The following is a 55191-nucleotide window of genomic DNA, read 5'->3' on the forward strand; positions in this document are numbered from 1 at the left end:
CCCATGGACGAGGGTGACATGGCCGAGGGACTGCCCCCCGAGATGCTGGACGAGCCCTTCGGCGAGGACGTGCCCCTGACGCCCGAGGAGCAGGCGGAACTGGACGACGCCCTGGGCGACCTGGTCATCCAGCAGGTTCCCGATGACAGCGCGGGCGGCCTGTCGCTCCAGCCGCTGCCGGACAGCGGAGGCATGGACGACGCGCCCCTGCCGTCCGAGCTTGCACCGCCGGACGCCATCCTGCCCGAGGGGGCCGAGGGAAGTCCGCTGGACGAGGCCGGCCAGGACGAGGCCGCCATAGCGGACGGGGGCGAGATGGCACTGCCGGCGGCTCCGGACATCCTGATGCAGGACCCCGTCCACCGCGACATCGTCTGGCTGTGCGAGAACTATGCCCTGCCCCGTCTGGCCGGGCAGTCGCCGCGCCCGACCCAGGTAGTGATCTCGATGGCCTCGGCGCCCGGCCCCTTCGGCAGCTTCGATCCCGAGATCGTGCAGCTTTTCGAGGGGTTCTCGATCCCCGCCAACCGTGACGCCTGTGTGTGGGAGCCGATGTGATGATCTGCAATGACTGGGGCGGCAGCCGCCCTGATGCAACCCTGCCACATGGCGCGCGCGGCGCTTCGGCCGCGCCCTGTCGCCTGTCGGGCGCCCCGGCTAACATGGGCCGGCGGCCGCGCGGTGCGGTCCGCTCATCGAGCAGCCGGGGCACTCAGACCCCGCCTAACAGGAGCCATTCATGTCCAAAAAGCTCGCCCTCGCGCTGGTTCTCGCCGGCCTCGTCTCGGCCTGCCAGCAGCAGCAGCCCCAGCCGACCCCGGCGCCCGTCGTCGTGGCGCCCGAGCCTGTGTTCCAGGGCAAGTACGGCGCCAACTGACGCCTTGCGGCGCGGGCCCTCGGGTCCGCGCATCGCCGCCGCGCCGCTTTGCGTCCTTTCGAAAGGAGGCGAGGCATCATGCTGAAGCATCGCGGTTTCCCCGGACGGCTTCCGTCCACCGACCACCAGTTCGTCATCCGCCGCGCCAGCCCCAAGGGGGCGACCAAGCTGGTCGCGCGCGAACGCTATCGCGACCGCTCGCCGGGCGACCGGCGCGCCGATGCGGGCTTTCTGGCAGCGCTGATCGAACATTTCGGCGACGAGCCCTTCGAGCGCGGCAACCTCGACGCGGGCCGCCTGTCCTGGCTGCTGGGGCGCGAGGTCGTGCCCGTCGGCAAGCTGGACCCGACCAGCTACGAGCAGCTTCTTCGCGTCGATCTCAAGCGTGCCGAGGCCAGCTTCCCTGAACTCTTCGCACCGGACGCCAGCGAGACTTTTCGCTGGGATGACGAGGACTTCGACGAGGAAGATGAGTGATGCGCGGGATGATGCCTGTGCGTGCGCCATCACCCGCTTGTCAGTTTGACGTCCCGTTCGGGGATGTCATAGTGATCGCGCACGCTAAACCACTCGCCCGCTCGCGGGCCACGAATACAGGCAGAATACCATGCAGAAATCCTTCCTCCTCCGCGTTTGCGGCGCAGCCCTGCTCGTCGGCACCGTTGCGGCTTGCCAGCCGGGCTACGGTACCGGCCTGTCGCCCGACGCGCAGCGTGCCGCGGGTGGCGCAGTCGCGGGTGCCGTCGTCGCCAAGGCGCTGGACGAGCGCGTTTCGACCGGCGCCCTTATCGGCGGTGCGGCGGGCGCCCTGTGCGACGACGTGGGCGTCTGCGCGCCCTGAGCGGAACCCTGACCCCCGGCTGGCGTTGATCGCCAGCCAAAACGGTTCGAATTCCAAATGGCCGGGAGTCACTGCGCAGGGGCACGCTGCCCGGGTGCAAGGTCCCGGCCTCTCGTTGAAGGATATCTCATGTCCCGGAAGCTCCTCATCGTGGGCGGCATCAGCGCGGCGCTGCTGGCCGGCTGCACGCAGAACATCACCCCCACCGACGCCGACCGCGCCATCATCGGCGCCGGCACCGGCTATGTCGTCCAGCAGGTCCGCGGCAAGGGCGGCAGCGACCGCCTCAAGGGCGCGGCGATCGGCGCCGTGGGCGGCGCGCTTTGCGACGACGTCCGTCTCTGCCAGTAAGCTGACCCGCGCGCGTCTCGCGCGCCTGCCGTCCTTTTCCGCCGTCCCGGTCTGACCGACCGGGGCGGCTTTCTCATATCCAGCGCCACCAAGGGACACGCATGTTCAAGAAGATCCTGATCGCCAATCGCGGAGAGATCGCCTGCCGCGTCATCAAGACCGCACGGAAGATGGGGATCGCCACCGTCGCCGTCTATTCGGACGCCGACCGGAACGCGCTGCATGTCCGCATGGCCGACGAGGCGGTCCATATCGGCCCGCCGCCCGCGAACCAGTCCTATATCGTGATCGACAGGATCATGGAGGCGATCCGCCAGACCGGCGCCGAGGCGGTCCATCCCGGCTATGGCTTCCTCAGCGAGAACATGAACTTCGCTGCCGCCCTTGAGAAAGAGGGTGTGGTCTTCGTCGGCCCGCCCTCGCCCGCGATCGAGGCGATGGGCGACAAGATCACGTCGAAGAAGATCGCGCAGGAAGCGGGGGTCTCGACCGTCCCCGGCTACATGGGCCTGATCGCGGATGCCGAAGAGGCGGTGCGGATTTCCTCGCAGATCGGCTATCCGGTGATGATCAAGGCCAGCGCCGGCGGCGGCGGCAAGGGAATGCGGATCGCCTGGAACGACGGGGAGGCCCGCGAAGGCTTCGAGTCCTCGAAGAACGAGGCCGCCAGCAGCTTCGGCGACGACCGCATCTTCATCGAGAAGTTTGTCACCCAGCCGCGCCATATCGAGATCCAGGTGCTGGCCGACAAGCACGGCAACTGCGTCTACCTGCACGAGCGCGAATGCTCCATCCAGCGCCGCAACCAGAAGGTCATCGAGGAGGCGCCCTCGCCCTTCCTCGACCCCGAGACGCGCCGCGCGATGGGCGAGCAGGCGGTCGCGCTGGCCAAGGCCGTGGGCTACACCTCGGCAGGCACGGTCGAGTTCATCGTCGACGCGAACAAGAACTTCTACTTCCTTGAAATGAACACCCGCCTTCAGGTCGAGCACCCGGTGACGGAACTCATCACCGGCGTCGATCTGGTCGAGCAGATGATCCGCGTGGCAGCAGGCGAGCCGCTGCCTTTCACGCAGGACGACCTGAAGATCAACGGCTGGTCCATCGAAAGCCGCCTTTACGCGGAAGACCCCTATCGCAACTTCCTGCCCTCGATCGGGCGGCTGACCCGCTATCGGCCGCCGGTCGAGACTGCCGCAGGTCCGCTGGTGGACGAGGGCAAGTGGGTGCCCGCCCATCCGGGCGACGAGCCCCCCGTGGCCGAGACGGGCGTCCGCAATGACACGGGCGTCTACGAGGGCGGCGAGATCTCGATGTATTACGACCCGATGATCGCCAAGCTCTGCACTTGGGCGCCTGACCGCGCGCAGGCCATCGAGGCGATGCGCCGGGCGCTGGACGGCTTCGAGGTGGAAGGCATCGGCCACAACCTGCCTTTCCTGTCGGCGGTGATGGACCATCCGCGCTTCGTGTCCGGCAACATCTCGACCGCCTTCATAGCAGAGGAATACCCCGAGGGCTTCCAGGGCGCGACCCTGCCGACCGAGCAGCTGGAACGTGTCGCGGCCGCCGCCGCCGCCATGCACCGCGTGGCCGAAATCCGCCGCACCCAGATCACCGGCCGCCTGGACAACCACGAGCGCCGCGTGGGCGAGAACTGGGTCGTGGTCCTGAACGGGCAGGAGTTCCCGGTCCGCGTCCGTGCCGACAAGACCGGCTCGACCGTCGAGGTGGGCGGCCGCAGCCTGCGCGTCGAATCCGACTGGAAGCCCGGCATGTCGCTGGCGCGCCTGACGGTGGGCGGCGAGCCCCTGGCGCTGAAGGTGGAGAAGATCGCCGCCGGGATGCGGCTGCGGGCGCGCGGCGCCGACCTCAAGGCCCATGTCCGCCGCCCCCGCACGGCGGAACTCGCGCGGCTGATGCCGGAAAAGCTGCCGCCCGACACCTCGAAGTTCCTGCTCTGCCCGATGCCCGGCCTTGTCGTCCGCATCAACGTGCAGGCGGGCGATGAGGTGCAGGAGGGCCAGGCGCTGGCCACCGTCGAGGCCATGAAGATGGAGAACATCCTGCGCGCCGAGCGCCTCGGCACCGTCAAGTCGGTCAACGCCGAGGCTGGGCAAAGCCTCAAGGTCGATGACGTCATCATGGAGTTCGAGTGATCCTTGGACCTGCGCGCGCTGTTCCTGAACGACCGCGTCGCCGCGGCCCTCGTCACCGCCCTGGTTGGCGGCGGCGTGGTCGCGGCCGGGTGGTTCTGGACGCACGCGCTGTCGCGCCGCCGCGACCGCCAGTTGCGCGAGGAGCGGGTGGGCGACATCCAGCGCGCGCTGCTGGCCGAGATCCGCGCCCATGTGGCCGCGCTGGAAGGCCAGACGCTGGACGACCCGGACGCGCGCGAAGCGATGGTGGCGCGCCTCGCGCAGGGGCGGCATGTTCCAATCCTGCCGCATGACGCCAACGACCGCATCTTCCGCGCAATCGTCGAGGAGGTGCATATCCTGCCCGAATGGGCCATCGACCCGGTGGTGCGCTATTACCGCCTGCTGGCTGTCCGTTCGGCACTGGCGCAGGACATTCGCGCCAATGCCAAGGACCAGCCCGAACGCGCGACCGAGATGTTCCGCGACTACCTGACGCTGAACGACGAAACCCTGCTGACCGGGCGCCGTGCGATGATCATCCTGACGGCAAGCCTGGAAGGTGGGCGCGAGGCGGTCGAGGCCCTTGCAGCCGCCGCCCGTCAGAGAGAGGCCGCACGCATTGCCGCGACCCTGCCCGGTGAACTGGCGCGGTTGCGCGCCGGCCTCAATACGCGATCTTCGGACCCGAGAGGCCGGTAATGGGAGGCAATCCGATCACCGCCGCGATCTCGTTCGAGTTGCGCGCGTTCAGCAGACGCTCGACCAGTTCGTCGGTCGTGGCGGGCCGCTTGACCTGCCGCAGCGGCGGCGAGATTTCGATCTTGCGCGGTGAAGTTTCCTTGGCCATGGCTTTGTCCCTTCATGCGCGGTGCAGCAAGGCGCATCCTTCACGGATCAAGATAGTTGCGCCGCGCCGGTTCCGCAACGAAATCGCGCGCAACGCCTATCGCCCGCCGCTGGCCCGCGTTTCCTCGCGCCGGACGGGGGTCTTGTCGATCGCCCGGCCGATTTCGCGCGTGTCCCAGGGGAAGGGCTTGCGGTCGATCACCGTGCCGTCGGTATCGAGGATGATCAGCGCGAACCCCCGTGGCCTCAGCTTCTGCCGCCAGGCCGAATTGGCCGCAGGGTCGGTATCGGTGATGACGATCACGTCTCGCCGCGCCATCGCGGCCGGATCGCGGGCCAGAAGCTCCATCTGCGTGATGAAGGCGGGCTCCTGCTCGGTATCGGCAAAGACGAGGACGGGGCGGCTCTCGAACAGAAGCGACTCGGGGGACACCTCGGCAGCCGGGCGGATGTCCAGTTCGGCCGGGCCGGGCGCAGGGACGCCGGCGTCCGGTGCCCGCGCCGCAGCGGGGCGCGCAGGGGCTGCGCGTTCGACACGGACCGGCTCGGGCGGGGGCGTGGGCGCGCCCATGGCAAGGGCCTGCGTTCCCAGCCCCGCCACCAGCGCCAGGCCCGACAATTTCCAAATCCAGATCGTCATGTTTCAGAATATAGCGACTGCGGTCGCATCGGAAAGGACCAAGCCATGACCCGGACCCCCGACCTTGATCTCTGGCGCAGCCTCGCCTCGAAGGAACTGAAGGGCGCCGATCCCGACACGCTGAACTGGGACACGCTGGAAGGCATCACCGTCAAGCCGCTGTATACCGAGGCGGACACGGCGGGGCTGGACCACATGGGGTCGCTGCCCGGCATCGCGCCCTTCACGCGGGGTCCGCGCGCGACAATGTATGCTGGCCGTCCCTGGACGATCCGGCAATACGCGGGCTTCTCGACCGCCGAGGAATCGAATGCCTTCTACCGCCGCAACCTTGCTGCGGGGCAGCAGGGCGTTTCGGTGGCCTTCGACCTTGCCACCCACCGCGGCTATGACAGCGACCATCCGCGTGTCGAAGGCGACGTCGGCAAGGCGGGTGTGGCCATCGACAGCGTTGAGGACATGAAGGTCCTGTTCGACGGCATCCCGCTGGACAAGGTCTCGGTCTCGATGACCATGAACGGCGCGGTGATCCCGATCCTCGCCAATTTCATCGTCGCGGGCGAGGAACAGGGGCACGACCGCTCGGTGCTGTCGGGGACCATCCAGAACGACATCCTCAAGGAGTTCATGGTCCGCAACACCTATATCTATCCGCCCGAACCCTCGATGCGGATCATCGCGGACATCATCGGCTACACCTCGCGCGAGATGCCCAAGTTCAACTCGATCTCGATTTCCGGCTACCATATGCAGGAAGCGGGCGCGAACCTCGTGCAGGAACTGGCCTACACGCTGGCCGACGGGCGGGAATATGTCCGCGCGGCCATCGCCGCCGGCATGGACGTGGACGCCTTCGCCGGGCGGCTGTCCTTTTTCTTCGCCATCGGCATGAACTTCTTCATGGAGATCGCCAAGCTGCGCGCCGCGCGCCTGCTGTGGCACCGGATCATGACCGAGTTCGGGGCAAAGAAGCCGTCCAGCCTGATGCTGCGGACGCATTGCCAGACCTCGGGCGTGTCGCTGCAGGAGCAGGACCCCTACAACAACGTGATCCGCACCGCCTATGAGGCGATGAGCGCGGCGCTGGGCGGGACGCAATCCCTGCACACCAACGCGCTGGACGAGGCGATCGCGCTGCCCACGGACTTCTCGGCCCGGATTGCGCGGAACACCCAGCTGATCCTGCAGGAGGAAACCGGCATCACCCATGTAGTCGATCCGCTGGCCGGGTCCTACTACATCGAGAGCCTGACCGCCGAACTGGCCGAAAAGGCCTGGGCCATCATCGAGGAAGTCGAGGCGATGGGCGGCATGACCAAGGCGGTCGCCTCGGGCCAGCCCAAGCTGCGGATCGAGGAAACGGCGGCCCGCCGCCAAGCCATGATCGACCGGGGCGAGGAGGTCATTGTCGGCGTCAACAAGTACCGCAAGGACAAGGAAGACCCGATCGACATCCTCGACATCGACAACATGGCCGTGCGCGCCAGCCAGATCGCCCGGCTCGAGAAGATCCGCGCCAGCCGCGACCACTCGGCCTGCGACCATGCGCTGGCCGAGGTCGAGCGCCGCGCCCGGGAAGGCGGCAACCTGCTGGAAGCGGCGGTCGAGGCCGCCCGCGCGCGTGCAACCGTGGGAGAGATCAGCATGGCGATGGAAAAGGTCTTCGGCCGCCACCGGGCCGAGGTGAAGACGCTCGCCGGCGTCTATGGCGCCGCCTACGAGGGCGACGAGGGCTTCGCCCGGATCCAGAAAGACGTCGAGACCTTTGCCGAGGAAGAGGGCCGCCGCCCCCGGATGCTGGTCGTCAAGATGGGCCAGGACGGCCACGACCGGGGCGCCAAGGTGATCGCCACGGCCTTTGCCGACATCGGCTTCGACGTGGACGTGGGCCCGCTGTTCCAGACCCCCGAGGAAGCCGCGCAGGACGCCATCGACAACGACGTCCATATCGTCGGCATTTCCTCGCAGGCCGCCGGCCACAAGACGCTGGCGCCGAAGCTGATCGAGGCGCTGAAGGCGCAGGGCGCGGATGACATCATCGTCATCTGCGGCGGCGTGATCCCGCAGCAGGACTATGCCTTTCTGCGGGATGCGGGCGTGGCCGCGATCTTCGGCCCCGGCACGAACATCCCGGCCGCCGCGCGCGAGATCATGGGGATCGTCCGCGAACGGCGGGGCTGAGGCCCTTGCATCGCCACCGGACCGGGGGACTGTCTGCCCCTCCGAACTTTCCGAGGCGATATAGGCGAAGAGGAAGCCCGCCAGCAGTTTCTTCTTCGCCCAGATATCCTGGGGTGAGGTCCCGCAAGGGACCGAGGGGCGAAGCCCCTGCTTCGGGCGCTTGCCGCAGCCGGGCCTCCGTGCGACCACTGGGGCCATGACCGGCACGATCAAGCAGATCATCTGCATCAAGTGGGGCACAAAGTTCGGCCCCGAGTACGTCAACCGCCTGCGCGGGATGATCGCGCGCAACATCACGCCACCCTTCCGGCTGGTCTGCTTCACCGACGACGGCACCGGCCTGCACCCCGAGATCGCCGTTCGCCCCCTGCCCCGCTTCGACTACGAGCCGCCGAAGAACACGCTGGGGAAATGGCCCAAGTCGCGGCTCTGGGGGGACCTCGGCGACATCACGGGAACGGTGCTGTTTCTGGACCTCGACGTGGTGATCGTCGGCAACCTCGACGATTTCTTCTCCTTCGGCGATCCCGAGGACACGGTGCTGGCCACCAACCCCCAGAAGGTGAAGCCCTTCGAGAAGCTGGGCCAGACCTCGGTCTACCGGATGCGGGTGGGCAAGCTCGCTCCCCTGCAGCAGATCTTCCGCGCCGACCCGCAGGCGGTCGCCGACGAATACCGCTTCGAGCAGCGCTTCGTCACCCGTCGCGCGCCGGGCGGCGTCAGGTTCTGGCCCAAGGGCTGGGTTGTCCACTTCCGCGCCGACTGCGTGCCCGCCTTCCCGGCCCGCTACTGGCGCGCGCCACGCATTCCGAATGGCGCCAAGATCGTCATCTTCGCAGGCAGCCTGAACCCGCCCGACGCCATCCTCGGCCGGTGGAGCGAGAAGGACACCCCACGCGATCCGGCGGACCACCTGCGCGCCGGCTTCGATGGACGGCGGCGCGAAAGCCTGTCCCGGCACCTGCGCCATTATCTCCGCCCCGCCGAATGGGTGGGCAGGCTGTGGCGCGAATAGACGGAGCCCCCGCCGTCTGGCACGAGCTGCCCGCGCCGCTGGCAGCCGAGCTGGGCCAGACCATCGCCAGCTTCGGCCATGTCGAGGACATGCTGAAGCGCGCCATCTTCGCACTCGACCGCCATCGCCTGCCCGGCGGCATCGCCGAGGCCGACTTCCGCGCCTGGCTGCGACGGATGGACCACGTCGCGGCGGATTCGCTGGGCACGCTGATCGAACGGCTGGAACGCACACTCACCCGCGAGAACGTGGCTGACCCCGAACTGCTGGGGCAACTGGACGAGATCAAGAACTGGCGCAACCTGCTGTGCCACGCGGCCTGGACGCCCGCAGCAGGCGGCTGGCAGCCGCGCTTTGCCAACACCCAAGGCGAGATCTTCGAGGATACCCTGGACGCCAGCGACCTTGCGGCGATCCGCGCGATGACGTTGGATGCCGCGCGCCGGGTCGCCCGCTTCATCCACGCGCTGGACGACGGCAACGGAGTGTCGGAATGATCCGGAAGCTGTTTGCCTATCCGCAGGTCTGGCTGGTGATCTTCGCCGGGCTGGCGTTCCTTGCCGGGCGCCTTGCGCCGATGCCGACCGCCCCTCTGCCGGGGTGGGCGCTGGTTGCGGCTGGACTTGCGCTGATGGCAGTCGCGGCTGTGACGATGCTGCGCGCAGGCGCGACGGTCGATCCGACGCGACAGCCCACGGCACTGGTCACGCATGGCATCTTCCGGTTGACGCGGAACCCCATCTACCTGGGCGACCTGCTGATCATGGCGGGGCTCTGCCTTGTCTGGCAGCCCCTGGCCGCGCTGGTGCTGGTCCCAAGCTTCCTTCTGGTGATCGACCGCATGTTCATCCGGCAGGAAGAAGCCTGGCTGCGTGCCCGCGACGCCGCCGGTTTCGAGGCCTGGGCCGCGCGCACCCGGCGCTGGCTGTAAGCGCCCGCGTTGCCAACCCACCGGCCCCGCGCTAACACCCCGGCGACCCCTGCACCCCATTCCTGACACGAGGCTTTCCATGTCCCTCACCCCCTCGCCCGCGCCGCTGCGCCTTGGCATCGCCGGTCTGGGGACCGTCGGGATCGGCGTGGTCAAGATCCTCCAGAACCACCCCGACCTGATCGCGCTGCGCTCGGGCCGCCGGGTCCAGATCACCGCCATCTGCGCCCGCGACCGGACGCGCAACCGCGACGCCGACCTGTCGCGCTATGCCTGGGTTGACCAGGCGCGCGACCTTGCCCTGCGCGACGACGTGGACGTGGTGGTGGAACTGATCGGCGGCGACGAAGGCCCCGCGCGCGAGCTGATCGAACTGGCGCTGGACCAAGGCAAGGACGTCGTCACGGCCAACAAGGCCCTGCTGGCCGTCCACGGGCAGGCGCTGGCCACGCGGGCCGAGGCGCAGGGCCGCACCATCCGCTTCGAGGCGGCGGTCGCGGGCGGCATCCCCGTGATCAAGACCATGACCGAAAGCCTGGCCGGCAACCGCATCAAGCGCGTCATGGGCGTCATGAACGGCACCTGCAACTATATCCTGACCCGGATGCAGTCGGCGGGCCTGCCCTATGAGACCGTATTCGAGGAAGCTCGCCGCCTCGGCTATCTTGAGGCCGACCCGACGCTGGACGTGGGCGGCATCGACGCCAGCCACAAGCTCGCGATCCTCGCCTCGATCGCCTTCGGCACCCAGGTCGCCTTCGAGGGGGTCGAGATTGAGGGGATCGAGCGCGTGTCCATCGACGACATCAGCCGCGCCGCCGACATGGGCTATCGCATCAAGCTGCTGGGCGTGGCGCAGATGACGGGCCGCGGGCTGGAGCAGCGGATGTCGCCCTGCCTTGTGCCCTGCGACAGCCCGCTGGGCCAGCTGGAAGGCGGCACCAACATGGTGGTGATCGAGGGCGATGCGGTCGGCCAGATCGTCCTGCGGGGCGCGGGCGCAGGCGAAGGACCCACGGCCAGCGCCGTCCTGTCCGACATCGTGGAACTGGCGCGCGGCGTGCGGATGCCGGTCTTCGGCCAGCCCGCCACGACCCTGGGCACGCCCCAGCCCGCGCGGACGGCGGTGCCGGCGGCCTATTACCTGCGGCTGACGCTCGCCGACAAGCCGGGGGCGCTGGCCAAGGTGGCGACGGTGCTGGGCGACGCGGGGATCTCGATCGACCGGATGCGGCAGTATGGTCATGCCTCGGGCGCGGCACCGGTGCTGATCGTCACCCACAAGACCACGCCCGAGGCCATCGACCACGCCATGCAGGCCCTGCCCCGCACCGGCGTCGTCGAGGGCGAGCCGGTCGAGCTGCGTATCGAGGAAGTCTGATCAGCGCCCGGCTTCGGCCAGGGCGGGCAGCAGGTGGCGCAAGCCCTGCGTGACGTCGGTCCGCACGGCCAGCCGCAGCGCGGGCTCGTCGCCCGCCCGCAGCGCGGCCAGGATCATGCGGTGGTGGCGCGGCGCCTCGTTCCGGCGCATCCGCTGATAGACCGCGCGCATGGTCGGACCCAGCTGCAGCCAGATCGTTTCCAGCATCGCCAGCATCGCGGGCGCCTGCGCGCGCAGGTAGAGCGTGCGGTGGAACTCCAGGTTCGTGCGGATGTAGCCGACCGCGTCGTGGTTCTGCGCGGCCTCTCCGATGGCGGTGTTGATCGCGGCCAGCCGGTCGATCAGGGCGAAATGGGCGCGTGGCAGGGCGCGGCTGGCAAGCTCCGGCTCGATCAGCGCGCGCAGGGCGGCCAGTTCCTCAATCCGCTCGACCGACAGCGCGGGCGTGGAGACGCGCCCCGAGGCCGACAGCGTCAGCGCACCCTCGGCCACCAGCCGCCGCACGGCCTCACGCGCAGGCGTCATGCTGACGCGCTCCTCGGCAGCAATGCCCCGCAAGGTCAGGGCCCGGCCCGGGGGCAGTTCCCCCAGCATGATCCGTGTCCTCAGAGCCCGATACAGCCGCTCATGCGCGGCGGGAGGAGACGGGGCGAGGGCGCGAGCGGGGGGAGCCATGGGGGCGTTGTGATCACATCCGGCGCGCCTGTCAATTTTCCTGATGCCGCATGGCGGAGATCCACACTCTCATCGCGTCATCTTCTGTTCGGAAAATGTTCGGCCTATGAGGCAGCGCCCCCGGTGCCTCGATCCTCGCGGAAGCACCAGGCATGCAGGCTGCCGCCATGCTGGCGCAGCCATTGCCGTTGCCTCTCGTAACCGGGAAAGAGCCGCTCCACCGCCGCCCAGAAGGCGGGCGAATGGTCCATGTGCGCCAGATGCGCGACCTCATGGGCGGCGACATAGTCCAGCACTTGGGGCGGTGCCATCGCAAGCCGCCAAGAATACATCAGCCGCCCCTCGTGGGTGCAGCTGCCCCAGCGCGAGCGCGTGTCACGCAGCGCCAGCGCCGTGAATCGGCGGCCCAGCGCGCGCGCATGACGGTCGCTGGACTCGGCCAGCCGGGCCTGCGCCAGCGTCCGCAGGAAGGCCGCCGCCGTCACCGCCGCAGGTCGTCCCCGAGGCAGCAGCAGCGCCTCGCCCTCGACCCGTGGCGCACGCACCGGTGCCGGTGTCAGCAACAAGGGCCGCCCCTCGACCGGCAGCGCCGCGCCGAAGGCCACAGGGCGGGGCGGCTCGATCCCGTCCAAGGCGCGGGCCAGCCAGTCGCGGCGGTCATCCAGGAAGGCCAGCGCCTCGGCTTCGGGCAGGCGCGGCGGCAGGGTCAGGGTGACGGTGCCGTCCCGGCGCGACACCCGCAGCGTCATCCGCCGTGCCCGTGCGGTCCGTCGCAGGGTGACGGGCGTGCCGTCCCGAAGTATGACCGTGCCCATCCTTGCCTCCCTGCCCCCGAGGCAAAAGCCTTTGACACCCCTCATGCCCTGTGGCAGGGGAGGCCGGATTTACCTGACCTTTGGCGAAAAGAGAACACCATGCCCAAAGAGGAATGGGGCACCAAGCGCCTTTGCCCCACTTGCGGAAGCCGCTTCTACGACCTGCGCCACGACCCGATGACCTGCCCGGCCTGCGGGTCCGAGTTCTCGGCGGAAAGCCTGACCAGCGCCCGCACGCGCTCGATGATCGCCGAAAAGACGGCGGCGCGCGACACCGAGACGGATGACGTGATCGAGGACGATCTGGACGATGCCGCCGACACCGGCGAGATCGACGACGATCTGCTGGACGAGGACGATGACGCCGACGTCTCGCTGGACGAGATCGCCGACGTGGCCGAGCCGGACGACGAGTGATCGCCGGACAAGCCTGACGAAAAAGGGGCCCTCGGGCCCCTTTTTTCGTTCCTGAACAAGGGACTGAACCAAATATCCGCTGTTGTTTGCACGAGGGTGATTTTTCCGCTTGCGCCCTGCTGCGGCTGCCCCTATACGACCCCCCACGCGGGCGGCAGATGCTGCAGCCCGAGACCTCCGGTGGGGCCATAGCTCAGTTGGTAGAGCGCTTGAATGGCATTCAAGAGGTCAGGGGTTCGACTCCCCTTGGCTCCACCAAATCTCCTTAATGATGCTGCACAAGAACTCGCCTCTAGGCGAGGCCTGGATTGGCTTTGCACGTTCTATCCGCTGCACTGAGCGGATTTTGCCGCGGTTTGCCGGATAGCAAGCCCTCGCCTCTTGCAGGCCGCCAGGCAAACCCAATGTCGCCTATTTCGCATACCTGGAAGGACGGGTGGCCCCTTGGGGCATTCTCAGGGTGATGGCGGCTTGCGATCCTGCACAGACTTTTACGCTCAGATGGCCCCACGGTGCACGGGGACAGCGCGCAAGGGGAGCGGCGGCGGTCAGCCTTGGCGTCTCTACAACTGCCTTGGGGCACAAAGCAGGCCTTTGGCCCACGCTCCTATTCCTCCCATTTCAATCGTAAAAAGAATAGTTGGCGAAATTTCATGTCCCTCCTATCATGAACGGCAACGGTTTGTTCTGTTCCAAACCTTGGCTCCGATCATGATTTGGAGATGTTGTGAGTGCTGCGTGTTTCCAGGCGAGCCAGCTTCGGCGCAAGCCGGACTTGAGATCGATTTCTGATCTGATTTCAGCATGTTCACGGATAGGCAGGCGCGTTCCCCTCTGCCCTGCGCCTTCCCGACGCAATGCACTTTTACCCGGGAGTTGCAAATGCGACGGATAAAGCGGTCGTTTTCCCGCTCTTCCGGGGGTTTGCTTGGCAGCCTTTTCGTCATTCTGTCCTCCAATGCCGCCATCGCGATCCTGACGCTCGGAACCTTTGCGCTGACCTCGCAGGCACTGTCGCCAGCAGGGCTCGGGCTGCTGGTCCTGATCGAGGCCTACGGCCGGATGTTCGACCAGGTCCTGCGGCTCGAGCCCAGCCAGGCCCTGATCCGCATGGGCATGCCGCACCGCGACAGGGCACATGAACTGTCGTTCCGCAGGCTCGTGAAGTTCGGCTTCCTTCTCGATGCCGGCGGCTCGGTACTTGCCGCGGCGGCGGCGCTGGCCTGCCTGCCCCTGCTGAGCGGCTGGTTCGGTTTCGACGCAGAGGTGCAGCCGCTGGTCGTGCTTTATTGCCTGACCTTCGTTCTTCCCGCGCCCATGACCGTTACCGCCCTTTTCCGCCTGTTCGGCCGCTTCGGCCTTTACGCGCGGGTGACCGTCCTGGCTTCGGTCTTCCGCCTCGTCATGACAGGCGTCCTGTTCGTCGCTGGCGGGGACCTGACGGCCTTTGTCCTTCTCCTCTGCGCCGTTTCCTGCATCGAGCGCCTGTTGCCCGTCTTCTACTGCTGGCCTCTCTTGCGGCAGAGGGTTGGGTCCGGGCTGTTGGGCACGCCGCTGACCGGGGTGACGCAAGAGGGCGGAGGCCTGTGGCAGTTCATCATGGCCTCGAACCTCAACGTGCTGGCGCGGAACTCGACGCGGCAGTTCGACATCGCGGCCCTGGGCGGCTTTGTCAGTCCTGCCGAGCTGAGCTTCTACGTGCTGGCGAAGCGCTTCGCGATGCTGGTGATCCGGCTGGGAAGCCCGGTGCAGCTCGTTCTTTACCCCCGCATGTGCGAGCTGATGGCGCGGCACGATCTCGGGCACCTGCTGCGCTTCGTCTTCGCCTCGGTCGCGATGCTTCTGGGTCTTGGTCTCTGCGGCGTGGGGCTTGTCGCGCTGGTCGGACAACCGCTGGTCGCCTTCGCCTTCGGGCCGGAATATGTTGCCGCCCTTCCGAACATCCTTGTCCAGCTTGCCGGGGCCTGCCTGTTCCTGATCGGAAAGATCTTCGGCTCGGCGCTGCAGACCGTGGGCAGGGTGGGCCAGCTGACGGCCGTCTCGATCATCACGGCGGCTGTCTTCTTTATCCCGATCCCCCTCGTGGTCCCCCACTACGGCGTCATCGCCGCCAGCTGTCTGGGACTGCTGTCGGGGTTCGCCTTCCTTGGCATCTGCGCCCTGGTCTTTGCACGCGCCGTCATCGCGCTGCGCGGGGGCGCGGCGGGAACGGGACGCGCGGTCGAACCTAGATTAGGTGAAGGGGAAGCATTCGTGGAAAAGCAGTTCTCATGACCAAACTGTTCAAGTCGCCGCAGATCATGTGGAAGCGTGCCGCGAACGGTGTCGGGATGGCGTATCATTCCGCCCGGATCGACGCGGTCCTGGCCTCTTATCCCAAGTCCGGCCGGACGTGGTTCCGCTTCATCCTGTCGACCTATCTGGCGGACGCCTTCGACCTGAAGGCAAGGCCGGACCTGTATTCGATGTTCGGCGTCATGCCGAATTTCGACATGGACCGGGAACGCGGGCTGCCCGCCTTTGCCCATGCCCGGCACCGGCCCAGACCGCCACTCGTCCCCGTCAGCCACCTGCCCTATTCGCGCCTGCGGTTCCGCAACCATCCCGTCATCTTCATGATGCGCGATCCAAGGGACGTGATGGTGTCGTCCTATTTCCACGCCACCCGCCAGAAACACCGCTTTTCGGGCGACATCGACGGATTCCTGAAGGACCCCGGGCAGGGTGTCACCTCGCTGGCGAAGTACCTGAACGACTGGGCGGCCGGTCTGCGGGGGCGCAGGCATGTCGTGGTCAGCTACGAGGAGCTTTCCGATGATCCGCATGGCCAGACGGCAAGGGTTCTGTCCTTCTTGGGCGTGGAAACCAGACCCGAGATCCTGGACAAGGCCGTCGAGGCCGCTCGCTTCCAGAACATGCAGGAGCTGGAACTGGCAAAGGGGCTGCCGGGCCACGAATACGACCGCAGCGACAGTGAAAGCCGGCGCATGCGGCGTGGCAAGGTGGGCGGCTTCGCCGATTACCTCACGCCCGAGCAGATCAGGCTTGTCGAAACCGCCTGCGACCGCGAGCTGACGCCGCAGGCCAAGGCCCTTCTGGCCCGGAGCATGGCTGAAAGGGCTTCTGCCCGGGAGGCGTGATTGCCGCCCCCCGGTGATCCCACGAAAGCCATGCCCTAGCAGCGGGCGACCAGAGGCTCAGATGCGGCAGCACTTGCTCTGCCCTTGTCGGCTGTCGGCCTGGGACGTTGGTGTTCGCATCCGTCAGTCCCCAGGCGACCTGCACGTTCCCCGGTTGCGAGATGAAGGCCGGCGTAGCAGGACTCTGCCGGATCAAACCAAGGGGATGTCCTGATGCTCTCACGCCATGGCGGCCTGCTCCTGGTCGAGGAGATGGGCTCGCCGGACCTTCGCTTTGTCCATTCCGCGACATCGCCATCGCGGATCAGCGCCGCGCAAGGCAGCGCGCGGGCATGACGGCCGTCTTCTACGCCATCGCCGCCTTTGCCGAGATCGCAGGGTGCTTCGCCTTCTGGGCGTGGCTGCAACTGGACAGGTCCTGGCTGTGGCTGCTGCCCGGCATGGCAAGCCTTGCGCTGTTCGCCGTCCTGCTGACGCGGGTGCCGGCGGATGCGGCGGGGCGGGCCTTCGCGGCCTATGGCGGCGTCTATATCTGCGCCTCGCTGGGGTGGCTCTGGGTCGTGGAAGGGGTGCGCCCCGACCGCTGGGATGCGGTCGGGGCGCTGCTGTGCCTTGCCGGGGCCGCGGTCATCCTGCTGGGGCCGCGGGGATAGGCGCCAAGGGGCTCAGCCCAGCGCCTGGTCCAGGTCGGCGATGATGTCCTGCGCGTCCTCGATGCCGATGGACAGCCGCACGAGGTCCGGCCCCGCGCCCGCCGCGATCTGCTGGGCCTCGGTCAACTGGCTGTGCGTGGTCGAGGCCGAGTGGATCGCCAGCGTCCGCGCGTCGCCCAGGTTCGCCACGTGGCTGATCATCTTCAGCCGCCCGATCATGTCCACGCAGGCCTGATAGCCGCCCTTCAGCCGAATGGTGAACAGCGCCCCTGCCCCCTTGGGGTAAAGCCGCTGCACCCGCTCGTTCCAGGGCGAGTCGGACAGGCCCGCGTAGCTGACCTCCTGCACGCGGGAGTCGGCGGCCAGCCACTCGGCCGCCGTCTGGGCGTTCTCGACATGGCGCTGCATCCGCAGGCCCAGCGTCTCGATCCCCATCAGCGTGTAATGCGCGGCCTGCGGGTTCAGCGTCATCCCGAGGTCGCGCAGCCCGATAGCGATGGAATGGAAGGTGAAGGCGGCAGGCCCGAAGGTCTCGTGGAACTTCAGCCCGTGATAGGCGGGCTCGGGCGCGGACAGCGAGGGGAACTTGTCCGAGGCCGACCAGTCGAAGCGCCCCGAGTCGATGACGGCGCCGCCCGTGACGGTGCCATTGCCGGTCAGGTATTTCGTCAGGCTGTGGACGACCAGCGTCGCGCCCGCCTCGATCGGGCGGCACAGCCAGGGCGTTGCCAGCGTGTTGTCCACGATCAGCGGAATGCCCGCCGCGTCGGCGATGCCCGCGATGGCGGGCAGGTCCGTGACATAGCCGCCGGGGTTCGAGATCGATTCGCAGAAGATCGCCCGCGTGTCCTCGTCGATGGCCGCGCGGACGGCGTCGAGGTCTTCAAGGTCCACGAAGCGGCAGGACCAGCCGAAGCGGCGGATCGTCTGGCTGAACTGCGTGACCGTGCCGCCGTAAAGCCGACTGGAGGCAACGATGTTCCTGCCCGGCGCCATCAGCGGGAACAGCGCCATGATCTGCGCAGCGTGCCCCGAGGAACAGCAGACCGCCCCCGCGCCGCCTTCCAGCGCCGCCACACGGTTCTGCAGCGCGGCCACGGTGGGGTTGGTCAGGCGGGAATAGATGTAGCCCACCTCCTTCAGGCCGAAGAGCCGCGCGGCATGCTCGGCATCCCGGAACTGGTAGGCGGTGGTCTGGTAGATCGGCACCTGCCGCGCCCCGGTCGCCGGATCGGGCGCGGAGCCCGCGTGGATGGCAAGCGTGTCAAAGGCTTGCGGGCGGTCGCTGTCGGACATGGAACTCTCCCCTTGGGTCGTCGGGCGCGAGGCTAGGCGCAGCGTGGCACTCTGGCAATCGCCTGCGCGACGGGTTGAACCGGCGGCCTTCAGGGGACAGATGTTGGGCAACGCTGAAAATGGAGACGCCCATGACCCGCCTGCCCCTGCGCGACAGCCTGATGCGCGACGCCGAAGCCCATGGCGCCCTGGCCCTGGGGGACCTGCCGGAATGGGACCTGACGGACCTTTATCCCTCGCCCGACGCGCCGGAACTGTCCCGCGACCTTGAACGGCTGGAGGCGGCCTGCGCCAGCTTCGCCGCCGACTACGAGGGCAAGCTGGCCGGCCTGACCCCCGCCGAGATGCTGGAATGCATCCAGCGCTATGAGGAGATCAGCCTGTTGTCCGGGCGGATCATGTCCTACGCGGGCCTCCGCTATTACCAGAACACGACCGACGCCGCCCGCGCCAAGACACTGGGCGACCTGGAGGCGAAGATCACGGACATGACGACTCCGCTGGTCTTCTTCAGCCTGGAGTTCAACCGCATCCCCGACGAAGTCTATGCGCAGACCTTCAGCGCCCCCTGCGGCCCCTCGCGCTACAAGCCCGTCTTTGACCGGATGCGGGCGATGCGCCCCTATCAGCTGTCAGACGAACTGGAAAAGTTCCTGCACGACGCCTCGGTCGTGGGCGCCGCCGCCTGGAACCGCCTGTTCGACGAGACCACCGCCGCGCTGACCTTCGACGTCGATGGCGAGGAGATGGGGCTGGAAGCCACCCTGAACCTGCTGACCGACCACGACCGCTCGCGTCGCGAGGCGGGCGCGAAGGCGCTGGCGCAGGTCTTCGGCGACAACGTCAAGCTCTTCGCGCGCGTCCACAACACGCTCGCCAAGGAAAAGGCGATCGAGGACAAGTGGCGCAAGATGCCGACGCCGCAGACCGCGCGGCACCTCTCGAACCACGTCGAGCCCGAGGTCGTCCAGGCCCTGCGCGATGCCGTGGTTGCGGCCTATCCCCGCCTGTCGCATCGCTATTACCGGCTGAAGGCCAAGTGGCTCGGCCTCGACAAGCTGCAGGTCTGGGACCGCAACGCGCCGCTGCCGCAGGAAAACCCCCGGCTGGTCGGCTGGGATGAGGCGCGCCAGACGGTGCTGGACGCCTACGCAGGCTTCGACCCGCAGCTGGCGGACCTGGCGCAGCCCTTTTTCGAGAAGGGCTGGATCGACGCGGGCGTGAAGCCGGGCAAGTCTCCCGGCGCCTTCGCCCATCCGACCGTCACCGACGCGCACCCTTACGTGCTGCTGAACTACCTCGGCAAGCCGCGCGACGTGATGACGCTGGCGCATGAACTGGGCCACGGCGTCCACCAGCGGCTGGCGGCGGGCCAAGGGGAACTGCTCTCCTCGACGCCCCTGACGCTGGCCGAAACGGCTTCGGTCTTTGGCGAGATGCTGACCTTCCGCGCGCTGCTGGCGAAGACGGAAGACCCGGCCCAGCGCAAGGCGCTGCTGGCGGGCAAGGTCGAGGACATGATCAACACGGTCGTCCGCCAGATCGCCTTCTATGACTTCGAGTGCCGCTTGCACGCGGCCCGCGCGGAAGGGGAACTGACCCCCGACGACATCAACGCCATCTGGATGTCGGTGCAGCATGAGTCGCTCGGCGACGCCTTCGAGTTCATGCCGGGCTACGAGACGTTCTGGACCTATGTCCCGCATTTCGTGCACTCGCCCTTCTACGTCTATGCCTATGCCTTTGGCGACGGGTTGGTGAACGCGCTTTACGCGGCCTACGAGGCGCAGCCCGAAGGCTTCCAGGCGAAGTACTTCGACATGCTGCGGGCGGGCGGGTCCAAGCACCACTCGGAACTGCTCGCCCCCTTCGGGCTGGACGCGGCGGACCCGGCCTTCTGGGACGGGGGCCTGTCGATGATCGAGGGCTTCATCGACGAGCTTGAGGCGATGGAAGCCTGAGCAGATGGCGCGCGACCCCTTCCGCCAGCGCCGTCGGGGCCGCCTTGTCCGCGCCCTGTGGGTGCTGGCGGCGATGGTCGTGCTGGCACTCGCGGCGCTGGCCGTCTTCGGTCCGCGCATCGTCGCGGACCGGCTGAACCCGGTCACGGCCGAGGCCGAGTGGCCGGTTTCGGCCGAGGCGCAGGCGCTGCATGACCGGCTGGTCATCGGCGACCTGCACGCCGACGCGCTGCTGTGGGACCGCGACCTGTCGGTTCGGCGCCCCGAAGGCCACGTGGACCTGCCCCGTCTGGATCAGGGCAACATTGCGCTTCAGGTCTTCACCGCCGTCACCCGCAGCCCGCGCGGCCAGAACTATGCCGAGAACGAGACCGAGGCCCCGGACAACATCACGCCTCTTGTCATCAGCCAGCTTCGTCCGGTGCAGACCTGGTTCAGCCTCAAGGAGCGGGCGCTCGACCAGGCCGCCCGGCTGCGGCACCTGGTCGAGGCAGAACCCGACCGCCTGCGGCTGATCCGCAGCCGCGACGACCTGGACGCGGTGCTGGCGGACCGTGCCGCCGGCCGTCGCGTGATCGGCGCAATCTTGGGGATGGAGGGCGCCCATCCGCTGGAGGGCGACCTGACCAACCTCGCCGTGCTGGAGGGGGCAGGTTACCGGCTGATCGGGCTCACGCATTTCTTCGACAACGAACTCGGCGGCTCGCTGCACGGGCAGTCGCAGGCGGGATTGACCGATTTCGGCCGCGAGGTGGTAGCCGAGGCCGCCCAGCGCGGCATGGTGATCGACCTTGCGCATGCCTCGCCGCAGATGGTCCGCGATGTGCTGACGCTGCCGGGGACGCGGCCGATCATCAGCCATACCGGCGTGCATGGGGTCTGCAACACGCCGCGGAACCTTCCCGACGACCTGCTGCGCGCTGTGGCAAGCAGCGGCGGGATCATCGGCATCGGCTTCTGGCCGGACGTGACCTGCAACGACAGCCCGGCGGGGATCGCGGCGTCGATCGCCGCCGCGACCGCGCTGGTGGGCGAGGATCACGTGGCGCTGGGGTCGGACTGGGACGGCTCGGTCGGCATGCCCTTCGACGCGGCGGGACTGCCCGCGCTGACCCAGGCGCTGATGGACGAAGGGCTGAACGAGGCACAGATCGCCAAGGTCATGGGCGGGAACATGGTGCGCTATCTGCGCGAGGTGCTCCCTCGGGCCTGAACGGGCAGCCGTGCGCGTGGCTGCACCGCCGCAATGGGTATATGGTCAGGAAGAAGCCCGCGAGTGGCGCGTGGACGTCAGCGCCGGATGATGTTGACGTGGCCCATCTTGCGGCCGGGGCGCGCCTCGGCCTTGCCATACAGATGGACCTGCGTGTCGGACTGGCGCAGCAGGTCGGGGAGGCGGTCGATGTCGTCGCCGATCAGGTTCTCCATCACCACCTCGGCGTGGCGCTTGCCGTCGCCGAGCGGCAGGCCCACGACGGCGCGGATGTGCTGCTCGAACTGGTCCACGGCGCAGCCTCCTTGAGTCCAGTGGCCCGAGTTGTGGACGCGGGGCGCAATCTCGTTGACGATCAGGCCGCGCGGGGTGACGAAGAGCTCGACCCCCATCACGCCGACATAGTCCAGTGCGGTGACGATGCGACTGGCGATCAGAACGGCGTCGGGGATCAGCCGCGCGGGCAGCCCACAGGGCACGGTGGTCGTGCGCAGGATGCCTTCTCGGTGGACGTTCAGGCCGGGGTCATAGGCAGCGACGGCGCCGTCCTGACCGCGCGCGACGATGACGCTGATCTCGGCGGTGAAATCGACAAAGCCCTCCAGCACCGAGGGCGCGTTCACCTGCGCCCATGCTTCGGCAAGATCGTCGCCGGCCTTGACGCGCACCTGACCCTTGCCGTCATAGCCGAGCCTCCGCGTCTTGAGAATCGCGCGGTCCTGCCCCTGCATGGCAGCGGCGAGATCCTCGGCGGAGTCGACGCGGGCATAGGAGGCAGTCGTCAGGCCGAGGCCGGTGAGGAAGTCCTTCTCGTCCAGCCGGTCCTGGCTGACCGACAGCGCGCGCCGGTTGGGGCGGATCGGTGCGAGGCTCTCGATCAGGTCCAGCGAGGCCGCGGGGACATTCTCGAATTCATAGGTGACGACATCGACGGACGCCGCGAAGTCGCGCAGGGCGGCTTCGTCCTCGTAGGGAGCGGTCGTCAGGCGGTGGGCCACGTCGGCGGCGGGCGCGGGGCCGGGTTCGTAGATATGACAGCGATAGCCCAAGCGGCTGGCCGCGACCGACAGCATCCGGCCCAACTGACCGCCGCCGAGAATGCCGATGGTAGCGCCGGGCTTGAGGGTCTCAGTCATCGACGGGCTCCTGCGGGATGGATGCGGACAGCGCCTCGCGCCAGGCGTCCAGCCGCTGCGCGAGAGCCGCGTCGTCCAGCGCGAGGATCGCGGCGGCCATCAGCCCCGCGTTGGCCGCGCCTGCCGCGCCGATGGCCATGGTGGCCACGGGATAGCCCTTGGGCATCTGGACAATGGAATAAAGCGAATCCACGCCATTCAGGGCGCGGGTCTGGACCGGGACGCCGATCACGGGGACACGGGTCTTGGAGGCCATCATGCCGGGCAGGTGCGCCGCGCCCCCTGCCCCCGCGATGATGACCCTGAGGCCGCGATCCACGGCGGAACGGCCATAGTCCCACAGTCGGTCGGGCGTCCGGTGGGCGCTGACGATGCGCGTCTCACAGGCCACGCCCAGTTCGTCCAGAACTGCCGCCGCTTCCTTCATCGTGGCCCAGTCGGACTGGCTGCCCATGATGATGCCGACCGGAACCGTCATCCCCTGCCCCCTTCGCGGAAAGCCCGCATCATACCGGCGGCGCGGACGGGTGCAATCAGGCGATGATGTCGGGGGTCAGTTCGTCTTCCAGCCGGGCGATGCGGTCTTTCAGCGCGAGCTTCTGCCGCTTCATCCGCCCCAGCGTCAGGCTGCAGACGACCCCGCCCACCGCCATGGCGGCGATCGCCTCGTCCAGTTCACGGTGCTCGCGCCGCAGGCCTTCCAGCCGGGTGCGGGCGATTTCCTCGGGCGACATCTCGTGGTGGGCGTTCATCGTCTGCTTCGGCCTGCCTTGCGCAAGCGCAGCATACGCGCGGATTTTCGCTTTGCTAAGCAAAACTTAGCGGACACTTGCGAGAAGATGCCCCAGTCCACATATTTGCTCCGGGACCGGTCGCCGCAACGGGGCCGGACCGAAGCAGTCGCTTGTTGACCGAGGACGCCGATGACCAAGATGACCCTGGGCACCCACCCCTACCTGCTGGGTTTCGACCAGCTCGAACGGCTGGCCGAACGTGCCGCCAAGGGGGCCGAAGGCTACCCGCCCTACAACATCGAACATCGCGCCCCGGACGGGTTCCGCATCACCCTGGCCGTCGCCGGTTTTGCCGAGGACGACCTGTCGCTGACGGTCGAGGACCGGCAGTTGGTCATCCGCGGGCGACAGGCCGAGGGGGCCGACGAACGGGTCTTCCTGCATCGCGGCATCGCCGCTCGTGCCTTTCAGCGCAGTTTCGTGCTGGCCGAAGGGATCGAGGTCGAGGCTGCCGCGTTGGAAAATGGGCTGCTGCATATCGACCTGCGGCGCGTCACGCCGCAAGGCATCGTCAAGACCATACCGATCAGCCGCAAGTGAAGGGGATCGCAATGAACATGAAACATGATTTTCCGCCCGTCCACGGCAACACCGTTTATATCCGCCGCGTCGCCATGGACAGCCTGCCCCACGAGGTCCGCGCCCAAGCGCCCGAGCTGGACGCGCTTTACGCCGTCCACGACGTGGATGGCGAACGCCTTGCGCTGGTCGCCGACCGCAAGCTGGCCTTCGTTCTGGCCCGCCAGAACGAGCTTGAGCCGGTCAGCGTCCACTAGGCCGCCGCGCTCCGGCCCCCTGCCGGGAAGCCGTAGTGTTCGATCAACGCGCGGACCGCGAGATCATTGCCGTCCCCCGCCAGGTTCCCGGCGCGCAGGTTCTGCGCCTGCGTGCCGCGCCATTCGGTGATGCGGAAGCGCCCGCCGATCTTGGCAGGCTGGCTGCCACGAAGCCGGTGCATCCAGTAAAGCCAGACATCGTCCGCCGTCGGGGCGAGTCTCTGGAATAGGTCCTCGCGACAGACATCCTCGTGAAAGACGCCCGGCGCATAAAGAACGCCCCCCACACCGGTCGGGAAGACCAGAACCGAGCGGTCCGGCGCGTCGATGTTGCGCTGCCAGTCCGCGTAAGCGCGGGGGAGGCCCCCGGTATCCAGCGTCACGCGATGCGCGCGGTGGCAGACCACGCCCGCCCCGGCATGGCGCACCAGCCCGGCCAGCCAGTCCGGCCGATAATAGACATCGTCGTCGGCGGTCACGACATGCGCCCCGGGCCATTCCATCAGTGTCGGCACGATCTTCTTGTAGGACCGCCAGTTGGGGCAGACCCGTATCTCGATCCCCAGCGCCGTGACGGCGGGCGGAAGCAGGCGCTCGTCCCCGTCGTCCAGCCACAGGACCACGCGGTCGGCCCGCACGCTCTGTGCCAGAAGCGAACGCAGCACCAGGTGCAGCGAGCCGAAGCGCGCGGGATAGCTGGTCAGGCTGACGATCAGGGGGCTGCTCAGCCCATGCGGCGCGGAATCGGGGCGGCGGGACAGGATCTCGGCCTCGGCCCGCGCCAGCCGGCGGTCCTGCTTCCAGCGCCGGAAGGCATCCGCGATCATGCCTGCCATGCCGCACGCAGCCAGTCGATGTTGCCGATGCGGCGATACCATTTGGCGCCCTTGCCGGTGAAGACATCGGCCATCTTGGGATCTCCCGCGAACAGCACGATCTTCGCCCCCTCCGGGCAGGCAGGGTCGCGCAGGTAGCTGCCCAACCCCCGGCCCACGCAGTCGTTCTTGAAGCTGACGCACCAGCCGCGCGGCCAGTAGTCCAGGTGCCCGTGCGCGGCCAGCTGCGCGCTCTGGAATTGCTGGCTGATCTCGTAGCCCCGCGTTGCCGCCGCAGGATCCGCCAGATAGGCGTCGAGGATATAGGCGTGCGCCCCCACCCGATAGCGGAAGACCGAGGAATTCCCGACCGAGTGGAGGAAGCGGTCCCGTGCCGGGTTGATCTGCCGAAGGGGCTTCGGCCGGAACAGGTCGTCGTCGCGGATGATGCGGAAGTCGCCGGGCAGGTCGAAGAACGGCCCGAGGTCGTCCACCACCACCAGGTCCAGGTCCAGAAACAGCGCCGTTGCCCCCGAGAACCCGCCAAGGTCGCGCCGGAACAGCGCCAGCTTGCGCCAGCGCGTGTCGCCGTGGCCCGGGGGCAGGCCCAGTTCGGGCAGGGGCAGCGTCTCGACCCCCTCGCCGATCCCGGTCGCGTCGTCGGTGAAGCAGATGAAGCGATGGGGACGCGCAAGGTGACGGCGGACCTGCCGGGCAAGGCGGTTCACGTCCTCGGCGCCGTAGAGCGTACCCCATTTCATCGTCAGGATCAGGACGGGATCGGTCATCGGCACCCCAATGAAAAACGCCCCCCGGTTGGACCGGGGGGCGGCGGTGTTGTCAATGGGCGGCTCAGGACAGGCCGATCAGGCCCATCTGTTCCAGCTTCAGCAGGACCTGCTGGGCGGCGTAGTCCACGTCCACCCCTTCGGTCTGGACGCGCAGCTCGGGGTTCTGCGGCTCTTCATAGGGGTCCGAGATGCCCGTGAACTCCTTGATCTTGCCTTCGCGGGCCAGCTTGTAGAGGCCCTTGCGGTCGCGCCGCTCGCATTCTTCCAGCGAGGTCGCGACATGGACCTCGACGAAGGCGCCATACTGCTCGACCATCTCGCGGACCGCGCGGCGGGTTGCCGTGTAGGGCGCGATCGGCGCGCAGATGGCGATGCCGCCGTTCTTGGTGATCTCGGACGCGACATAGCCGATGCGCTTGATGTTGATGTCGCGGTGTTCCTTCGAGAAGCCCAGTTCGGACGACAGGTGCTTGCGGACCACGTCGCCGTCCAGCAGCGTCACCGGACGGCCGCCCATCTCCATCAGCTTGACCATGAGCGCGTTCGAGATGGTGGACTTGCCCGAGCCCGAAAGCCCGGTGAAGAACACCGTGAAGCCCTGCTGGTCGCGCGGCGGCGAGGTGCGGCGCAGTTGCTTCACGACCTCGGGGAAGCTGAACCACTCGGGGATCTCGAGACCTTCGCGCAGGCGGCGGCGCAGTTCGGTGCCCGAGATGTCAAGGATGGTCGCGCCTTCCTCGACCTCGTCGCGGGGCTCGTACTGGGCGCGTTCCTGGACATAGACCATCTGTTTGAAATCGACCATCTCGATGCCGATCTCGTCCTGGTACTGCCGGAACAGGTCCTGCGCGGCGTAGGGATCGTAGAAGTCCTGTCCCTGGCTGTTCTTGCCCGGACCCGCGTGGTCGCGGCCCACGATCATGTGCGTCAGGCCGTGGTTGCGGCGGATCATGCCGTGCCACACCGCCTCGCGCGGGCCGGCCATGCGCATCGCCAGGTTCAGCAGCGACAGGTGCGTGGTCGCGGCCGGATACTTGTCCAGCACGGCCTCGTAGCAGCGGACGCGGGTGAAGTGGTCCACGTCGCCCGGCTTGGTCATGCCGACGACCGGGTGGATCAGCAGGTTCGCCTGCGCCTCGCGCGCGGCGCGGAAGGTCAGTTCCTGGTGGGCGCGATGCAGCGGGTTGCGGGTCTGGAAGGCCACGATGCGGCGCCAGCCCATCTTGCGGAAGAAGGCGCGCAGCTCGTTCGGCGTGTCGCGGCGGGCGCGGAAATCGTAATGCGTCGGCGGCTGGATGCCGGTGATCGGGCCGCCCAGGTAGACCGGGCCTGCGACGTTGTGCAGGTAGTTCACGGCCGGATGCGCCAGGTCGTCGGCGCCGAAGACCTTCTCGGCCTCGCGCTTCTTGTTCGGCACCCACTTGTCGGTGACCGACAGGATGGCCAGGATCACGCCCTCCTGGTCGCGCAGCGCGATGTCGATGCCGGGCTCGATTTTGTCGGCGAACTCTTGGCTGACGTCCAGGGTGATCGGCATCGGCCACAGACCGCCCGAGGACAGGCGCATGTTCTCGACCACGCCGTCATAATCGGCCTCGGTCAGGAACCCCTTGAGGGGGTAGAAGCCGCCGTTCATCAGCAGCTCGACGTCGCAGAGCTGGCGCGGGGTCAGGTCCCACGACAGCATCTCGCCGGCGTCGGCCTTGAGCTTCTGCGCCGAGTCGGCGTTGACATAGAGTTCCGGGATCGGCGCGAGGTTCGGCTGCTGGCTCATCTTCCACTCGGTGCTTCGTGACATGGAGCTGCACCGCGCAATGGGGCCACGGTGTGCGCCTGCCCCTTATCTCCCGCGCCTGCCATCCGCAACCTGGGGGTTTGCGCCGGGCAGCCTTTCGCCCGGCGCATGGCTCGGATCAGCCTGCGGCTTCGGTCTCGCGGGCAACATCCGTGACGCTGGCGGGCGTCGCCGCACCCTCGGCCAGCCCCTGGGCGGCCAGCCAGTGTTCGGCATCCAGCGCGGCCATGCAGCCCATCCCGGCGCTGGTGATCGCCTGGCGGTAGGTGTCGTCCGTCAGGTCGCCTGCCGCGAAGACGCCCGGGACCGAGGTGCGGGTCGAGCCCGGCTCGACCCTGACATAGCCGCCGTCCCGCAGCTCCAGCTGGCCCTTGACCAGTTCTGAGGCGGGCGAATGGCCGATGGCGATGAAGACACCGTCGGCCGCAACCGTCTGCGTGCTGCCATCCTTGGTCGAGCGCAGCACCGCGCCGGTCACGCCCAGCGGCTGGTCGGTGCCGGTGATCTCGGCGACCTCGTGGTTCCAGATGACCTCGACCTTCGGATGCCTGAACAGGCGGTCCTGCAGCACGCGCTCGGCCCGCAGGCTGTCGCGGCGGTGGACCAGCGTGACCTTGCTGGCGAAGTTGGTCAGGAACAGCGCCTCCTCGACGGCGGTGTTGCCGCCGCCCACGACGATCACCTCGCGTCCGCGATAGAAGAAGCCGTCGCAGGTCGCGCAGGCGCTGACGCCGAAGCCCTGATAACGCATCTCGCTGTCCAGCCCCAGCCAGCGCGCCTGCGCGCCCGTGGCAAGGATCAGCGCGTCCGCCGTCAGCCGGGCGCCGCTGTCGCATTCCAGCACGAAGGGGCGCTGCGACAGGTCCAGCCGCGTCACGGTATCCGACACGATCCGCGCACCCATCTCGCGGGCGTGGCTTTCCATCCGCACCATCAGGTCGGGGCCCTGGACCTGGGTGTCGCCGGGCCAGTTCTCGACCTCGGTGGTGATAGTCAGCTGCCCGCCGGGCTGGATGCCCTGGATCAGCAGCGGCACCAGCATGGCGCGGGCGGCATAGACGGCGGCGGTGTAACCGGCGGGCCCCGAGCCGATGATGACAAGCCGATGGTGGGTCGGCACGGAAGCGGCGGTCTCGGTCACGGGTGGCCTCATGGATGATTTGCGCCCGAGTTAATCCCGCGGGGGCCCCGGTTCAACCTTGCCGCCGCGCCGCTCTTCCGCAACGGCGCAAGGGTCCTGCGGCGAAACAATGTTGCGGATCAACCGGCCGGGGGATAAGGAACCGTCTGTTTCTGAGCATCGGAGAAGACATGGCAGGCGCCCGGCTGGATGACATCGACAGACGCATTCTGGCCGAGCTGCAAGCCGACGGCCGGATGACGAACGTCGAACTGGCTCGGCGCGTGGGCATCTCGGCGCCTCCCTGTCTGCGCCGCGTCCGCACACTTGAGGAGCAGGGCTTCATCCGCGGCTATCACGCCGACGTGGACCCCCGCAGCCTCGGCTTCGAGGTTCAGGTCTTCGCCATGGTCCGCCTGCACAGCCAGTCCGAGCGCGACCTGACCGCCTTCGAGAACCGCGCCCGCGACTGGGCGCTGGTCCGCGAATGCCACATGCTGAACGGCGAGATCGACTTCATCCTGAAATGCGTGGCGCCGGACCTGTCCACCTTCCAGCGCTTCCTGACCGACCAGCTGACGGCGGCCGACAACGTGGCCAGCGTCAAGACCAGCCTCGTCATCCGCTGCGCCAAGGACGAGCCGGGCGTTCCCTTCGAGCTGGTCGAGGGCCGCTAGAGCGTGATGGCCGAGATCAGCCGCCCGTAATCGGCCGCGCCCTCGTGCGTGGCCCGGCGATAGCTGAAGAAGCGCGCGGGGTCGGAATAGGTGCAGTGGCCGATCCATTCGGCGTCGACGCCAAGCTCGCGCAGGGTCGCCAGCCCGAAGCCCGGCAGGTCGAACATCGGCCGCCCGTTCGGCCCGCCCGAGAAGAAACGGGCGTAAACCTCGTCCTCGATCAGGAAGCGGTCCATGAAGTCCTCGCTGACCTCGTAGGCGCGCTGGCTGATGCAAGGGCCGACGACAGCGCGGATGTCGCGCGCGCCCGCCTTGCGCATCGCGCCGACGGTGGCCTGCAGGATGCCGTCCAGCGCCCCGCGCCAGCCTGCATGGGCCGCGGCGACCACACCCGCGTCAGGGTCGGCAAAGAGGATCGGCTGGCAGTCGGCGGTCAGCACGGCGATGGCAAGGCCGGGAACGGTCGTGACGATGGCGTCGGCCTCGGTCTTGGCAACAGCGTCGAGGTCCTCGGACCCGGTCAGGGTCACCACCTTGTCGGAATGGGTCTGGTTCACGGTCGCCAGCCGCTCGGGCGGAAGGCCCAGCGCCGCCGCGACGCGGGCGCGGTTGATCGCAACGATTTCCTTCTGGTCGGATGAGCCGCGACCACAGTTCAGCCCGGCGAACAGCCCCGAGGACGCGCCGCCCTTGCGGGTGAAGAACCCGTGCTTGAGAGGGTGAAGGGCGGGGTGGGTCAGGATTTCGAGTGTCATCGGGCCGGCGGGTCTGCTTCGGGACGAGGGGCGAGGTCGGACAGCCCGGCGCTCGCAACGGACTGGGCGGCGAGAGGCAGCGGCCGGAAGCCCGGCGGCGGCGGAAGCTTGGACGGCCAGACGGCCATTGCCTTGAAGAGGTGCCCCATCTGCGCCGGGTCGGTCAAGCGATGAAGCGCGGCCTGCGCGCCTTCGTCGCCCGCCCGGGTCAGCCGCGCGGCCCGAGTCTCGATCCCCAGCGCCCGCAGCCAGTCCCCCTGGCGTTCGGGCGCCGAGGCGGCGGCGCCGGCGTGGATCGCGGCCCCTGCAAGGGGCGCGAAGTCCACATGGGCGGTCAGGTCGGCCTCGCCCGGATGGCTCAGGATGCCGTCGGGCGCATGGCGGCGCAGGGCCTGCAGGCTGTCGCCCTTGCCGTTCCAGGTGCCGTAGTCGATGGCGATGGCCGCGCCGCCATGCGCCGCGATGCGGGCAGCGACGGTTTCCATGATCGCCGCGCCCTCGGCGCAGATTTCCCAGACCTCGCCCTCGGGCGCCTCGCGCGGCAGGGCCACGGGGGCCGCCAGCGCCAGCGCCAGGCCGCCCTCGGCGTCCAGCGTCACCATCCGCTCGGCCCATCCGCCCGCCACGCGCTGCACCTGGCGGATCGGCAGGGCGTCGAAGAACTCGTTGGCAATCAGGAACAGCGGCGCCTCGGGCAGTTCCGTGACCGAGGAGAGATGCGTGATCTCGCCCAGCCTTTCGCGCTGGACCTGCCGCAGGTGGGGCGAGGTTTCGACCAGCGTCACCCGTGCGGCCTGATGAAAGCCCGGCACGCGGCGCGTGGCGCGCAGCAGGTCCGCCATCAGCGTGCCCCGGCCCGGCCCAAGCTCGGCCAGTGTGAAGGGCGCAGGCGCCCCCTGGTCCATCCAGGCCTGCGCCAGCGCAAGGCCCACAAGTTCACCGAACATCTGGCTGATTTCCGGCGCGGTGGTGAAATCCCCGCGGGTGCCGAAGGGATCGCGTGTGGAATAGTAGCCGTGCTGGGGGTGCATCAGGCACAGCCGCATGTAGTCGTCCAGCCGCATCGGCCCCTCGGCCGCGATCCGGCCGGCGATGATGCGGCCCAGCGGAGTCATCGCCGCAGCGCCCAGAGCGCGAAGGCAAGCCCTACCGCGATCATCGGCAGCGACAGAAGCTGGCCCATTGTGATTCCCCAGACCGGCCCGCCAAGCACATGGCCCCAGGGGTTGCCGGGCGTCACGAACTGCGCATCGGCCTGGCGGAAGAACTCGACCACAAAGCGGGAAAGGCCATAGCCCGCCAGGAACACGCCCAGCGCAAGCCCGGGCCGGGCCAGTGCGCCGCGGCGGACCAGCAGGAACAGGACCAACCCAAGCAGCAGCCCCTCCAGCCCCGCCTCGTAAAGCTGGCTGGGGTGGCGGGCGCAAAGGCCCTCGACGCCGGGGCAGTCCTGCGCCGCCTCGCCGGGGAAGATCACGCCCCAGGGCGCGGTCGTCGGACGGCCCCAAAGCTCGGCGTTGATGAAGTTGGCGATGCGGCCCAGAAACAGGCCCACGGGCGCCGCGATCGCCAGCGCATCAGCCAGCCGCAGGGGAGCGATGCCGTTCCGGCGGGCATAGGCCCAGGCGGCCAGCACCACGCCCAGGAAGCCGCCATGGAAGGACATGCCGCCCTGCCAGACCTTGATGATCTGGCCCGGGTTCGACAGGTAATAGGCGGGCTCGTAGAACAGCACGAAGCCCAGCCGCCCGCCCAGGATCACGCCCACCACGACCCAGGTCAGCAGCTCCTCGACCTTCTCGGGGGGCATGGGCGCGGTTCCACCCCACAGGCGCGGGCGACGCATCAGCGCCACGATGATCCGCCAGCCCAGCAGCAGCCCGACCAGATAGGCCATCGCATACCAGCGCAGGGCAAACTCGCGCCCCGCGACGGTGATGCTGAAGATGTCGGGGGAAATCTCGGGAAAAGGGATCATGAGGGCCTCGCGCGTCCTGCGGTTGCTTGGCCGCGCGGGGCGGGGGTGTCAACCGCAGCGCATTGAAGGGGGGCCGCGCGCTCGCCATATAGACCCACACGCTTTGCGAAAGGATTGCGCGATGACCACCCACGGCAGCGGCCCCAGCCGCTTTTTCGACGACATGTCCCGGCTGATGACCAACGCGATGGGCGTCGCTCAAGGCGCGAAAAGCGAGGCGGAGACGGCCATGAAGGGCTGGGTGGACCGCTGGCTGGCCGAGCGCAACCTGGTCACCCGCGAGGAATTCGAGGTCGTGCGCGAGATGGCGATCAAGGCCCGCAGCGAGAATGCCGAGCTGCGCGCGATGATCGCGGAGATGACTAGTGGGGCGCAGTCGGGCCGGACCCAGGGGAATGACAGCGGATCGGAGCCCCCCCATGTTACCGAGGCTGAGGCGCCAGCCACGGACATGACCCCTCCCGATCTGGGCGACACCGGCACGCATGCCGGCGCCAGCGAGGCCGAGGCGCCCGCGACCGACATGGACGCCGGCAACAAGGCCTGACCTGCCGCGCCCCTGCGCGGGGCGCCTACTGGCCGGGCAGGACCCTCTGCCTCAGCGCGCCCGAGCGATCATAAAGCAGGATCTCGCCCGCGTCCGTGACCACCACGGTCCAGTCGCGGGCGAAGGTGACCGCGGCGGCGCCCGTCCCCCCGGGCAGCACCAGCCCGGGCGGCAGTTCCGGCAGGGGCGGTTGCGCCAGCCTGACCCACAGGATCGCGACCACCGCAACCATCCCCAGGCCCATCACAACGGCCAGCCCTGTCACCAGCCGGCGCAGCCACGCGAGTTCGGGCACTTCCGCATCCGGCTTCCCTGCCCTATCATCCCGCGCCATGCCCGACCTCGTCCTGACCCTTCCGGCCGACCTCGCTGCGGCCGACGCCTCGCGGCTTGATAAGGCGCTGGCCGAAGCCGCGCCAGACTCCGCGGCCCTGTCCCGCTCGCGCATCGCCAGGCTGATCGCGGCGGGTGCGATCCGCGGCCCGAACGGCCCCGTCACCGACGGCAAGGCCCGCGCCCTGCCCGGCGACTACGTCGTCACGCTTGGAGAGCCCGAGCCGATCGACGCCCGCCCCGAGAGCATCCCGCTGAACGTGGTCCACGAGGATGACAGCCTGATCGTCATCGACAAGCCTGCGGGCATGGTCGTCCATCCCGCACCCGGCTCGCCCTCGGGGACGCTGGTGAACGCGCTTCTGGCCCATTGCGCGGGCAGCCTGTCGGGGATCGGCGGCGCGGCGCGGCCGGGGATCGTCCACCGGATCGACAAGGACACCTCGGGCCTGCTGGTGGTCGCCAAGACGGACCTCGCGCACCAGGCGCTGGCGCGGCAGTTCGAGGACCACTCGGCCGCCCGCCGCTACCTGGCGCTGGCGCACGGGACCATCGACCCGGCCGACCCGCGCCTGCGCGGCCTGCCGGGCGTCACCTTCGAGCCGGGCAACGTGCTGAAGATCGCCACCCTGCTGGGCCGCCACCCGACCGACCGCCAGCGTCAGGCCGTCAGCCTCAAGCAGGGCCGCCATGCCGTCACCCGCGCGACCATGCTGGAAAGCTTCGGCACGCCCCCCGCCGCGATGCTGGTCGAATGCCGGCTGGAAACCGGGCGCACCCACCAGATCCGCGTGCATCTGGCCCATTGCGGGCTGGGGCTGATCGGAGACCCGGTCTATGGCGGCGCGCGGCGCGCCTCGGCCCGGGCGCTGGGCGATGCGGCAGAGGCCGTCGCCGCCTTTCCGCGTCAGGCGCTGCACGCGGCGCACCTGGGCTTCGCCCATCCGGTGGACGGGCGCTGGCTCGCATTTGATAGTGAATTACCCGCCGACATGCAGGCCCTGCTGGCGGCCCTGCGGGGAACCCCGGCGGTTGACGCGACGTTCGCTGAGTAATCTCGCCAGAGTCGCTGCACAGGAAAGGACAATGGCAAATTTCGACAAGCTTCCCGCGCCCAGCCCCGAGCAGGGCCTCAACCGCTACCTGCAGGAGATCCGCAAGTTCCCCCTGCTGGAACCGGAAGAGGAATACATGCTCGCCAAGGCCTGGGTCGATCACCAGGACGCCGAGGCCGCGCACAAGCTGGTGACCTCGCACCTGCGGCTGGCCGCCAAGATCGCCATGGGCTACCGCGGCTATGGCCTGCCCCAGGCCGAGGTGATTTCCGAGGCCAACGTCGGGCTGATGCAGGCCGTCAAGCGCTTCGATCCCGAGAAGGGCTTCCGTCTGGCCACCTATGCGATGTGGTGGATCCGCGCCTCGATTCAGGAATACATCCTGCGGTCCTGGAGCCTGGTGAAGATGGGCACCACCTCGGCCCAGAAGAAGCTGTTCTTCAACCTGCGCAAGGCCAAGGCCAAGCTGGGCGCGCTGGAAGAAGGCGACCTGCGCCCGGAAAACGTCCGCCAGATCGCCAACGACCTGAACGTGACCGAGCAGGAAGTGATCGAGATGAACCGCCGCCTCTCGGGCGGGGACGCATCCCTGAACGCGACCGTGGGGTCGGGCGAGGGCGAGTCGACCGCGCAGTGGCAGGACTGGCTGGAGGACACGAACGCCGACCAGGCCAGCCAGTATGCCGAAGAGGACGAACTGGACACCCGCCGCTCGATGCTGGCCGCCGCGATGGATGTGCTGAACGAGCGCGAGCGCGATATCCTGACCGAGCGCCGCTTGCGCGACGATCCCGTGACGCTCGAGGCGCTGTCTGAACGCTATGGCGTCTCGCGCGAGCGCATCCGCCAGATCGAGGTCCGCGCCTTCGAGAAGCTGCAGGAGCGGATGCGCCGCTTGGCCAGCGAACGCGGCATCGAGATCGGCGCTGCCTGAGGGGCGACTGCAGGTTCTGCACTTGCCGGGTATCTGCTGCTCAACTGGTTTCTGCCGTCACGCCGCTGAACCTTGAGCAGATGCCCGCGATCTTCGCCCCTCGCCGTGCCGAGCAGGACAGGATGCGCGACACATTGACCCTCTAGGCAATCGCATAAGTGCATTCTGTCACGGCCCCAACCGCTCCGGCTCAGGGCAAATTCGGAGCGCTGGTCTGCCCTTCATCTTCAGGGCTCTAACTGGGGCGCAAGGCCCTGACGAGAGAAAAGCACTCCATCGCACTTGTTGGAGGCAAGACAGTGGCCAAGGTCTGCGCTGTCTGAAGGAAATGCAGTGAAGATGCCCGGATCAACTCCGGGCGTCTTACGCGAGTTGGTGCGTGAAACCTCTCGCCCAGCCCGTACTCCTCGCATCATGTTCATTCGTCCGCCCGGGTGACAACCGCCACGCTTCCCGGAATGGGGAAGGCTGTCCACTGACCAATTCTGCCCCTTCATGGTCCTTTGTCGCGCCGGGTCTGGACGTAGTGCGATGAATCGGCACATTCTTGCCGAGAAGCCGGGGCGGTCGCCTTGTCCCGGGCAAGGCTGGCGCAACCACACGGAAGGGCTTCCGCGATCGTGACGGCACTGACGCAGTTCCAGCGGCTCGAGGCGACCGGTGTGTGGCGGCCCCACCCTTCCGAGCGGTTGCGCGACGTCATCGTGTCCTTCGGTGATGCCACGCTGATTCTGCGCGACCCCCGCTCCGAGGAGCCGCTATCCCACTGGTCCCTGCCCGCCGTGACCCGCCTGAACCCCGGCCAGATGCCCGCGATCTTCGCGCCGGGCGATGCCGAGCAGGATGAGGTGGTCGAGATCGACGACACGCTGATGGTCCAGGCGATCGAGCGCGTCCATTCCGCCATTGCCGCCAGCCGCCCCCGTCCCGGCCGCCTGCGCGGCGCGCTGGTCTGGACGATGGTGGGCGCCGCGGTGATTGCCGGTGCGGTCTGGCTGCCCGATACGGTGATCGCCCATGCCGCGCGGATCGCGCCGCCCGCGCAAAGGACGGCTGTCGGGCTGTCGATCCTGGCGGACATGCGGCAGGCGACCGGCGCCCCCTGCGACCGTGCCTCGGGCGCGGCCGTGCTGGATCGGCTGTCAGCACGCCTGCTGGGGCCGGACGGCAGGATTGTGGTGCTGCCCGCGACAATGCGGGGCGCGCGTCCCCTGCCCGGCCGCATCGTCGTGATCGGTGATGACATGATTGCGGGCGAGCCCGGCCCGCAGGTGGCTGCCGGGCATGTGCTTGCGGCCGATCTCGCTGCGGCCCAGTCGGACCCGCTGCTCGAGGTGCTGCAGAAGGCGGGGCTGCCGGCGGCGGTGTCGATGCTGACCTCGGGGGAACTGAAAGCCCGTGCCGTCGCTGGTCAGGGAACGGCCCTGCTGCTGCGCCCCGCCCCGCGGCCCGCGGATGACGTGCTGCTGGACCGCATGCGCGAGGCGGGCGTGCCCAGTGCGCCCTATGCCCGCTCGCTCGACCCCAGCGGCGAGACGGTCCTTGCCCTGATTGAGGCCGACCCCTTTCGCGCCGCCGATCCGCCCGAGCCGCTGATGTCCGAAGGCGAGTGGGTGCAGTTGCAGCAGATCTGCGCGCGCTGAAAACCCTTGCCCGCACCACCGACGCGCTCCCGCGACGATGACACGGCGTCTGCCGCTGCCAGTGGCTTGTGCCATCGCCTCGGGTCCGCTCCAGCGCCTCGGCTCTTACTGGTGCTGTCAGCTCAGCCCTGTGGCTTGAGAGAATTTCCAAGCACAGAAGCCTCAACCCTATCACCTTCAGGCTTAGCCCCCTACAAGGAACTGGCCAGATGTGAGGCGAGGGTGAGACTGCCGCCTCTGCAGGCATTGACCCGACACGGTGTCAGCCGACCTCCTGCTCGACCTATCTGCGAGCACGGAGGTCGCGGTAGCCTGCGCGGCGCAGCCTCTCGATCATCCGCACAATCGCCTCCCGGCCATCGAGCGGGCCCACCATGACCAACTCGGCCCCGCCCTCCTTTCCCCGGACCACCGGCACGCCCATCCGGGCAAGCGTGCCTGCGGCCGCTTGCGCCTGTCCTGCCTTGCGGAACGATCCGACCTGAACGAAGCGCGCCCCCGGCGGGATCATCCGCATGTCGTCCGGCGGCAGAGCCTTCGCGGACGCGCCAGCCCGACTTGCCCCGGAGCCCCCGCTGGCCGCGACCTTGGCCTTCTGCTTCTTGGCACCCGCGTTCGGGGGGCCCCCCTTTGTTCCACCGGTCTCCGCAGCACTCCTGCCCGCCTCGCCGTTTCCCTTACGTCCAGGCGAGACACGGGCAAGCGAGGCAAGCGACGTCGTACCCCCGCAAAGACCCAGGCTGGCGCCATCCTGCGCGGATCCGTCGCCGCCGATCAGCGCGCAAAGCCTGTCGATGCGCCCCGGACCGGCCATCTCTCGGGAAAGCGCCGGCGCCTGCGTGACCATCGCACCGATCTGCAGCGGATCGGGGGGCGCCTCGCCTTGCGGTGCCTGCGGAATGCCCAGGGCGCCAGGGTCCGGGTTGCCCGACCCTTCCCTTGCTTTGCGCGGAGGGTTGCCTTCGGCCAGCTCCGCAGCCTGAAGATTGGGGATAATGGCCTGCGTCAGTTCGCGCTCGATGCGGGCAGCGCGTGGCAGTTCGGGCTCGGGAAACAGCGCCGGTTCGCTGTCCGGGCCGGTGCGTCGGGCGGACAGCGTGGGTGGATAGCCGCAGACTGCCGCACCGTCGCGGTCGATGCGTCCGCGCCACCCCCTATCGGTCCGGACGAAGACGCAGCCCGCCGAATCGATGTACTGGCCCGCGGTGAAGTCGGGTGGCGGCATTTCCGCCGGTCGCAGCGCCGGAGACAGCTCGCTGGCCGGAACCTCGATGCGGCGCATCCCCTCGCCCGGCTGGCCGGCATTCGCCGGGACCGCCACGTTCGCCAATGCGGCAAGAGCGGCCACGGCCGCCAGCAGCAGCGAAAACCCCGAGATCCCCATCGCCGGCCCCTTCGATTCGGTTCTTTCCGGGGTCGGGTCTACAGGGCCGGGCACTAAGTCCCGGTTAATGCAGGCTCACTTCGTGCCGAACATCCGGTCGCCCGCATCCCCCAAACCCGGCACGATATAGCCATGATCGTCCAGCTTCTCGTCCAGCGAGGCGGTGTAGACGGCCACGTCGGGATGGGACTCCTGCATCCGCGCCACGCCCTCGGGCGCGGCCAGAAGACAGAGGAAACAGATGTTGCGCGCGCCGCCCGCCTTGAGAAGGTCGATCGCCGCGACCGCGCTGTTGCCCGTGGCCAGCATCGGGTCCACGACGATGACCATGCGGGCGTCCAGGTCGTTGGGCACCTTGGCGTAATATTGCACCGGCTGCAGCGTGTCCGGGTCGCGGTAAAGCCCGAGGAATCCTACCCGTGCCGCCGGGATCAGTTCCAAAATCCCGTCCAGCAGGCCGTTACCCGCCCGCAGGATCGAGATCAGCGCGAGCTTCTTTCCTTCCAGCACCGGCGCGTCCATCTCGCACTGGGGGGTCTGGATGCGGACCGTGGTCAGCTCCAGATCGCGGGTGACCTCATAGGCCAGAAGCAGGCTGATCTCGCGCAGGAGGCGGCGGAAGCTGTTGGTCGAGGTCGTGTGCTTCCGCATGATCGTCAGCTTGTGCTGCACCAGCGGGTGATCGACGATCGTGAGGTTCGGAAACTGGGTCATCGGAGGTCCGGAGTTCAGGGGCGGTTCAGTCTTTGGAAGGAATTTCATGCGATGACCATGGGGCAGTAGCCGAATCGACAGGCAGGAGGATGCAGAAAAATCAGCTCGCGCCCCGTCCGCCTTTGTCCGCCCTCAACCCATGTGGCCAACCTCGAAGCGGCCGGGCAGCAGCTCGGCCACGGTCGTCGCCAGGGTCTCGCCATCCACCGTCGCCAGCAGGACGGGGGTTTCGCCGCGGGCGAACTCGGCCAGCTTCTGGCGGCAGCCGCCGCAGGGGGGCGTCGGGCGGGCGCTGCCGGCGATCACGCAGACCTCGGTGATCTCGGTCTCGCCCGCGGCGACCATGGCGGCGATGGCGCCGGCCTCGGCGCAGGTGCCCTCGGGATAGGCCACGTTCTCGACGTTGCAGCCGGTATAGATCGCGCCCGAGGCGCCGCGCACCGCCGCGCCGACCTTGAAGCCGGAATAAGGGGCATAGGCGGCCTCTCGCACGCGGCGGGCGGCGTCGATCAGGGACATGGGGCACCTTCGGGCAGTTTGCGGCATCATCCGCCCCGCGGCGGACCTGCGCAACCCCGCGCTTTTCGCCAGGCGCAAAGCCATGGGCGCAGCGCTTGTGACGCCGCGTCGCCACGACTAGGACGAAAGGACGAGCTTACGGAGGCAGGGCATGGACGATCGGCGGCAGGACAATGCGCGGCAGGCGGCGCTACGGTATCATGAGTTTCCGCGCCCCGGTAAGCTCGAGATCCGGGCGACGAAGCCCCTGGCCAACGGGCGCGACCTCAGCCTCGCCTATTCGCCGGGCGTGGCCGAGGCCTGTCTGGAGATCCAGGCAGATCCCGCCTGCGCGGCGCGGTATACGGCGCGGGGCAACCTGGTGGCGGTCGTGTCGAACGGGACGGCGGTGCTGGGCCTGGGCAACATCGGCGCCGGTGCCTCCAAGCCGGTGATGGAGGGCAAGGCGGTCCTTTTCAAGAAATTCGCCAATATCGACTGCTTCGATATCGAGGTGAACGAGACCGATCCGGTGAAGCTCGCGGCCATCGTCCGGGCGCTGGAACCCACCTTCGGCGCGATCAACCTGGAAGACATCAAGGCGCCGGACTGCTTCGTCGTGGAAAAGCTCTGCCGCGAATCGATGAACATCCCGGTCTTCCACGATGACCAGCACGGCACGGCCATCGTGGTGGGCGCGGCCGCCACCAACGCGCTGCGCGTGACGGGCCGGAGGTTCGAGGACATCAAGGTCGTCTCGACCGGCGGCGGGGCGGCGGGCATTGCCTGCCTCAACATGCTGCTGAAGCTGGGCGTCAAGCGCGAGAACATCTGGCTTTGCGACATCCACGGGCTGGTTCACGAGGGTCGGAACGTGGACATGAACCCGCAGAAGGCCGCCTTCGCGCAGGCGACCGACCTGCGGACGCTGGACGAGGTGATCGGCGGCGCCGACCTGTTCCTGGGCCTCTCCGGGCCCGGCGTGCTGAAGCCCGAGATGGTGGCCCGCATGGCCCGCCGTCCCATCGTCTTCGCCTTGGCGAACCCCACGCCCGAGATTTCGCCCGAGGACGTGCGCGAGGTTGCCCCCGACGCGCTGATCGCCACGGGCCGCAGCGACTATCCGAACCAAGTCAACAACGTCCTGTGTTTCCCCTTCATCTTCCGGGGCGCGCTGGACGTGGGCGCGACCGAGATCAACGACGCCATGCAGATCGCCTGCATCGAGGGGATCGCGGCGCTGGCCCGCGCCACCACCAGCGCCGAGGCGGCCGCCGCCTATCGGGGCGAGACGCTGACCTTCGGGCCGAACTACCTGATCCCCAAGCCCTTCGACCCCCGCCTGATGGGCGTCGTCGCCACCGCCGTCGCCCGCGCGGCGATGGAATCGGGCGTGGCAACCCGCCCCCTGCCCGATATCCACGCCTACAAGCGGCACCTGGACGGCTCGGTCTTCCGCTCGGCGCTGATCATGCGGCCGGTCTTCGACGCCTCGGCCAATGCCGAGCGCCGCATCGTCTTCGCGGAAGGCGAGGACGAGCGCGTGCTGCGCGCCGCCAATGCCATGCTGGAGGACACCAACGACGTCCCGATCCTCATCGGCCGCCCCGAGGTGATCGAGATGCGGGCCGAGCGTGCGGGCCTGCCGATCCGGCCGAACGTCGATTTCCAGATCGTCAACCCCGAGGACGACCCCCGCTACCGGGAATACTGGGAAACCTACCATACGCTGATGGCGCGGCGCGGCGTCACCCCTGACATCGCCCGCGCGATCATGCGCACCAACACCACCGCCATCGGTGCGGTGATGGTCCACCGGAACGAGGCCGACAGCCTGATCTGCGGCGCCTTCGGCCAATACACTTGGCACCTGCGCTATGTGCGCGAGATCCTGGCACGCGGCGGGCTGCATCCGGTGGGCGCGCTGTCCATGATGATCCAGGAGGAAGGCCCCCTCTTCATCGCGGACACCCAGGTCCACCACGACCCGACCCCGCAGGAGGTCGCGGACACCGCCATGGGCTGCGCGCGCCACGTCCGCCGCTTCGGCCTGACCCCGCGCATCGCGCTGTGCAGCCATTCGCAGTTCGGCAACCTCGACACCGATTCAGGCCGCAAGATGCGCGCGGCGATGGACGTCCTGGCCGAGCGCGAGGTCGACTTCGTTTATGACGGAGAGATGCATGTCGATGCCGCCCTGGACCCTGCGGTCCGCGCCCGGCTGATGCCCAAGTCTCGGCTGGGGGACGAGCCTGCGAACGTGCTGGTCTTCGCCGGCACCGACGCGGCCTCGGCGGTGCGCAACATCCTCAAGACGCGGGCGCAGGGGCTCGAGGTCGGGCCGATCCTGATGGGGATGGGCAACAAGGCGCATATCGTGACACCCTCGATCACGGCGCGGGGGCTGCTGAACATCAGCGCCCTGGCCGGAACCCCGGTCGCCCATTACGGCTGAGGCGATTCGCCCCAGCAGGCGAGGTGTTTTGCAAAGACCGGCGGGCCTTGCCTGGCCCGCCGCAAAGCCCGCCGGAAGTTTGCAAAGCCCAAGGCCCTTCGCCTGAGGCAATCCGCCACATGGACGGGGCGTTCCGGCCAATACTGTTGATTTGCCCGTGCCCTCGCCTCTAGGGCTTATGGAGGACGTCGAGGGGGAGAGACGGGCATGGGCTACCAGGACATCTACGCCGCGTGGAAGAACGATCCCGAGGGCTTCTGGATGGAGGCCGCTCAGGACATCGACTGGGTCAAGCCGCCCAGCCACGCTTTCTTCGACCAGGGGCCGGCGGGCGAGTGGTTCGCGGATGCCCAGGTCAACGCCTGCTGGAACGCCGTGGACCGCCATGTCGAAGCCGGGCGCGGCGAGCAGCTGGCCGTGATCCACGACAGCCCGATCACCCATTCCTACCGCGGTATCACCTATCGCGAACTGCGCGACCGGGTCGCGCGCCTCGCCGGCGCCCTGCGCGACAAGGGCGTCCAGAAGGGCGACCGCGTCATCATCTACATGCCGATGGTGCCCGAGGCGCTGGAGGCGATGCTGGCCTGCTCACGCCTGGGCGCCATCCATTCCGTCGTCTTCGGGGGTTTCGCCGCGCATGAGCTTGCGGTCCGCATCGACGACTGCACCCCCAAGGCGATCATCGCCGCCTCCTGCGGGTTGGAGCCGGGCCGCGTCGTCCACTACAAGCCGCTGCTCGACCGCGCGATCGAGGAAGCCAGGCACAAGCCCGAGTTCTGCGTGATCTTCCAGCGCGAGCAGGAGGTCGCCGAGCTGATCGAGGGCCGCGACCATGCCTGGCACAGCTTCCAGTATGGTGTGGAACCCGCCGACTGCGTTCCGGTCGAGGGGAACCATCCGCACTATATCCTCTATACCTCGGGCACGACGGGTCAGCCCAAGGGCGTCGTCCGCCACACGGCGGGCCATATCGTCGCGCTGAACTGGACGATGAAGAACATCTACGGCATCGACGCGGGCGATGTCTTCTGGGCGGCGTCCGACGTGGGCTGGGTCGTGGGCCACAGCTACATCTGCTATGGCCCGCTGCTGGCCGGGGCAACGACCATCGTCTTCGAGGGCAAGCCCGTCGGCACCCCCGATCCTGGCATCTTCGGCCGCATCATCCAGAACCACAAGGTCAAGGTCTTCTTCACCGCGCCCACCGCCATCCGCGCGGTCAAGCGCGAGGACCCCGCCTGCCTCTATATGCGCGACTACAGCCTCAAGTCGCTGAAGGCCGTGTTCTTGGCGGGCGAGCGGGCGGACCCCGACACGGTGCAATGGGTGGAACAGAACCTCAACGTGCCAGTGATCGACCACTGGTGGCAGACCGAAACGGGCTGGGCCATCGCCGCCAATCCCTTCGGAATTGAGACCCTGCCCATCAAGCACGGCAGTCCCTCGGTCCCCATGCCCGGCTATGATGTGCAGGTGCTGGACGAAGCGGGGCACCCGGTGCCGCCCGGCACCTTGGGCGCCATTGCGATCAAGCGGCCCCTGCCCCCCGGCACCCTGCCGACCCTGTGGAACGCCGAGGACCGCTTCCGCAAATCCTACCTGACCACCTTCCCCGGCTATTACGAGACCGGCGACGCGGGCTACATCGACGAGGATGGCTACCTCTACATCATGGCCCGCACCGACGACGTCATCAACGTGGCGGGCCACCGGCTTTCGACGGGTGCGATGGAGGAAGTGCTGGCCTCGCACCCCGCTGTCGCGGAATGCGCTGTGATCGGGGTGGCGGATTCGCTGAAAGGTCAGACTCCGCTGGGCTTCCTGTGCCTCAAGAAGGGCGTGGAGATCGCGCCCGAGCAGATCGGCCGCGAGGTCGTGAAGATGGTCCGGGACCGCATCGGCCCGGTCGCAGCCTTCAAGGACACGGTCGTGGTGGACCGGCTGCCCAAGACGCGTTCGGGCAAGATCCTGCGCGCGACGATGGCCAAGATCGCGGATGGCGAGGAGTTCAAGATGCCCGCCACCATCGACGACCCGGCGATCCTGGACGAGATCCGCGAGGCATTGCGCAAGGCCGGCCACATGGCGGCCAACGCATGAACTGACAGGATCAGGGCCGCCATGCACCTCGGCGGCCCGGTCTCGTACGAACGGCGCCCGTACGCGGAGCGCCGGTCCGGCTGTCAGCCGATCTGCGCCCCCAGCCGCGTCATCAGCGGCACGAAGTCGGGGAAGCTGGTCGCGATCGGGCCGGCGTCATCCACGGCAATCGGCTGCTCCGAGGCGAGCCCCGCGACCAGGAAGGACATCGCGATGCGGTGGTCGAGATGCGTGGCGCAGGTCGCCCCGCCCGCAAGGCCGCCCGTGCCGTGAACGGTCAGGCTGTCGCGGGTTTCCTCGATCCGTGCGCCGTTCGCCTCCAGCCCCCGCGCCATGGCGTCGATGCGGTCGCTTTCCTTGACGCGCAGTTCCGCCACGCCGTTCATCACCGTCGTCCCTTCAGCAAAGGTCGCGATCACCGACAGGATCGGGAACTCGTCGATCATGCTGGCCGCGCGCTCGGCCGAAACGGTCACGCCGCGCAGGGGGCCATGGCGGACGATCAGGTCAGCCACGGGCTCGCCCCCCTCCTCGCGCTGGTTCTCCCAGGTGAGATCGGCGCCCATCTCCTCCAGCGTGACGTAGAGCCCGTCACGGGTCGGGTTGCGGCTGACGCCCGGCACGCGGATTTCCGATCCCGGCACGATCAGCGCCGCGGCCACAGGGAAGGCGGCCGAGCTTGGGTCGCGCGGCACGGCGACCGTGCAGGGGCGCAGTTCGGGGCGGCCGGTCAGGGTGATGACGCGGCCTTCAGCGGTCACCTCGGTCGTGACGTTCGCACCGAAGCCCGCCAGCATGCGCTCGGTATGGTCACGGGTCGGCTCGGTCTCGATGACAACCGTCTGCCCGGGGGCATTGAGGCCCGCCAGCAGCACCGCCGACTTGATCTGCGCGCTGGCGACAGGCGTGCGGTACAGCACCGGCGCGGGGTCAGCCGCGCCCCGGATCGTCAGCGGCAGCAGCCCGCCCTCGCGTGCCGTGACCTGCGCGCCGAAGAGTTCCAGCGGGTCTGTGATGCGCCGCATGGGACGGCGCGAGAGGCTGGGGTCGCCCGTGAAGGTCGCGGTGATGGGCGTTGTCGCCATGGCGCCCATGATCAGTCGGACGCCAGTGCCGGAGTTGCCGCAGTCGATCACGCCCTCGGGCTCGGCAAAGCCACCGACGCCCACGCCATGGACGACCCACTCGCCCTCGCCCACGCGCTGCACCTCGGCACCGAAGGCCTGCATGGCCTTGGCCGTGTCCAGCACATCCTGCCCTTCCAGCAGGCCAGTGATACGGGTTTCACCCACCGCCAAGGCACCCAGGATCAGCGCGCGGTGGCTGACGGACTTGTCGCCGGGCACCTGCGCCTCGCCCTTGAGCGGACCCGAGCGGCGGGCGGACATGGGCAGGGGTTCGGCGCTGTGCGACATGGGGCTCTCCTTCATTCGGGCGAGACCTTAGCGCGGGCCGCGCGGCCCTGCCATCGTCTGTCTGCAAATATCCCCGCCGGAGGCGCGGGCCACGTCAGCGTCGGAAGGTGGCGTAATGCGGCACGCGGCCCTCGCGCAGCGCCTTCTGCTCGTAGCGGGTGGAGTGCCAGTCGCTCCAAGGCTCCGGCCCATCATGGACCAGCGTGAAACCGGCTTTCGGCACTTCCTCGAGCGCCTGGCGCATGTAGTCGGGGATGTCGGTCGCGACGCGGAACTCGGCGCCGGGGGCCATGACGCGGTGCAGCGGGATCAGGTGCTCGGGCGTGACGAAGCGGCGGCGATGGTGCCGCGCCTTGGGCCAGGGGTCGGGGTAGTTGAGGAAGGCCTTGGCGATCGAGCCGTCGGGCAGCACGTCCATCAGGTCGCGGGCATCGCCCGGATGGACGCTGACATTGGACACGCCCGCCGCGCGGATCTTGCCCAGCAGCATGGCGACGCCATTGATGAAGGGCTCGCAGCCGATGATGCCGATCTGCGGATAGCGGGCAGCCATGGCGACCATGTGCTCTCCGCCGCCGAAGCCGACCTCGAGCCAGACGGGGCGGTCGTCCCCGAAGATCGCGGCGGGGACGATAGGGGTGCGGTCTGGGTTCTCCTCGACCGTGATCCCGCGCGGGCGCAGGCTGCCGAGATCCTCGGACAGGTAGCCCTTCTGGCTTTGCCGCAGGGTCTTGCCGTGGCGCCGGCCGTAGAAGTTGCGGTGCGTGGGGGTGGGATCGAACTCGCTCATGCGGGGGCGATGCCAAGGCGGCGGCGGAAGGTCAAGCGGCAAGGCCGGACGGGGGCACTGCCCCCGCCGCACTTCGTGCGCCCCCGGGATATTTCTCCGAAGAAGAAGGTCAGGGTGCCGGGCTGCGGCACCCTGCGCTCAGTCGGCGGCAAGGCGGCTGATGATGACCTTGACCTCGGGCTTCTTGCCGACCTCCTCCATCGAGACCTGGCGGACGATGCGGCGGACGCCCTCGTCCAGCTTCTTGTCGTTCATCACCGTCGCGTCGTCCACACGGTCGAGGTAGTCGGCCAGCTCGCTTTCGATATGGCGCGCCAGCGGCACGCCCGCGCGGCCCTGCGCGGCAAGGCCCATCGTTTCCACCCAAGCGTCGGGCAGAATCTCGTCGTTCTCGTCCACGATGACCGAGACGGTGGCATGTCCGTTCAGCGCCATGCGGATGCGGTCGCGCACCACCCCGTCCATCGCCCCGATCAGCACGTTGCCGTCCAGGTAGATGCGGCCAGTTTCGACCTCGTCCACGACGCGGGGGCGGTCGCCCGCCAGGTCGATCATGGTGCCGTTGGTCACGATTTCCGAGATCATGCCCTTGGCCTGCGCCAGCCTGGCATGCTCGCGCAGATGCATGTGCTCGCCATGCATCGGGATCACGATGCGGGGCTTCAGCAGGTCATGGACCGCCTCAAGGTCGGGGCGGTTGGCGTGGCCCGAGACGTGGTAAAGGCCCGAATCCGCGTCGAAGACGTTCACGCCGATGCGGCTGAGGTTGTTCATGATGCGGCCGACCGGGCGCTCGTTCCCCGGGATCGTGCGGCTGGAGAAGAGGAAGCTGTCGCCCTCCTTCAGCTCGATGCCCAGGTAGCGGCCCATCGACAGCTGCATCGAGGCCGCACGGCGCTCGCCCTGGCTGCCCGTGACGATCAGCAGCACCTTGTCGCGCCGCAGGTCGACGGCTTCCTCGGGTCCGATCACGCGGGGGAAGTCGCGCAGGATGCCGGCCTCGGTCGCCGCTGTCACCATCTTGCGCATGGCCCGGCCCAGCAGGCAGACCTGCCGCCCGGCCGCGGTTCCGGCATCCGCCAGCGTCTTGAGCCGCGCGATGTTGGACGCGAAGGTCGTCGCCACCACCATCTGTTTCTGCGCCACCACCCAGTCAAGAAGCGGGTTCGCCAGCACGGCCTCGGACCGGCCCGGATGGCGGGTGAAGACGTTGGTCGAATCGCACATCAGCGCGGTGATTGGCACCTCGCCCGCGATCTCGTGCCACAGGATCGGATCGAAGGCCTCGCCCACGATGGGGGTTCCGTCCAGCTTGAAGTCGCCCGAATGGACGATGCGGCCCGCGGGTGTGTCGATGATCAGGGCCGCGCTTTCCGGGATCGAGTGGCTGACGGGCACGAACTGGACGCGGAAGGGACCGGCCTCGACCACCTCGGGGCGGGCGCCGACGGTGCGCAGCTTGTCGACGGGCTGGCCCGCCTCCTCCATCTTCATGCGGGCAAGCGCACCCGTGAAGCGGCGGGTATAGACAGGCGCCCGCAGGCGGTTCCACAGCAGGCCCAAGGCGCCGACGTGATCCTCGTGCCCGTGGGTGATGAAGATCGCCTCGAGCCGGTCGCGGTTGTCTTCCAGCCAGCGGACGTCGGGCATGATCAGGTCGATGCCCGGCGCGCTGTCCATGTCGCCGAAGGTCACGCCCAGATCGACCAGGATCAGGCGTTCCCGTCCCGGCTTGCCGTAGCCGTAAACATAGGCGTTCATGCCGATTTCGCCCGCGCCGCCGAGCGGCAGATAGATCAGGCGTTCAGACATTGCCCATCTCCTTGTTGTAATCGTGGATGAGCCGCAGCCCGTGCATTGTCAGGTCGTCGTCCCAGCGGTCGAACAGATCCTCGATCTGGTCGAACAGCGCGGCCAGCCCTCCGGTTGCAATGATCTTCATGGGACGGCCGCGTTCGGCGGCGATGCGCGAACAGATCTCGCGCACGAGGCCGGCATAGCCCCAGAAGACGCCGGACTGGATGCATTCGACGGTGTTTGTGCCGATGACCTGCGCGGGACGGGAGATATCGACATGGGGCAGCGAGGCCGCGCCCATGTGCAGGGCTTCCAGCGACAGGTTCACGCCGGGCGAGATCACGCCACCGACATAGGCGCCATCCTCGCCCACCACGTCGAAGGTGGTCGCGGTGCCGAAATCCACCACCACGAGGTCCGGACCGTAGCGGTCGAAGGCCGCCCAGGTGTTCACGATGCGGTCGGGTCCGACCACGGTGCCCGCATCGACGCGCGGGGGCGCGGGCAGCAGGCAGTCGGGCTTGCCCACGACCAGTGGCCGGGTGTCGAAGTAGCGGTTGCAGAGGACGCGCAGGTTGAACACCACGCGCGGCACGGTCGAGCTGATGATGCAGCCGTCCACCTCGACCTCAAGCTTGCTCAGCGCCATCAAAGAGCGCAGCCAGACGAAATATTCGTCCGCCGTGCGGCGATGATCGGTGGCGATGCGCCAGTGGGACAGGAAGCGTTCGCCGTCCCAGATCGAGAACAGGGTGTTGGTGTTACCGGTGTCGATGCAGAGAAGCATCAGGCGACCTCGTCGAAGAAGACCTCGGCGGCGGGGATGACCTCGCGGCCGGCGGCGGTGGTCAGGACCAGGGCGCCGCTGTCGTCGATCCCCTCGAACCGGCCGGTGCGGCTGGTGGCGCCGGTGCGGGCGGTGATCGTCTGGCCAAGCCGTGCCGCGCGGGCGGTCCAGGCCGTGCGGATCGGGCCGAAGCCATAGGCCGCCAGCTGCTGCTGCCAGCGTGCGAAGGCGGGGGCGAGCAGGTCCAGGAATTCCTCGGGCGCGACGGCATGGCCGGTTTCGCCCAGGACCGAGACGGGCGGGACGGCGCCGGGTTCCAGCGCGCCGGGATCGGGGGCGGCGGCCAGGTTGACGCCAATGCCAACGGCCAGCAGCGACACGTCGCGCCCCTGCCCCGCGCTTTCCAGAAGAATGCCCGCGACCTTGCCGCCATTCAGCAGGACGTCGTTCGGCCACTTGATCGCCAGCCGGGCGGCCGGACCGCAGACAGCCGACAGCGCCTCGTGCAGCGCCAAGGCCGCGACAAAGCTGTAAAGTGACACATCGGCAGGCGAGCCCTGCGGGCGCAGCGCCAGGGTCGCGGCAAAGTTTCCGGCCGGCATGGACCAGGTGCGGCCACGGCGGCCCCGCCCGGCGTCCTGCCTGCGCGTCATGATCCAGATCGGCCCTGCCAAGGACGTGCCGAGGCGGGCCGCCTCGGCATTGGTGCTGTCCGTCTGCTCGAGGATCAGGCGGCCGACGCCCTGCGGCCAGGACGCCGACAGCGGCAGACTGGCGTCAGTCAACGGGTGCAGTCGCGACGGCGACCGGGGCCGGGATGACGACGGCATTCTCGCCGACCAGCGACAGGGCCGCGCGCTCGGCCGCGGCCTCGGTGCCGAAGAGCGAGAAGGCGCCGATGATCATCGCAGCCGCCGAGCCCATCAGCGCCACCCACTGTGCGCCGCCCATCCGGGATTCCACCGGCGTGTCACGCTGCGTGCCGAAATACATGTAGTAGACGATCCGCAGGTAATAATAGGCGCCGATCACCGAGGCGACCACGCCCAGCACCGACAGCCAGCCCATCTGCACGTCCACGGCAGCCTTCAGCACGCCGAACTTTGCAAAGAAGCCCAGCATCGGCGGAACGCCCGTGAGGCTGAAGAGCAGCACGGTCATCGCCAGCGCCTTCAGCGGCTCGGCCCGCGCCAGCAGGTTCAGGTCGTCGATGGCGGTCACCGGGCGGCCGTCGCGCTCCATCGACAGGATGAAGGCAAAGGTGCCGACGTTCATGACCGCATAGACGGCCATGTAGATCAGCGTGGACTGGACGCCGAAGACGGTGCCCGCCGCAAGGCCGATCAGGGCGAAGCCGACATGCGCGATCGAGGAATAGGCCATCAGGCGCTTGATGTCGCGCTGCCCGATCCCGGCGATCGAGCCGAGGAACATCGACAGCACCGCCATGACCGCGATCACCTGCGTCCATTCGCCCGGAACGCCCCCGAAGGCGCCCCACATCAGCCGCCCGATCATCGCCATGGCGGCGACCTTGGGGGCGGTGGCGAAGAAGGCCGTCACCGGCGTGGGCGAGCCCTCGTACACGTCGGGCGTCCACATGTGGAAGGGAACCGCCGAGACCTTGAAGGCCAGACCGACCAGCAGGAACACCAGGCCGAAGAGCAGCCCGATCGACAGGCGGTCCCCGGTGATCGCCTCCATCACCCCGGCAAGGTTAGTCGTGCCCGCGTAGCCGTAGACCAGCGAGGCGCCGTAAAGCAGCATCCCCGAGCTGAGCGACCCCAGCACGAAATACTTCAGCCCCGCCTCGGACGAGCGCGCGCTTTCGCGCCGCATGGCCGCGACGACGTAAAGCGCCATCGATTGCAGCTCGAGCCCCATGTAGAGCGTCAGCAGGTCGCCGGCCGAAACCATGACCATCATGCCGATGACCGCCAGCACCACCAGCACCGGCAGCTCGAAACGCATCAGGCCATGACGGACCAGATAATCCGCGCTCATCGCCAGCACGCCGGCGGCGGACAGAAGGATCGTCACCTTGGCGAAGCGCGCAAAGGCGTCGTCGATGAACATGCCGAAGAAGGCCTGCGCGTCCCCGCGCCCGCCCCAGCCGATCGCGACCGCAGCGACCAGCAGCGCGATCACCGACAGCCACAGCACGGCGCCCGCGACCCGGTCCTTGCCGAAGAAGGCCCCGAACATCAGCGCGACCAGCGCGAAGACCGACAGCGCCACCTCGGGCATGAGGGTGTAAAGGTCGAGAGACGTCATCATGACGGAATGCCCCTTAGTGGCCGTCTGCGGGCGCGGCGGCGACCTCGGTCGCGGCGTCAGCGGCAGGCAGGCTGGCGTGATAGTCGTTCAGAAGGGCTGCAACCGAGGGCCCGGTGATGTCGGTGACGGCCCGCGGATAGACGCCCAAGAGGATCGTCATGGCGATCAGCGGCACGAAGATCCAGCGCTCTCGCGGGGTCATCTCGGTGATCGAGCGCAGGCCGGTGCGGACCAGCCGCCCCAGCGTCACGCGGCGATAGAGCCATAGCGCGTAGGCGGCCGAAAGGATCACGCCCGAGGTCGCCACGAAGGCCACCCAGGTGTTGACCTGGAAGGCGGCCATCAGGGTCAGGAACTCGCCCACGAAGCCCGAAGTGCCGGGCAGGCCCACGTTCGCCATGGTGAAGAACAGGAAGATCAGCGCGTAGATCGGCATCCGGTTCACGAGGCCGCCATAGGCGTCGATCTCGCGCGTGTGCATCCGGTCATAGATCACGCCGACCAGCAGGAACAGCGCGCCCGAGATGAAGCCGTGCGACAGCATCTGGAAGATCGCGCCCTGCACGCCCTGCTCGCTGGCCGCGAAGGTGCCAAGCGTGACGAAGCCCATGTGCGCGACCGAGGAATAGGCAATCAGCTTCTTCATGTCGGACTGCGCCAGCGCGACAAGGCTGGTGTAGACGATGGCGATGGCCGACAGCCAGAAGATCGGGCCCTGCGCGATGGCCGAGGCCTCAGGGAACATCGGCAGCGAGAAGCGCAGGAAGCCGTAGCCCCCCATCTTCAGCAGCACCGCCGCCAGCAGGACCGAGGCCGCGGTCGGCGCCTGGACGTGCGCGTCAGGCAGCCAGGTATGGACCGGCCACATCGGCATCTTGACCGCGAAGCTCGCGAAGAAGGCGAGGAACAGCAGCATCTGCGTGCCGCCCACCAGGCTCCACCCGAAGATGGTGAAAGGATCGCTCGGGAAGTCGAAGCCCAGCAGCGTCGGGATGTCGGTGGTGCCCGCCATGCGGTACATCACGATCATTGCGACCAGCATGAAGACCGATCCGAGGAAGGTGTAGAGGAAGAACTTGAAGGCCGCGTAGATGCGGTCCTTCCCGCCCCAGATCCCGATGATCAGGAACATGGGGATCAGCCCGGCCTCAAAGAACAGGTAGAACAGCACCAGGTCCAGCGCCACGAAGACGCCGATCATCAGCCCTTCCAGCACCAGGAAGGCGATCATGTAGTCCTTGGCGCGGTCCGTCATCTCCCAGGTGGAGAGGATCACCAGCGGCATCAGGAAGGTGGTCAGAATCACGAAGAGGATCGAGATGCCGTCCACGCCCAGCTTGTAGCGCAGGCCCATGATCCAGGGCTGGTCTTCCACGAACTGGAAGGCCGTGTTCTGCGGGTCGAAGCCTGCCAGCACGACGCAGGACACCAGGAAGGTGGCGACCGTGGCGACCAGCGCCAGCCACTTGGCGTTGCGGCCCGCGCCCTCGTCCTCGCCGCGCAGGAACAGCGCGAGGATCAGCGCCGCGACGATCGGCAGGAAGGTGATGATCGAAAGAAGCGGATAGGTCGTCATGTCAGCTCATGCTCCGCGCCATCACCCAGATCAGCAGGGCGACAAGGCCCAGCACCATCCCGAAGGCGTAGTGGAAAAGATAGCCCGACTGCACGCGGCCGGCGAAGCGGGTGATGCGCGGGATCAGGCCCATCGCAAGGCCGTTGATCGCCCCGTCGATGGTCCGGCGGTCGCCCCCATGCCACAGCGCGCGGCCGATCCAGCGGGCGGGCCGTACGAAGATCGCGTCGTACAGCTCGTCGAAATACCACTTGTTCAGAAGGAAGCGGTATAGCGGGCGCTGCGTCTCGGCCAGACGCGCGGGCGCGGCCGGGTTGCGGATGTACATCGCCCAGGCAAGGCCGAGGCCGATCAGCATGGCGATGAAGGGCGACGCCTTGACCCACTTGGGCGAATGGTGCGCGTCGTCCAGCACGTGATTGTCGGGGTGCATGTAGATCGCGCCTCCGACCGGGGCCGCGACGGCCGCATGGGCCTCGCCCTCGGCGGCGGGTGCGGGAGCGTGGTCGGCGGGCTCGGCCGCCTCGGCCGGGGCCGTGGCATGGTCGGCGGGTTCGGTGCCGTGGTCGGCCGCAGCGGCCACATGGGGCATGTGGAAGAACTGGCTGACGCGGTCATGGTCGCCGAAGAAGGGCGCATACCAGATCATGCCGGCGAAGATCGCACCGAGGCTCAGCACGCCCAGGGGCACAAGCATCACGGCCGGGCTTTCATGGGCATGCTCATGGGCGTGCAGCCCGTCGTGGTGATCGTGGCCGTGGTGGCCATGATCACCATGACCATGCGCCACGGGCTCGGCGGCGGCGGCGGTCTGGACCTCTTCCTCGGCCTTGATGGCGGGGTCCCAGACCTTCTGCGGGCGCGGCTCGCCCCAGAAGGTCAGGAACATCAGCCGCCAGGAATAGAAGCTGGTGAAGCAGGCGGCGATGACCAGCAGCCAGAAGGCATAGGCGTTGCCCGAGGCATAGGCGCTTTCGATCACGGCGTCCTTGGACAGGAAGCCCGCGAAGCCGATGGTGGTCAGGGGGATCCCGACGCCGGTGATGGCCAGCGTGCCGATCAGCATGGCCCAGAAGGTATAGGGGATCTTCTTCCGCAGCCCGCCGTAGTTCCGCAGATCCTGTTCATGGTGCATCGCATGGATGACCGAACCGGCGCCAAGGAACAGCATGGCCTTGAAGAAGGCGTGGGTGAACAGGTGGAACATCGCGACCGAATAGACCCCGACGCCCGCCGCCACGAACATGTAGCCCAGCTGCGAACAGGTCGAATAGGCGATCACGCGCTTGATGTCGTTCTGCACCAGGCCCACGGTCGCCGCGAAGAAGGCGGTGGCCGAGCCGATCAGCACGATGAACTGCTTGGCCTCGGGCGCGAATTCATAAAGCGGCGACATCCGGCAGACCAGGAACACGCCCGCCGTCACCATGGTCGCGGCGTGAATCAGCGCGGACACCGGCGTCGGGCCCTCCATCGCGTCCGGCAGCCAGGTGTGCAGGCCAAGCTGCGCGGACTTGCCCATGGCGCCGATGAACAGCAGGACGCCCAGCAGGTTCGCGGCGTTCCACGAGGTCCAGAGGAAGGGCACCTCGGTGGTGGCGAGGGCCGGCACCTGCGCGAAGATGTCGTCGAAGCGGATCGAGCCGGTCAGCCACCACAGCCCGAAGATCCCCAGCAGGAAGCCGAAGTCGCCTACGCGGTTGACGATGAAGGCCTTCATCTGCGCGTCCAGGGCGCTCGGTTTCTTGTAGTAGAAGCCGATCAGCAGGTACGAGGCGAGGCCCACGCCCTCCCAGCCGAAGAACATCTGCAGCAGGTTGTCGGCCGTCACCAGCGCCAGCATGGTGAAGGTGAAGAAGGACAGATAGGCGAAGAAGCGCGCCTTGTAGGGCTCGTCCTCGGTCCAGTTGTCGTCATGGGCCATGTAGCCCATCGAATACAGGTGCACGAGCGCCGAGACGGTGTTCACGACGATCAGCATGATCAGCGTCAGGCGGTCGATGCGGATCGCCCATTCGGCGGCGAAATCGCCCGCCACGATCCAGTCCATCAGGTGGACCTTGTAGGGCTGCCCGTCAAAGCCGAAAAACAGCATCCAGCTGAGCGCGGCGCAGATGAACAGCACGCCCGTGGTCAGGATCTGGGCGCCCTGTTCGGAAATCACCCGCCAGCCGAAGCCCGCGACAATCGCGGCGACCAGGGGGGCAAGAAGGATAAACTGTTCCATTGCTGCCTCAGCCCTTCATCACGTTGGCGTCTTCGACCTCGATGGTGCCGCGGTTGCGGAAGAACACCACGAGAATGGCAAGGCCGATCGCCGCCTCGGCCGCGGCCACGGTCAGGACGAACATGGTGAAGACCTGACCCGCCAGATCGCCCAGGTGCGCCGAGAAGGCGACGAAGTTGATGTTGGCCGACAGCAGGATCAGCTCGATCGACATCAGGATGACGATGACGTTCTTGCGGTTCACGAAGATGCCGAACACGCCGGTGACGAACAGGATCGCCCCCACGACCAGGTAATGTGTCAGTCCGATCATCTGCCTTCGTCCCTTCCGGTTCGTGGGTCCGGTCTTCTTGCGCGCGACTCTCTCGCGCTGCTGTTTAGATCACGCGCGCGCGAGTGAACAGCGCCCGCGCGTGCGGCGTGGCCGGCACGTTTCCGGTGCCGGCCTGACGCCTTACTGCAGCCCCTGCCCCGGCTTGGGGTTCGTCATCCGCATGGCCTTGGCCGGATCGCGCCACATCTGCTGCAGCACGTCCTGCCGCTTGATGTCGCGGCGGTGGCGCAGGGTCAGAAGGATCGCGCCGATCATGGCGACCAGCAGCACCAGCCCGGCCAGCTGGAAAGGCAGCAGGTAGCGGTCGTAAA

At 68.1% G+C, this 55191-nt stretch carries 55 protein-coding genes, 1 tRNA gene and 1 pseudogene (2 of these 57 running past the window's edge); 28 read left to right on the forward strand and 29 right to left on the reverse strand.

All coding sequences use genetic code 11. The features are described from left to right. The 7 genes from BLQ03_RS10060 to BLQ03_RS10085 all read left to right on the forward strand — a co-directional run. Positions 1-558: the 3' portion of a DUF6497 family protein gene (locus BLQ03_RS10060; RefSeq protein WP_090755485.1), read on the forward strand. 147 nt of this gene lie to the left of the window's left edge; only the last 558 of its 705 coding nucleotides appear in the window; the start codon falls outside the window, past its left edge; the stop codon is at positions 556-558. A 181-nt stretch (positions 559-739) separates the two neighbouring features. After that, positions 740-877, forward strand: a complete 138-nt coding sequence (locus tag BLQ03_RS18300) for a hypothetical protein (protein ID WP_175558834.1) — start codon at positions 740-742, stop codon at positions 875-877. A 78-nt stretch (positions 878-955) separates the two neighbouring features. Beyond that, on the forward strand, positions 956-1354 hold the full coding sequence (locus BLQ03_RS10065) for a hypothetical protein (RefSeq protein WP_090755488.1): 399 nt from the start codon (positions 956-958) through the stop codon (positions 1352-1354). 130 nt (positions 1355-1484) lie between these two features. Next, positions 1485-1718, forward strand: a complete 234-nt coding sequence (locus BLQ03_RS10070; RefSeq protein WP_090755490.1) for a hypothetical protein — start codon at positions 1485-1487, stop codon at positions 1716-1718. 129 nt (positions 1719-1847) lie between these two features. After that, the gene (locus BLQ03_RS10075) at positions 1848-2069 is read left to right on the forward strand and encodes a hypothetical protein (protein WP_090755493.1); all 222 of its coding nucleotides are present in this window, start codon (positions 1848-1850) and stop codon (positions 2067-2069) included. A gap of 101 nt (positions 2070-2170) precedes the next feature. Further along, on the forward strand, positions 2171-4228 hold the full coding sequence (locus BLQ03_RS10080) for an acetyl-CoA carboxylase biotin carboxylase subunit (RefSeq protein ID WP_090755496.1): 2058 nt from the start codon (positions 2171-2173) through the stop codon (positions 4226-4228). Between the two features lie 3 nt (positions 4229-4231). Next, complete coding sequence (locus BLQ03_RS10085; RefSeq protein WP_090755499.1) at positions 4232-4909, forward strand: hypothetical protein; 678 nt, start codon at positions 4232-4234, stop codon at positions 4907-4909. Here the strand turns inward: BLQ03_RS10085 and BLQ03_RS10090 are convergent. Both BLQ03_RS10090 and BLQ03_RS10095 read right to left on the reverse strand, forming a co-directional pair. Continuing rightward, positions 4875-5057: a hypothetical protein gene (locus BLQ03_RS10090; protein WP_090755501.1), complete on the reverse strand. Its 183-nt coding sequence runs from the start codon at positions 5055-5057 to the stop codon at positions 4875-4877. The genes BLQ03_RS10085 and BLQ03_RS10090 overlap by 35 nt on opposite strands. Positions 5058-5153: 96 nt before the next feature. Beyond that, on the reverse strand, positions 5154-5696 hold the full coding sequence (locus BLQ03_RS10095; protein ID WP_245688809.1) for a DUF4174 domain-containing protein: 543 nt from the start codon (positions 5694-5696) through the stop codon (positions 5154-5156). Between the two features lie 45 nt (positions 5697-5741). On the opposite strand from BLQ03_RS10095, the gene scpA reads away from it, so the two are divergent. The 5 genes from scpA to BLQ03_RS10120 all read left to right on the forward strand — a co-directional run bounded on the left by scpA (position 5742) and on the right by BLQ03_RS10120 (position 11204). Next, a complete protein-coding gene (gene scpA / locus BLQ03_RS10100) occupies positions 5742-7877 on the forward strand; it encodes a methylmalonyl-CoA mutase (protein ID WP_090755503.1) in 2136 nt (711 codons plus the stop codon). Between the two features lie 196 nt (positions 7878-8073). Beyond that, on the forward strand, positions 8074-8892 hold the full coding sequence (locus BLQ03_RS10105) for a glycosyl transferase (protein WP_090755505.1): 819 nt from the start codon (positions 8074-8076) through the stop codon (positions 8890-8892). Then, positions 8880-9389 (forward strand): hypothetical protein, encoded by a 510-nt coding sequence (locus BLQ03_RS10110; protein ID WP_090755508.1) that lies wholly within the window; start codon positions 8880-8882, stop codon positions 9387-9389. Before BLQ03_RS10105 ends, BLQ03_RS10110 begins: the two co-directional genes overlap by 13 nt. Then, positions 9386-9823: a methyltransferase family protein gene (locus BLQ03_RS10115; RefSeq protein WP_090755511.1), complete on the forward strand. Its 438-nt coding sequence runs from the start codon at positions 9386-9388 to the stop codon at positions 9821-9823. The genes BLQ03_RS10110 and BLQ03_RS10115 overlap by 4 nt, the downstream gene beginning before the upstream one ends. Before the next feature lie 79 nt (positions 9824-9902). Further along, entirely contained in the window at positions 9903-11204 is a 1302-nt protein-coding gene (locus BLQ03_RS10120; RefSeq protein ID WP_090755513.1) for a homoserine dehydrogenase, read from the forward strand. Here BLQ03_RS10120 and BLQ03_RS10125 read toward each other — a convergent pair whose 3' ends face one another. Both BLQ03_RS10125 and BLQ03_RS10130 read right to left on the reverse strand, forming a co-directional pair. Further along, positions 11205-11879: a GntR family transcriptional regulator gene (locus tag BLQ03_RS10125; protein ID WP_090755516.1), complete on the reverse strand. Its 675-nt coding sequence runs from the start codon at positions 11877-11879 to the stop codon at positions 11205-11207. It lies immediately after the preceding gene. Positions 11880-11983: 104 nt separating this feature from the next. Beyond that, positions 11984-12694, reverse strand: coding sequence for a M48 family metallopeptidase (locus BLQ03_RS10130; protein ID WP_090755517.1), 711 nt, complete (start codon positions 12692-12694; stop codon positions 11984-11986). Between the two features lie 99 nt (positions 12695-12793). On the opposite strand from BLQ03_RS10130, the gene BLQ03_RS10135 reads away from it, so the two are divergent. The 5 genes from BLQ03_RS10135 to BLQ03_RS10155 all read left to right on the forward strand — a co-directional run bounded on the left by BLQ03_RS10135 (position 12794) and on the right by BLQ03_RS10155 (position 16904). Next, complete coding sequence (locus BLQ03_RS10135) at positions 12794-13111, forward strand: TIGR02300 family protein (RefSeq protein ID WP_090755520.1); 318 nt, start codon at positions 12794-12796, stop codon at positions 13109-13111. 182 nt (positions 13112-13293) lie between these two features. Next, a tRNA-Ala gene (locus BLQ03_RS10140) sits at positions 13294-13369 on the forward strand. A gap of 666 nt (positions 13370-14035) precedes the next feature. Next, complete coding sequence (locus BLQ03_RS10145) at positions 14036-15385, forward strand: lipopolysaccharide biosynthesis protein (protein ID WP_090755523.1); 1350 nt, start codon at positions 14036-14038, stop codon at positions 15383-15385. Further along, positions 15382-16251, forward strand: a complete 870-nt coding sequence (locus BLQ03_RS10150; RefSeq protein ID WP_217629696.1) for a sulfotransferase domain-containing protein — start codon at positions 15382-15384, stop codon at positions 16249-16251. Before BLQ03_RS10145 ends, BLQ03_RS10150 begins: the two co-directional genes overlap by 4 nt. A gap of 332 nt (positions 16252-16583) precedes the next feature. Next, a complete protein-coding gene (locus tag BLQ03_RS10155; RefSeq protein WP_090755525.1) occupies positions 16584-16904 on the forward strand; it encodes a YnfA family protein in 321 nt (106 codons plus the stop codon). Positions 16905-16916: 12 nt separating this feature from the next. Here the strand turns inward: BLQ03_RS10155 and BLQ03_RS10160 are convergent, their stop codons facing one another. After that, entirely contained in the window at positions 16917-18200 is a 1284-nt protein-coding gene (locus BLQ03_RS10160; protein ID WP_090755528.1) for an O-acetylhomoserine aminocarboxypropyltransferase/cysteine synthase family protein, read from the reverse strand. A 131-nt stretch (positions 18201-18331) separates the two neighbouring features. Between BLQ03_RS10160 and BLQ03_RS10165 the strand changes: the two genes are divergently transcribed. Continuing rightward, entirely contained in the window at positions 18332-20161 is a 1830-nt protein-coding gene (locus tag BLQ03_RS10165; protein ID WP_425415729.1) for a M3 family oligoendopeptidase, read from the forward strand. Positions 20162-20165: 4 nt separating this feature from the next. Continuing rightward, positions 20166-21374 carry a dipeptidase gene (locus BLQ03_RS10170; RefSeq protein ID WP_090755534.1) on the forward strand — a complete coding sequence of 403 codons (1209 nt, stop codon included), beginning with the start codon at positions 20166-20168 and terminating at the stop codon, positions 21372-21374. A 77-nt stretch (positions 21375-21451) separates the two neighbouring features. On the opposite strand, the gene BLQ03_RS10175 is transcribed toward BLQ03_RS10170, so the two are convergent. From BLQ03_RS10175 to BLQ03_RS10185, 3 genes are read right to left on the reverse strand one after another with little or no spacing between them, the layout of a single operon-like run. Then, positions 21452-22510 (reverse strand): 5-(carboxyamino)imidazole ribonucleotide synthase, encoded by a 1059-nt coding sequence (locus BLQ03_RS10175; RefSeq protein WP_090755537.1) that lies wholly within the window; start codon positions 22508-22510, stop codon positions 21452-21454. Then, positions 22503-22988: a 5-(carboxyamino)imidazole ribonucleotide mutase gene (purE, locus tag BLQ03_RS10180; RefSeq protein ID WP_090755540.1), complete on the reverse strand. Its 486-nt coding sequence runs from the start codon at positions 22986-22988 to the stop codon at positions 22503-22505. Before purE ends, BLQ03_RS10175 begins: the two co-directional genes overlap by 8 nt. A gap of 55 nt (positions 22989-23043) precedes the next feature. Continuing rightward, complete coding sequence (locus BLQ03_RS10185; protein ID WP_090755543.1) at positions 23044-23262, reverse strand: YdcH family protein; 219 nt, start codon at positions 23260-23262, stop codon at positions 23044-23046. A gap of 171 nt (positions 23263-23433) precedes the next feature. Between BLQ03_RS10185 and BLQ03_RS10190 the strand changes: the two genes are divergently transcribed. Continuing rightward, positions 23434-23844, forward strand: a complete 411-nt coding sequence (locus tag BLQ03_RS10190) for an Hsp20 family protein (protein ID WP_090755545.1) — start codon at positions 23434-23436, stop codon at positions 23842-23844. Between the two features lie 11 nt (positions 23845-23855). After that, positions 23856-24080 (forward strand): DUF1150 family protein, encoded by a 225-nt coding sequence (locus BLQ03_RS10195; protein WP_090755548.1) that lies wholly within the window; start codon positions 23856-23858, stop codon positions 24078-24080. Here the strand turns inward: BLQ03_RS10195 and BLQ03_RS10200 are convergent. The 4 genes from BLQ03_RS10200 to trxB all read right to left on the reverse strand — a co-directional run bounded on the left by BLQ03_RS10200 (position 24077) and on the right by trxB (position 28634). Then, positions 24077-24916, reverse strand: coding sequence for a glycosyltransferase family 2 protein (locus BLQ03_RS10200; protein ID WP_245688810.1), 840 nt, complete (start codon positions 24914-24916; stop codon positions 24077-24079). The genes BLQ03_RS10195 and BLQ03_RS10200 overlap by 4 nt on opposite strands. Then, positions 24904-25683, reverse strand: a complete 780-nt coding sequence (locus tag BLQ03_RS10205) for a hypothetical protein (RefSeq protein ID WP_090755554.1) — start codon at positions 25681-25683, stop codon at positions 24904-24906. Before BLQ03_RS10205 ends, BLQ03_RS10200 begins: the two co-directional genes overlap by 13 nt. A gap of 64 nt (positions 25684-25747) precedes the next feature. After that, a complete protein-coding gene (locus BLQ03_RS10210; RefSeq protein WP_425415730.1) occupies positions 25748-27484 on the reverse strand; it encodes a bifunctional sulfate adenylyltransferase/adenylylsulfate kinase in 1737 nt (578 codons plus the stop codon). A gap of 115 nt (positions 27485-27599) precedes the next feature. Continuing rightward, positions 27600-28634, reverse strand: coding sequence for a thioredoxin-disulfide reductase (gene trxB / locus BLQ03_RS10215; RefSeq protein ID WP_090755559.1), 1035 nt, complete (start codon positions 28632-28634; stop codon positions 27600-27602). A gap of 158 nt (positions 28635-28792) precedes the next feature. On the opposite strand from trxB, the gene BLQ03_RS10220 reads away from it, so the two are divergent. Then, the gene (locus tag BLQ03_RS10220) at positions 28793-29278 is read left to right on the forward strand and encodes an Lrp/AsnC family transcriptional regulator (RefSeq protein WP_090755562.1); all 486 of its coding nucleotides are present in this window, start codon (positions 28793-28795) and stop codon (positions 29276-29278) included. Here the strand turns inward: BLQ03_RS10220 and pgeF are convergent. Genes pgeF through lgt form a run of 3 tightly spaced genes read right to left on the reverse strand, consistent with a single transcriptional unit; the run spans position 29275 to position 32011 of the window. Continuing rightward, positions 29275-30033 carry a peptidoglycan editing factor PgeF gene (gene pgeF, locus BLQ03_RS10225; protein ID WP_090755565.1) on the reverse strand — a complete coding sequence of 253 codons (759 nt, stop codon included), beginning with the start codon at positions 30031-30033 and terminating at the stop codon, positions 29275-29277. The genes BLQ03_RS10220 and pgeF overlap by 4 nt on opposite strands. Further along, positions 30030-31148 carry a class I SAM-dependent methyltransferase gene (locus tag BLQ03_RS10230; protein ID WP_090755567.1) on the reverse strand — a complete coding sequence of 373 codons (1119 nt, stop codon included), beginning with the start codon at positions 31146-31148 and terminating at the stop codon, positions 30030-30032. Before BLQ03_RS10230 ends, pgeF begins: the two co-directional genes overlap by 4 nt. Further along, a complete protein-coding gene (lgt, locus tag BLQ03_RS10235) occupies positions 31145-32011 on the reverse strand; it encodes a prolipoprotein diacylglyceryl transferase (RefSeq protein WP_090755570.1) in 867 nt (288 codons plus the stop codon). Before lgt ends, BLQ03_RS10230 begins: the two co-directional genes overlap by 4 nt. 121 nt (positions 32012-32132) lie before the next feature. Between lgt and BLQ03_RS18840 the strand changes: the two are divergent. Beyond that, positions 32133-32372 (forward strand): annotated as a pseudogene (locus BLQ03_RS18840) (accessory factor UbiK family protein); the annotation flags it as partial. Between the two features lie 211 nt (positions 32373-32583). On the opposite strand, the gene BLQ03_RS10245 reads toward BLQ03_RS18840, so the two are convergent. Next, the gene (locus tag BLQ03_RS10245) at positions 32584-32853 is read right to left on the reverse strand and encodes a DUF6476 family protein (protein ID WP_245688813.1); all 270 of its coding nucleotides are present in this window, start codon (positions 32851-32853) and stop codon (positions 32584-32586) included. 37 nt (positions 32854-32890) lie between these two features. On the opposite strand from BLQ03_RS10245, the gene BLQ03_RS10250 reads away from it, so the two are divergent. From BLQ03_RS10250 to BLQ03_RS10260, 3 genes are all read left to right on the forward strand, one after another. Further along, complete coding sequence (locus BLQ03_RS10250) at positions 32891-33946, forward strand: RluA family pseudouridine synthase (protein ID WP_090755578.1); 1056 nt, start codon at positions 32891-32893, stop codon at positions 33944-33946. A 31-nt stretch (positions 33947-33977) separates the two neighbouring features. After that, positions 33978-34880: an RNA polymerase sigma factor RpoH gene (gene rpoH, locus BLQ03_RS10255; protein WP_090755581.1), complete on the forward strand. Its 903-nt coding sequence runs from the start codon at positions 33978-33980 to the stop codon at positions 34878-34880. Between the two features lie 620 nt (positions 34881-35500). After that, positions 35501-36523, forward strand: coding sequence for a hypothetical protein (locus BLQ03_RS10260; RefSeq protein WP_090755584.1), 1023 nt, complete (start codon positions 35501-35503; stop codon positions 36521-36523). A 283-nt stretch (positions 36524-36806) separates the two neighbouring features. Here the strand turns inward: BLQ03_RS10260 and BLQ03_RS10265 are convergent, their stop codons facing one another. The 3 genes from BLQ03_RS10265 to BLQ03_RS10275 form a co-directional block, all read right to left on the reverse strand. After that, positions 36807-37907: an SPOR domain-containing protein gene (locus tag BLQ03_RS10265; RefSeq protein ID WP_090755587.1), complete on the reverse strand. Its 1101-nt coding sequence runs from the start codon at positions 37905-37907 to the stop codon at positions 36807-36809. A 75-nt stretch (positions 37908-37982) separates the two neighbouring features. Continuing rightward, the gene (gene upp, locus BLQ03_RS10270; protein ID WP_090755589.1) at positions 37983-38621 is read right to left on the reverse strand and encodes a uracil phosphoribosyltransferase; all 639 of its coding nucleotides are present in this window, start codon (positions 38619-38621) and stop codon (positions 37983-37985) included. A 132-nt stretch (positions 38622-38753) separates the two neighbouring features. Then, positions 38754-39140: a cytidine deaminase gene (locus tag BLQ03_RS10275; RefSeq protein ID WP_090755590.1), complete on the reverse strand. Its 387-nt coding sequence runs from the start codon at positions 39138-39140 to the stop codon at positions 38754-38756. 151 nt (positions 39141-39291) lie between these two features. Between BLQ03_RS10275 and BLQ03_RS10280 the strand changes: the two genes are divergently transcribed. Both BLQ03_RS10280 and BLQ03_RS10285 read left to right on the forward strand, forming a co-directional pair. After that, entirely contained in the window at positions 39292-41574 is a 2283-nt protein-coding gene (locus BLQ03_RS10280) for an NADP-dependent malic enzyme (protein WP_090755592.1), read from the forward strand. Positions 41575-41781: 207 nt separating this feature from the next. Then, on the forward strand, positions 41782-43677 hold the full coding sequence (locus BLQ03_RS10285; RefSeq protein ID WP_090755595.1) for a propionyl-CoA synthetase: 1896 nt from the start codon (positions 41782-41784) through the stop codon (positions 43675-43677). An 83-nt stretch (positions 43678-43760) separates the two neighbouring features. On the opposite strand, the gene aroA is transcribed toward BLQ03_RS10285, so the two are convergent. From aroA to BLQ03_RS10335, 10 genes are all read right to left on the reverse strand, one after another. Further along, positions 43761-45092: a 3-phosphoshikimate 1-carboxyvinyltransferase gene (aroA, locus tag BLQ03_RS10290; RefSeq protein ID WP_090755598.1), complete on the reverse strand. Its 1332-nt coding sequence runs from the start codon at positions 45090-45092 to the stop codon at positions 43761-43763. Positions 45093-45186: 94 nt separating this feature from the next. Beyond that, on the reverse strand, positions 45187-45882 hold the full coding sequence (gene trmB / locus BLQ03_RS10295) for a tRNA (guanine(46)-N(7))-methyltransferase TrmB (RefSeq protein ID WP_090755601.1): 696 nt from the start codon (positions 45880-45882) through the stop codon (positions 45187-45189). Positions 45883-46020: 138 nt separating this feature from the next. Next, entirely contained in the window at positions 46021-47694 is a 1674-nt protein-coding gene (locus BLQ03_RS10300; protein WP_090755604.1) for a ribonuclease J, read from the reverse strand. Beyond that, positions 47687-48466, reverse strand: coding sequence for a type III pantothenate kinase (locus tag BLQ03_RS10305; RefSeq protein ID WP_090755606.1), 780 nt, complete (start codon positions 48464-48466; stop codon positions 47687-47689). Before BLQ03_RS10305 ends, BLQ03_RS10300 begins: the two co-directional genes overlap by 8 nt. Beyond that, on the reverse strand, positions 48466-49251 hold the full coding sequence (locus tag BLQ03_RS10310) for a biotin--[acetyl-CoA-carboxylase] ligase (protein ID WP_245688815.1): 786 nt from the start codon (positions 49249-49251) through the stop codon (positions 48466-48468). The genes BLQ03_RS10305 and BLQ03_RS10310 overlap by 1 nt, the downstream gene beginning before the upstream one ends. Continuing rightward, entirely contained in the window at positions 49244-50740 is a 1497-nt protein-coding gene (gene nuoN, locus BLQ03_RS10315) for an NADH-quinone oxidoreductase subunit NuoN (RefSeq protein WP_090755702.1), read from the reverse strand. Before nuoN ends, BLQ03_RS10310 begins: the two co-directional genes overlap by 8 nt. Positions 50741-50756: 16 nt before the next feature. Continuing rightward, positions 50757-52319, reverse strand: coding sequence for an NADH-quinone oxidoreductase subunit M (locus BLQ03_RS10320; RefSeq protein ID WP_090755609.1), 1563 nt, complete (start codon positions 52317-52319; stop codon positions 50757-50759). A gap of 1 nt (position 52320) precedes the next feature. Then, positions 52321-54546 (reverse strand): NADH-quinone oxidoreductase subunit L, encoded by a 2226-nt coding sequence (gene nuoL, locus BLQ03_RS10325; RefSeq protein WP_090755612.1) that lies wholly within the window; start codon positions 54544-54546, stop codon positions 52321-52323. Between the two features lie 7 nt (positions 54547-54553). Next, on the reverse strand, positions 54554-54859 hold the full coding sequence (nuoK, locus tag BLQ03_RS10330) for an NADH-quinone oxidoreductase subunit NuoK (RefSeq protein ID WP_090755614.1): 306 nt from the start codon (positions 54857-54859) through the stop codon (positions 54554-54556). A gap of 141 nt (positions 54860-55000) precedes the next feature. Beyond that, a protein-coding gene (locus BLQ03_RS10335; protein WP_090755616.1) for an NADH-quinone oxidoreductase subunit J crosses the window boundary here: on the reverse strand, positions 55001-55191 show its end. 415 nt of this gene lie beyond the right edge of the window; the window shows 191 of its 606 coding nt (coding positions 416-606); its start codon lies off the right edge, out of view — the gene reads right to left on this strand; the stop codon is at positions 55001-55003.

Origin of the sequence: Paracoccus chinensis, from assembly GCF_900102885.1 — a bacterium.
Taxonomy (GTDB): domain Bacteria; phylum Pseudomonadota; class Alphaproteobacteria; order Rhodobacterales; family Rhodobacteraceae; genus Paracoccus; species Paracoccus chinensis.

Bases quoted from the DNA above. Each gene is read 5' to 3' on its own strand.
- BLQ03_RS18300 (WP_175558834.1), top strand. From the start codon at position 740: ATGTCCAAAAAGCTCGCCCTCGCGCTGGTTCTCGCCGGCCTCGTCTCG.
- BLQ03_RS10065 (WP_090755488.1), top strand. From the start codon at position 956: ATGCTGAAGCATCGCGGTTTCCCCGGACGGCTTCCGTCCACCGACCAC.
- BLQ03_RS10070 (WP_090755490.1), top strand. From the start codon at position 1,485: ATGCAGAAATCCTTCCTCCTCCGCGTTTGCGGCGCAGCCCTGCTCGTC.
- BLQ03_RS10075 (WP_090755493.1), top strand. From the start codon at position 1,848: ATGTCCCGGAAGCTCCTCATCGTGGGCGGCATCAGCGCGGCGCTGCTG.
- BLQ03_RS10080 (WP_090755496.1), top strand. From the start codon at position 2,171: ATGTTCAAGAAGATCCTGATCGCCAATCGCGGAGAGATCGCCTGCCGC.
- BLQ03_RS10090 (WP_090755501.1), bottom strand. From the start codon at position 5,057: ATGGCCAAGGAAACTTCACCGCGCAAGATCGAAATCTCGCCGCCGCTG.
- BLQ03_RS10095 (WP_245688809.1), bottom strand. From the start codon at position 5,696: ATGACGATCTGGATTTGGAAATTGTCGGGCCTGGCGCTGGTGGCGGGG.
- scpA (WP_090755503.1), top strand. From the start codon at position 5,742: ATGACCCGGACCCCCGACCTTGATCTCTGGCGCAGCCTCGCCTCGAAG.
- BLQ03_RS10105 (WP_090755505.1), top strand. From the start codon at position 8,074: ATGACCGGCACGATCAAGCAGATCATCTGCATCAAGTGGGGCACAAAG.
- BLQ03_RS10115 (WP_090755511.1), top strand. From the start codon at position 9,386: ATGATCCGGAAGCTGTTTGCCTATCCGCAGGTCTGGCTGGTGATCTTC.
- BLQ03_RS10120 (WP_090755513.1), top strand. From the start codon at position 9,903: ATGTCCCTCACCCCCTCGCCCGCGCCGCTGCGCCTTGGCATCGCCGGT.
- BLQ03_RS10125 (WP_090755516.1), bottom strand. From the start codon at position 11,879: ATGGCTCCCCCCGCTCGCGCCCTCGCCCCGTCTCCTCCCGCCGCGCAT.
- BLQ03_RS10130 (WP_090755517.1), bottom strand. From the start codon at position 12,694: ATGGGCACGGTCATACTTCGGGACGGCACGCCCGTCACCCTGCGACGG.
- BLQ03_RS10135 (WP_090755520.1), top strand. From the start codon at position 12,794: ATGCCCAAAGAGGAATGGGGCACCAAGCGCCTTTGCCCCACTTGCGGA.
- BLQ03_RS10150 (WP_217629696.1), top strand. From the start codon at position 15,382: ATGACCAAACTGTTCAAGTCGCCGCAGATCATGTGGAAGCGTGCCGCG.
- BLQ03_RS10155 (WP_090755525.1), top strand. From the start codon at position 16,584: ATGACGGCCGTCTTCTACGCCATCGCCGCCTTTGCCGAGATCGCAGGG.
- BLQ03_RS10160 (WP_090755528.1), bottom strand. From the start codon at position 18,200: ATGTCCGACAGCGACCGCCCGCAAGCCTTTGACACGCTTGCCATCCAC.
- BLQ03_RS10165 (WP_425415729.1), top strand. From the start codon at position 18,332: ATGACCCGCCTGCCCCTGCGCGACAGCCTGATGCGCGACGCCGAAGCC.
- BLQ03_RS10170 (WP_090755534.1), top strand. From the start codon at position 20,166: ATGGCGCGCGACCCCTTCCGCCAGCGCCGTCGGGGCCGCCTTGTCCGC.
- BLQ03_RS10175 (WP_090755537.1), bottom strand. From the start codon at position 22,510: ATGACTGAGACCCTCAAGCCCGGCGCTACCATCGGCATTCTCGGCGGC.
- purE (WP_090755540.1), bottom strand. From the start codon at position 22,988: ATGACGGTTCCGGTCGGCATCATCATGGGCAGCCAGTCCGACTGGGCC.
- BLQ03_RS10185 (WP_090755543.1), bottom strand. From the start codon at position 23,262: ATGAACGCCCACCACGAGATGTCGCCCGAGGAAATCGCCCGCACCCGG.
- BLQ03_RS10190 (WP_090755545.1), top strand. From the start codon at position 23,434: ATGACCAAGATGACCCTGGGCACCCACCCCTACCTGCTGGGTTTCGAC.
- BLQ03_RS10195 (WP_090755548.1), top strand. From the start codon at position 23,856: ATGAACATGAAACATGATTTTCCGCCCGTCCACGGCAACACCGTTTAT.
- BLQ03_RS10200 (WP_245688810.1), bottom strand. From the start codon at position 24,916: ATGGCAGGCATGATCGCGGATGCCTTCCGGCGCTGGAAGCAGGACCGC.
- BLQ03_RS10205 (WP_090755554.1), bottom strand. From the start codon at position 25,683: ATGACCGATCCCGTCCTGATCCTGACGATGAAATGGGGTACGCTCTAC.
- BLQ03_RS10210 (WP_425415730.1), bottom strand. From the start codon at position 27,484: ATGTCACGAAGCACCGAGTGGAAGATGAGCCAGCAGCCGAACCTCGCG.
- trxB (WP_090755559.1), bottom strand. From the start codon at position 28,634: ATGAGGCCACCCGTGACCGAGACCGCCGCTTCCGTGCCGACCCACCAT.
- BLQ03_RS10220 (WP_090755562.1), top strand. From the start codon at position 28,793: ATGGCAGGCGCCCGGCTGGATGACATCGACAGACGCATTCTGGCCGAG.
- pgeF (WP_090755565.1), bottom strand. From the start codon at position 30,033: ATGACACTCGAAATCCTGACCCACCCCGCCCTTCACCCTCTCAAGCAC.
- BLQ03_RS10230 (WP_090755567.1), bottom strand. From the start codon at position 31,148: ATGACTCCGCTGGGCCGCATCATCGCCGGCCGGATCGCGGCCGAGGGG.
- lgt (WP_090755570.1), bottom strand. From the start codon at position 32,011: ATGATCCCTTTTCCCGAGATTTCCCCCGACATCTTCAGCATCACCGTC.
- BLQ03_RS10250 (WP_090755578.1), top strand. From the start codon at position 32,891: ATGCCCGACCTCGTCCTGACCCTTCCGGCCGACCTCGCTGCGGCCGAC.
- rpoH (WP_090755581.1), top strand. From the start codon at position 33,978: ATGGCAAATTTCGACAAGCTTCCCGCGCCCAGCCCCGAGCAGGGCCTC.
- BLQ03_RS10265 (WP_090755587.1), bottom strand. From the start codon at position 37,907: ATGGGGATCTCGGGGTTTTCGCTGCTGCTGGCGGCCGTGGCCGCTCTT.
- upp (WP_090755589.1), bottom strand. From the start codon at position 38,621: ATGACCCAGTTTCCGAACCTCACGATCGTCGATCACCCGCTGGTGCAG.
- BLQ03_RS10275 (WP_090755590.1), bottom strand. From the start codon at position 39,140: ATGTCCCTGATCGACGCCGCCCGCCGCGTGCGAGAGGCCGCCTATGCC.
- BLQ03_RS10280 (WP_090755592.1), top strand. From the start codon at position 39,292: ATGGACGATCGGCGGCAGGACAATGCGCGGCAGGCGGCGCTACGGTAT.
- BLQ03_RS10285 (WP_090755595.1), top strand. From the start codon at position 41,782: ATGGGCTACCAGGACATCTACGCCGCGTGGAAGAACGATCCCGAGGGC.
- aroA (WP_090755598.1), bottom strand. From the start codon at position 45,092: ATGTCGCACAGCGCCGAACCCCTGCCCATGTCCGCCCGCCGCTCGGGT.
- trmB (WP_090755601.1), bottom strand. From the start codon at position 45,882: ATGAGCGAGTTCGATCCCACCCCCACGCACCGCAACTTCTACGGCCGG.
- BLQ03_RS10300 (WP_090755604.1), bottom strand. From the start codon at position 47,694: ATGTCTGAACGCCTGATCTATCTGCCGCTCGGCGGCGCGGGCGAAATC.
- BLQ03_RS10305 (WP_090755606.1), bottom strand. From the start codon at position 48,466: ATGCTTCTCTGCATCGACACCGGTAACACCAACACCCTGTTCTCGATC.
- nuoN (WP_090755702.1), bottom strand. From the start codon at position 50,740: ATGACGTCTCTCGACCTTTACACCCTCATGCCCGAGGTGGCGCTGTCG.
- BLQ03_RS10320 (WP_090755609.1), bottom strand. From the start codon at position 52,319: ATGACGACCTATCCGCTTCTTTCGATCATCACCTTCCTGCCGATCGTC.
- nuoL (WP_090755612.1), bottom strand. From the start codon at position 54,546: ATGGAACAGTTTATCCTTCTTGCCCCCCTGGTCGCCGCGATTGTCGCG.
- nuoK (WP_090755614.1), bottom strand. From the start codon at position 54,859: ATGATCGGACTGACACATTACCTGGTCGTGGGGGCGATCCTGTTCGTC.